This is a genomic window from Pseudomonas sp. L13 (assembly GCF_009935965.1).
In the GTDB taxonomy this organism is placed as follows: Bacteria; Pseudomonadota; Gammaproteobacteria; order Pseudomonadales; family Pseudomonadaceae; genus Aquipseudomonas; species Aquipseudomonas lactis.
The window spans coordinates 1-50556 of sequence record NZ_QODJ01000048.1 but is presented as its reverse complement, the minus strand read 5'-3'; the positions used below and the strand labels follow the sequence as shown (position 1 = coordinate 50556).

Below are 50556 nucleotides of genomic sequence, written 5' to 3'. Positions count from 1 at the left end.
TTCTTAAACCTTACGATGAACCAGTTTGATGCGCGACAGCGCTATGTCGGAGACTTAGTGGGGCCTCCCACATTTTTTGCGTTTCTTCAGTTAGAACGTCACTTCCATGTTCACCGTCGGCGTTGAGGTGCGGCTGCCACGCCCACCGTCCACGCCGAATTTGTTATGCCAGTATTCATAGCCCACCCCCAGGTACAGGTTCGGCTTGACGCTTTTACCCGGTCGCACCGCCACCATCAGCGCTGTACGCATCAGCGCTTCCGCTGCGGTATCGCGGCCATGGTAGTCCTCGCCTTTTGCCCCGACGTAGTTAATGAACCCCTGAAATTTCGCCGCATGGTTGCCGACTTCGAACGGGCGCATCCACGTCAGGTTAAGCATGTAGGTGTCGTCGAAGGTGTGGTTCGACTCCCGCGCGCCGGGGATGCCGGTGTGGTTCTTTTCCTTGTAGTACATCAGGCTCAGGTCCAGCACGCCGACGGTATTGAATTTCAACGTGGGGCCAATCACCAGCGCGCGCTTCTTGGCGGAAGCGAAGTTGTTGTTACGGTTGGCGTCGAAGCCCAGGGTCAGCGCGTAATCCTTGATCAGCCCGGTGCCTGGCGGCAGGTCGAACACGCGTGAGGCATATAGCTGATGCCGGTACACGGCGTACACCTCGCTGCCACCGTGGTCGGTGCCCTTGCGCGGGTCGCTGCTGTCGGACAGGAACACATCGAGGTTGAGGAAATTGCTGCCGTAACGATAGCCGCTGGCATGGGTAAAGCTGTAGATGCGCTTGCTGAAGTCGTCGGGGTTGTTCGGGTTGGTGAAGTGCTGCCCGTAGCGAAACCCGACGCTGTTGTTCATCCATTCCACCGCGACAGCCTCCCCGCCGCCGAGAAGGGTTAGTGCGACGGTGGCGCCCTGTAGTGCCTTTTTCATACTTTTTGTCCTTTGGCGTTCTGGCTCGTGACGGCCGGATTGTTTTTGTAACGCCGTTGGAGGGTATCTTGTTCGATTGATTGTATACAACTCTATGGACATACAGTCTGAACATTGCATACAGTGAGCGCACAACAAAAACAGAGAACCCCTCACCATGACTATCCCGAAGGCGTCACCGCAGCGGCCCGAAGATGAAAATCTGGGCGTCGCCGCCAACATGGCTTACGGCCTGCAGCATGTGCTCACCATGTATGGCGGCATCGTCGCCGTGCCGTTGATCGTCGGCCAGGCAGCCGGGTTGTCGCCGGCGGATATCGGCCTGCTGATCGCGGCATCGCTGTTTGCCGGTGGCCTGGCCACGCTGTTGCAAACCCTGGGCCTGCCGTTCTTCGGCTGTCAGTTGCCGCTGGTGCAGGGCGTGTCGTTCGCGGGTGTGGCGACCATGGTGGCGATTGTCGGCAGCGACGGTGCCGGTGGCGTGCCAGCGATTCTCGGCGCGGTGATGGCCGCATCCTTTATCGGCTTGTTGATCACCCCGGTGTTCTCAAGGATTACCAAGTTTTTCCCGCCGCTGGTGACGGGCATTGTGATCACCACCATCGGCCTGACCCTGATGCCCGTGGCGGCGCGCTGGGCCATGGGCGGCAACAGCCGGGCGGCGGATTTTGGCAGCATGTCCAACATCGGCCTGGCCGCGCTGACCCTGGTGCTGGTGCTGCTGCTGAGCAAGATCGGCAGCGCAACCATCTCGCGCTTGTCGATCCTGCTGGCCATGGTGATTGGCACGGTGATCGCGGTGCTGCTCGGCATGGCGGACTTCTCTGGTGTGATGCAGGGGCCGATGTTCGGTTTCCCCACGCCCTTTCACTTTGGCATGCCCACCTTCCATGTGGCGGCGATTATTTCCATGTGCATCGTGGTGATGGTGACGCTGGTGGAAACCTCGGCGGATATCCTGGCGGTGGGCGAGATCATCGACACCAAGGTCGACTCCAAGCGCCTGGGCAACGGCCTGCGCGCCGACATGCTGTCGAGCATGTTCGCGCCGATCTTCGGTTCGTTCACCCAAAGTGCGTTTGCCCAGAACGTGGGCCTGGTGGCGGTGACCGGGGTCAAGAGCCGGTTCGTAGTGGCCACCGGCGGGGTGTTCCTGGTGGTGCTTGGCCTGCTGCCGTTCATGGGCCGGGTGATCGCGGCCGTGCCCACCTCTGTGTTGGGCGGCGCCGGGATTGTGTTGTTTGGCACGGTGGCGGCCAGCGGGATTCGCACGCTGTCGAGGGTGGATTACCGCAATAACATGAACCTGATCATCGTTGCCACGTCTATCGGCTTCGGCATGATCCCCATCGCCGCACCAAGTTTCTACGATCACTTTCCAAGCTGGTTCGCGACCATCTTCCACTCGGGCATCAGCTCGTCGGCGATTATGGCGATTCTGCTGAACCTGGCGTTCAACCACTTCACCGCCGGCAATTCGGACCAGCAGTCAGTGTTTGTGGCGGGGACCGAGCGTAGCCTGTGCTTTCGCGACGTGGCCGCGTTGCGCGACGGCGATTACTACCGGGGTGGGAAGTTGTTTGATGCAGAGGGCAAGGAGATTCCGTTGGTGGCCGATGCCCAGAGGAAAACATCCAAGCCTGAGACCAGCGAGGTTTAACGAGCGACGCCGTATACCCTGTGGGAGCTGGCTTGCCTGCGATAGCGATGGTGAATTCACCGGTGCTATCGCAGGCAAGCCAGCTCCCACAGGGATTCAACCCGCTTTCAGTTCTTTGCAGGGCAACGAACACGCCTCATCCAGAAACTTCACCACTGTCCCCATGCACGCCTGGCGTTCTTCCACATGGGGCATGTGGCTGGAGTCTTCAAACAGTGCCCAGCGCACGTCCGCTATCTCATCCAGGAACGGCTTGACCACCAACGGTGTGGCTTCATCATGCCGGCCGGAAATCACCAGGGTTGGCACCTTGATCGCTGACAGGCGGCCGATCACGTTCCAGTCCTTCAAGCTGCCGATCACGTGGAATTCGGTCGGGCCGCTCATGGCGTGGTACACCGTAGGGTCCGCATCCACTTGGGCGAAGGTGCGCGCCACTTCTTCGGGCCACGGGTTGACCCGGCACACGTGCTGGTCATAGAAAACCCGTGAGGCGGCCAGGTATTGCGGGTCTTGGTAGGTGCCGGCCTGCTCGTGCTTGAGCAGGGTTTCGTGCACGCCTTCAGGCAACAGCTTGCGCAGGCGGTTGGCTTCGCTGACCCAGGTGCGCATGCAGGTGGGCGAGTTGGCAGGGATAAACGCGCGCAGGCCCTTGGGTTGCAAGATCGCGTGTTCGCTGCCGAGCATGCCGCCCCAGGACTGACCGAGGATCGCGTAGTTCTCACTGATTTGCAGGTGGTCCAGCAGGTTGTTCAATTCGTCGAGGAACAGGCCGATAGTCCAGAACGACGGGTCTTTTTCCGGTAAGTGCGTGGAGCGGCCGTTGCCCAACTGGTCGTAGTGAATGACTGCGTGGCCGCTGGCGGCGACATCCTTGAAGGCGTCGACGTAATCGTGGGTGCAGCCCGGGCCTCCATGGATGATCACCAAGGGCGTGCGGCCTGTGTTCAGGTCGCCCGTGACGCGATACCAGGTCTGATAGGCGCCAAAGGGCGCGTAGCCTTCGCGAACTTTTTCGATGAATTCCATTTCGTACCCTGCTCTGAAAAAAAGGATCAGGGTTACGATAGTCTGAACAAAAAGTTTAGGTAACTAGCAAAACAGATAGGTTTTTGCCCAAAGCTCAACCTTCCAGCAAGCGGTAATGGGTGGCCCGAACCACCGCCTGAACACGGTTTTTGGCGCCCAGTTTGTGCATCGCCGAGGCCAGGTGCAGGGTGACCACCGCCAGGGAGCGGCTCAATTGCGTGGCGATTTCGGCGGCGGTCAGGCCTTCAGCCGCCCATTTCAGGCATTCGCGCTCGCGCTTGGTCAGGCGGACGTGCGGATAAGCCCGCACCTCCTTGCTGAACAGTGGGTACGCCGCTTCTTGGAGGGCATGGGTAATCAGGCTGAAATCGGCCAGCGTATGTTGGGCGTCCTTCAATACCGTGCGCGCCTTGCCGGTGCGTAAGCCGGTGAGCGAGGCAAAACCGCCCTTGGGCAGATGAATCGGCACACTGACGCCGCAGGTCAGTTGGCGTTCATGCAGGTAGGAGGAAACGGGGGCGTGGCAGGGGTCGATGATCTTTTGCAGCGCGGTCTCGGTCTTGGCCTCATAGGACCAGACAAACGGTGATACCGAACTCAGTGCCAGGTGTTGCACCGGGTCGATCTGGTAAAACCCTTCGCTGCACCATAAGGCGTGCCAGTCGGCCGGCGTGTTGCGCAGTTGCAACAGCGAGGGGGTGATCAGTGTGCCGTTGAGGTCAATGGGCACCGGGCTGTAGTCATACACCAGTGCGTCGAAGCCCAGTTGTTGGGCAAGGATAAACGCATTGTCCATCTGTTCATCCAGGCTCCTGCCCGGTATGAGGCGATTATTGAAGGCGGTCAGCTTGGCCAGCATCCGTTCTGCTCCCGAATTCATTTGAATCTCGACTTGCTGCAAGTAGAATGCCACGCCCCGGCGAAGGACTGCCAGGCCAAACCTATAAGAAATACTAGGTTATGGACGCACGGCATCCTCGGTAGTGTTGACCTGATAAACGGCCGCTACCCGCCAGGCCGATACAACACAAGGAATGTATGCATGTGGCGTGAAATTGCCCCCGACCAGCAGTACAACGTGCAAGTCGACGGCCACAACCTCGTGGTCTACAGCTTTGGCGAAGGTGATGAGGTGCTGCTGTGTCTCAACGGCGGGCCGGGCCTGCCGTGTGACTATCTGCGCGACGCCCATGGCTGGCTCAAAGCACATAACCTGCGAGTGGTTGCATTCGACCAGCTTGGCACGGGCGCATCAGCCAGACCGACCGATGCCGCACTGTGGGAAATCCGCCGTTATGTCGAAGAAGTCGAGACCGTGCGCCAGGCGCTGGGCCTGGGCCGCGTGCATTTGCTCGGGCATTCCTGGGGCGGTTGGCTGGGCATCGAATATGCCGTGCATTATCCCGGTGCGCTCAAAAGCTTGATCCTGGAAAACACCGTCGGCGACATTCCCCACCTGTCCCAGGAACTGGAACGCCTGCGCGGCGCCCTGGGCAGCGAAACCGTGGCCATGATGCAACGCCACGAAGCCATGGGCACTCTCGACCATCCGCAGTACCAGGCCGCCATCACCTTGCTCAACTACCGCCACGTGTGCCGGCTTGACGAATGGCCGGAGCCGGTCAAGCGTTCCCTGGGCGACTGGAACATGGGGCCTTACGAAACCATGCAAGGCCCCAACGAGTTCCTCTATATCGGCAACCTCAAGGACTGGAACCGCCTCAAGGAAATGGCCGAGTTCACGATGCCGATCCTGATCACCACCGGCCAGCACGACGAACTCACCCCCGCCTGTGCGATGCGCATGAAACTTGCAGCACCCCATGCCGAGTTGCAGGTGTTCCCCAACAGCAGTCATATGCCGTTTTACGAGGAGCCGCAGGCGTACTTCCCGGTGCTGCTGGACTTTCTCGCGCGCCACCGAGGCTGACGCATGAACCTGGCGCGCTACCGTTTTGTGTTGTCCCGGCCCCTGCAATTGCTGCCGGTGCTGTTGGGCATCAGCCTGATCACCTTCGTGTTGGTGCGCTCGATTCCCGGCGACCCGGCGCGCGCCTTGCTGGGTTCGCGCAGCACGCCGGATGCGCTGTTGAAGATCCGCGCCCAGTTCGGCCTCGACCAGCCCTTGTGGCTGCAATACTTTTACTTCCTGAAAAACCTGCTCAAGGGCGACCTCGGCCAATCGCTGCTGTACAAGGTCGACGCCCTCAAACTGATCGTCACCCGCATCGAGCCGACCCTGGTGCTGGTGCTGGGCAGCGTGGTGCTCGCTTTGTTGATAGCGCTGCCACTGGCGACGATTGCGGCGCGCCAGCAAGGCCGTTGGGCGGACAAGCTGATCCGCGTGTTCACCACGGTCGGCCTGGGCATGCCAGCGTTCTGGCTGGGGTTGATGCTGATCTTGCTGCTCAGCGTGAAATGGGGCTTGTTCCCAGTGTCTGGCTATGGGCGTACCTGGCTAGACAAGGCGCACCACATGCTTTTGCCATGCCTGACCATCGCCCTGGCGCTGTCGGCGGTGCTGGTGCGCAACCTGCGGGCGAGCATGTTGATGGAGTTGCAGGCAGACCATGTCACCGCTGCCCGCGCGCGCGGGCTGCCTGAAGGCGCGGTGTTTCGCCGGCATGTGCTGCCCAACGCCCTGGTGCCAGCGGTCAACCTGCTGGCGGTCAACATCGGTTGGTTGATCAGCGGCACGGTGGTCATCGAAAGCCTGTTCGCGATTCCAGGCATCGGCCAGTTGTTGGTGCGCGGCATTTTCACCCGTGACTACATGGTGGTGCAGGGCGTGGCGATGGTGCTGGCCTGTGCCACGGTGGTGGTCAACTTCATGGCCGACCTGGTAACCGTGGCCCTCGATCCACGGGTGAAGATGCAATGAGCAGTCGCCTCTTGATTGCCCCCTGGCGCTTGCGCCTGCGCTTTGGTTTTCGCAATGGCCGGCTGACCGCCGCATGGGGGTTGTTGATCCTGTTCGCATGGTTGGCTCTGGCGCTGTTTGCGCCGTGGGTCGCGCCCTACGACCCTATCGCACAGGACACCAGCATCAGCTTGCTAGCCCCCAGCCTTGCCCATCCGTTGGGTACGGACAACTACGGCCGGGATATCCTCTCGAGGGTGATCTGGGGGGCGCGCATCGACCTGCAGTTGGCGATTATCGGGGTGATCTTTCCGTTCATCATCGGCACCTTTATCGGTGCGGTCTCGGGTTATATCGGCGGGCGTTTCGACAGTGTCTGCATGCGTGTGATCGATGTGGTGCTGGCGTTCCCGTTCCTGGTGCTGATGCTGGCGATCATGGCCATCCTCGGGCCGGGCTTGCAGAGTTTTTACATCGCCATGGCGCTGGTGGGCTGGGTGTCGTATGCGCGCCTGATTCGCTCGCAGATCCTGGTGCTCAAGGAAAGCGAGTTTGCCCTGGCCGCCAAAAGCCTGGGCTTTGGCCATGGGCGCATTCTGTTCCGGCATTTGCTGCCCAATGCGCTGTTTGGCTCCATTGTGTTTTCCATGTCCGACGCGGTGCTGGTGCTGCTCAACGGCGCCGCCGTCAGTTACCTGGGCCTGGGGGTGCAACCGCCGACCGCCGAATGGGGGACGATGGTGGCGGAGGGGCAAGCCTTTATCACCACCGCCTGGTGGATCTGCACCTTCCCGGGCCTGGCCATCGTGACCTTGGCCATGGGCTTCAGCCTGTTGGCCGATGGTGTTGCGCAGGTATTGGGGGAGCGTTCATGAGCCTGTTGCAGGTGCGCGACCTCAGTGTGATCGCCAACAACGCCGGGCGTGATATCACCTTGGTGGACAGGGTGTCGTTCGACCTGGCCGAAGGTGAAATCCTCGGCCTGGTGGGCGAGAGCGGTTCGGGCAAGACCATGGCCTGCCGCGGCTTGATGCGCTTGCTACCGTCACCCAATCTGCGCGTGCAGGGCGGCGCCGTGCAGTTGGCCGGCCAGGACCTGTTGGCACTGGATGATGCCGGTATGCGCGCCGTGCGCGGCGGGCAGTTGGGCATGGTGTTCCAGAACCCCAGCAGCCACCTGGACCCGTTGATGCGCATCGGCGAGCAGATCGCCGAGGGCATCCGCCTGCATCAAGGCGCGTCGAAAAAAGACGCGCGCATGCAGGCGATCGAGGTATTGCGTCAGGTCGGGATTCCCGACCCCCAGGCGCGGATCGACAACTACCCCCATGAGTTTTCCGGCGGCATGCGTCAGCGCGCCATGATCGCCGTGGCCCTGGGCTGCAACCCAAAGGTGTTGATCGCCGACGAACCGACCACGGCCCTGGATGTGACGGTGCAGGCGCAAATCCTGCGGCTGTTGCTCGACCTGCGCGACCAGCGTGGCCTGTCGATCATCATGATCACCCATGACCTGGGCGTGGTGGCGCAAACCTGCGATGCCATCGCCGTGATGTACGCCGGGCGCCTGTGCGAGCACGGCAGCAAATACGAGTTGCTGGCCCAACCGCAACATCCGTATACCGCAGGCCTGATCGACTGCCAGCCGGCCCATAGCAGCGGGCATGCGTTGTTGCGCACCATTGCTGGCCAGCCGCCGTTGCTCGATGCATTGCCCGACGGCTGCCGCTTCCACCCGCGCTGCCCACAGGCCGGTGCCCTGTGTACCGAGTTGCTGCCACAAGGCCCACGCGTGGCCTGTCACTATCCGTTGGGAGGGCGCCCATGAGCCTGTTGCAGATCAAGGATCTGGAGGTGCGCTTTGCCGCGTCCGGCAGCGGCCTGCTGGGCCTCAACCGCCAGTGGGTGAGGGCGGTGAACGGGGTGTCGTTGAACCTCGCCGCCGGTGAAACCCTGGGTTTGGTCGGCGAGTCCGGCAGTGGCAAGAGCACCCTGGGCCGAGCAATTCTGCACCTCAACCCGATCAGCGCCGGGCAGGTGCTGTTCGACGGTATCGACATGGCCCATGGCAGTGCCATCGACATTGCCCGGCTGCGGCATGAGACCGCGATGATTTTCCAGGACCCCTATGCCGCGCTCAATCCACGGCACAGCATTGGCGAAACCCTCGCCGAAGTGCTGCGGGTACAGCGCAAAGTGGCGGTGGCGCAGATTCCCGCGCGCGTCAACGAACTGCTGGAACTGGTGGGCCTGCGTCCCGAACTGGCGACGCGTAAGCCGGGCTCCCTGAGTGGCGGCCAGTGCCAGCGCGTGGGTATCGCCCGGGCGCTGGCGGTGGAGCCGCGCCTGATCATTGCCGATGAATGCGTGGCGGCGCTGGATGTGTCGATCCAGGGGCAGATCATCAACCTGCTGCTGGAACTGCAACAACGCATGAACCTGGCGATCCTGTTTATCGCCCATGACCTGGCCATCGTGCGGCGCCTGTGCGACCGCGTGGCGGTGATGTACCTGGGCAAGATCGTCGAGGAGGGGCCGGTTGAAGCGGTGTTCACCGCGCCGCGTCATCCGTATACGGCGGCGCTGATCCAGGCCATCCCGGAGATCGATCCGCACCGGCCATTGCCCGCGCAGCCCTTGCCGGGTGAGCCTCCAAGCCCGCTGAATCTGCCGACAGGCTGTGCCTTTCACCCGCGTTGCCGGTATGCGCAAGCCATGTGTTCCACGGTATTGCCCCCCACCCATTTCCTGCACGAGCATCGGTACAGTTGCGTGCTTGAAGACCCTTTGCTTTGACCCTCTGCCATTCATTAACAAGGAGTTGTGATATGCACTCGCGCCACTTGAAATTGCTCGCCGCCGCTACCCTCACGGCCTGGTCGCTGACCGCCGGCCTGGCCCAGGCCGCCGGTGTGCTCACCATCGGCTGCCGTGAAGACAGCACCACCTTCGACCCGATCAAAAGCGCGCAAAACCGCGACACCTGGGTGTTTGCCAACGTCTACGACACCCTGGTGCGCGTGGATAACCTGGGCACCAAGATGGAACCGGGCCTGGCCGAAAGCTGGGATATTTCCAAGGATGGCCTGACCTACACCTTCAAGCTGCGCGAGGCGAAGTTCTCTGACGGCTCGCCGATCACCGCCGCCGACGCCGCGTTCAGCCTGCTGCGCATCCGTGACAACAAGGCCTCCTTGTGGAGCGACCCGTTCAGCCTGATCAACACCGCCACGGCCAGCGATGCCAAGACCCTGGTGGTCACCCTGAAAACCCCTGCGGTGGCCTTCCTCTCGCAACTGGCGTCGCCAACGGTGTCGATCCTGTCGGAAAAAGCCATGACCAAGATGGGCGAAGACGCCTACTCGGAAAACCCGGTGACTTCCGGCGCGTTTACCGTGGACGAGTGGCGCAAGGGCGACCGCGTGATCCTGAAGAAAAACCCGAATTTCTGGCAGGCCGGCAGCGTGAGCCTGGACGGCGTGGAATGGGTGTCGGTGACCGATGACAACACGCGCATGCGCATGGTGCAGAACAACGAACTCGACACGGCGATCTTCGTGCCGTTCTCCCGGGTCGAAGAACTGAAAAAAGACCAGAACGTGGTGATCCACGCCGACCCGTCCACCCGCGAAGATCACCTGTTGATCAACCACGAGCACGGCTTGTTGGCCAAGCCGCAAGTGCGCCAGGCCCTGGATATGGCGATCGACAAGCAATCGCTGGTCAAAGCCGTCACTTACGGTCAAGGCACCGTGGCTTATTCCTACATTCCAAAGGGCTCTCTGTACCACTACGCCAATAACCTGCAACGCCCATACGACCCGGCCGAAGCCAAGAAACTGCTGGCCGCTGCAGGTGCCCAGGATTTGAAGCTCAACTACGTGGTCAACGCCGGCAACGAGGCCGACGAGCAGATCGCGGTGATCATCAAGGACCAGCTAGCCAAGGTCGGCGTGACCGCCAACCTGCAAAAAGTCGACCCGACCCAAAGCTGGCAGATGCTGGTGGACGGTGAGTACGATATTTCGGTGATGTACTGGACCAACGACATCCTCGACCCCGACCAGAAAACCACCTTCGTGCTGGGCCACGACACCAACCAGAACTACATGACCCGCTACAAGAACGACCAGGTCAAGGCGTTGGTGGCGGCCGCGCGGATCGAGGCAGACCCGGCCAAGCGCGAGCAGATGTATGTGGAGTTGCAGAAACTGGCCAAACAGGATGTGAACTGGATTGACCTGTACTACAGCCCGTACATCAACATCTCACGCAAAAACGTGAGCAACTTCCTGCAGAACCCGTTGGGGCGCTTCACCCTGGAGGAAGTGGTCAAACACTGAGTAATTGAGTACACCACAAAGCAATGTGGGAGCTGGCTTGCCTGCGATGGCGATGGAGCATTCACCACCGCTATCGCAGGCAAGCCAGCTCCCACCTTTGTTTTGCGGTGTGTCAGGGCTTATTGCGCATCGAAGGCCTGGCCATTGATGCCGGCACTGTCCGGCCCCATCAGGTACAGGTACACCGGCATGATCTCTTCCGGTGCTGGCCTTTCCATCGGGTTTTCCCCTGGGTACGCCTGGGCGCGCATGCTGGTGCGGGTGCCGCCCGGGTTGATGCTGTTGGCGCGCACTGCGGCCACATCTTCCAGCTCATCGGCCAGGCTTTGCATCAGCCCCTCGGTGGCGAACTTGGACACGCCATAGGCACCCCAATAAGCACGGCCCTTGCGCCCGACGCTGCTGGAGGTGAACACCACCGACGCATCCTGGGACAGCTTGAGCAACGGCAGCAACGTGCTGGTCAGCATGAACATCGCGTTGACGTTGACGTGCATCACCCGCATGAAATTCTCGCCGGACAACTGCTCGATGGGCGTGCGCGGGCCGATGATCGAGGCGTTGTGCAGCAGGCCGTCGAGGTGGCCGAATGCTTTTTCGATCATCGCTGCCAGCTCATCGTATTGATGGGGCAGGGCGGTCTCCAGGTTGAACGGGATCACCACCGGCTGCGGGTGGCCGGCGGCTTCGATCTCGTCATACACCTGGGCCAGGTTGGCTTCGGTCTTGCCCAGCAACAGCACGGTGGCGCCATGGGCGGCATAGGTTTTTGCCGCTGCCGCGCCAATCCCGCGACCGGCGCCGGTTACCAGGATGGTCCGGCCTTTGAGCAGTTCTGGCGGTGCAGAGTAATCAAACATAAATAGCCTCGACAAAATTCAAGGTGATACACCACTTGAAGTGGAATCCATTTCCTGTGGGAGCTGGCTTGCCTGCGATGGCGGACTACCTGTCGCCAAATGTGCTGGCTGGCAGGCCGCTATCGCAGGCAAGCCAGCTCCCACATTGATCTCAGTGTTGTTGAGATCTTCGAACCATCAGCAACTGCACAGCGCGTTATCCAGCACCTTGCGCAATTCCAGCGGGTGATCCACCACCACATCCGCGCCCCAGTGGCGGGGGTTGTCGTCCGGGTGGATATAGCCGTAGGTAACCGCCGCCGTGCGCGTACCCGCGTCGCGGCCGGATTCGATGTCGCGCAGGTCATCGCCCACGAACAGCACGCTGGCCGGATCCAGGCCGAGCATTTTGCACGCCAGGATCATCGGCTCCGGGTCCGGCTTGCTGTTTTTCACATGGTCCGGGCAGATCAGCACGGCCGAACGCTCGGCCAGGCCCAGGCGCTGCATGATCGGTTCGGCAAAGCGCACCGGCTTGTTGGTGACCACGCCCCAGATCAGCTTGGCTTTCTCGATGTCTTCCAGCAGCTCGGCCATGCCGTCGAACAGTTTGCTGTGCACCGCGCAATCCTTGAGGTAACGCTCCAGGAATTCCTGGCGCAGGTCCTCAAAGCCCGGCGACTCCGGGTCCATCGAGAAGGTCACGGCGACCATCGCCCGCGCGCCGCCGGAGATTTCATCGCGGATGTGTTGCGGGTTGATCGGCGCCAGGCCACGGTCGGCGCGCATGGCCTGGCAGATGGCGATAAAGTCCGGCGCGGTGTCCAGCAGGGTACCGTCCATGTCGAAGAGAACCGCTCGCAACTTCACAGGCTTACTCCTCGCGCAGGGTCTGGATCATGTAGTTGACGTCAACGTCGTTGGCCAGCTTGTAGTGCTTGGTCAGCGGGTTGTAGGTCAGGCCGATGATGTCCTTGACGGTCAGCCCAGCCTGGCGGCTCCACGCACCCAGCTCGGAAGGGCGGATGAATTTCTTGAAATCATGGGTGCCGCGCGGCAGCAGCTTCATGATGTATTCGGCGCCGATGATCGCGAACAGGTAAGCCTTGGGGTTGCGGTTGATGGTGGAGAAGAACACCTGGCCGCCGGGCTTGACCATGCGGAAACAGGCGCGGATCACCGAGGACGGGTCTGGCACGTGTTCGAGCATTTCCAGGCAGGTGACCACGTCGAACTGCTCGGGCATTTCTTCGGCCAGGGCTTCGGCGGTGATCTGGCGGTATTCCACGCTCACGCCGGATTCGAGCTGGTGCAACTGGGCCACGGCCAGCGGCGCTTCGCCCATGTCGATGCCCATGACGGTGGCGCCGCGCTGGGCCATGGCTTCGCTGAGGATGCCGCCGCCGCAACCGACGTCCAGCACCTTCTTGCCGGCCAGGTTGACGCGCTCGTCAATCCAGTTGACCCGCAGTGGGTTGATGTCGTGCAGGGGCTTGAATTCGCTCTCGCGGTCCCACCAGCGGTGGGCAAGGGCTTCAAACTTGGCGATTTCGGCGTGGTCGACGTTGCTCATGGTCAATCCTCTGAATCTGATAAGTCGGTTTGGCGTTGCTGAGCTCATAGGTTCAGCAACGGCGTTATTCGCTGTGCCCGCTGATGCGTTGTCCCCAGGCAATGGCCGTGGCGGTCAACTGTTGTTCATCCATGCGGGTCAATTGCCGGTCGTCGAGCAATGGCTTGCCGGCGACCCAAAGGTGTTTCACGCAATCGCGCCCGGTGGCATATATAAGCTGTGAGACCGGATCGTAGATCGGTTGTTGCGCCAGCCCGGAAAGATCAAAGGCGACGATGTCGGCCGCTTTTCCGACTTCCAGCGAGCCAATCTGGCTGTCCAGGCCCATCGCCCTGGCACCGTTGAGCGTAGCCATGCGCAAGGCGCGGTGGGCATCCAGTGCTGTAGCGGAACCGGCCACGGCCTTGGCCAGCATCGCCGCCGTGCGGGTTTCGCCGAGCAAATCCAGGTCATTGTTGCTGGCGGCGCCGTCGGTGCCGATGGCCACGTTGACGCCAGCCTGCCACAAGCGCTCCACCGGGCAAAAGCCGCTGGCCAGTTTCAGGTTCGATTCCGGACAGTGGATAACGCTGGTGTTGCTTTCTACCAGCAAAGCCAGGTCGTCTTCGCTGATTTGGGTCATGTGCACGGCCTGAAAGCGCGGGCCCAGCAGGCCAAGGCGAGCCAGGCGCGCCAATGGCCGCTCGCCGGTCTGCTCGACGGCTTGCTGCACTTCAAAGGCGGTTTCGTGAACGTGCATATGGATCACGGCGTCCAGCTCTTCGGCGATCACCCGGATCTTTTCCAGGTTGGCATCGCACACGGTGTAGGGCGCGTGGGGGCCGAAGGTGATCTTGATGCGCGGGTGGTGCTTGAGGTCGCCGAACAGCTCGATACCCTGGCGAATCGCCTCGTCGGCACTGCTGGCGCCGGGAATCGGGAAGTCGAGGATCGGCAGCGCAATCTGCGCACGCATACCGCTGTTGTGCACGCAGTCACTGGCAACCTTGGGGTAGAAATACATGTCCGAGAAGCAGGTGATGCCGCCCTTGATCTGCTCGGCAATGGCCAGGTTGGTGCCGTCGCGCACGAACGCTTCATCGACCCACTTGGCTTCGGCTGGCCAGATGTGCTTTTCCAGCCAGGTCATCAGCGGCAGATCGTCGGCCAGCCCACGGAACAGGGTCATGGCGGCATGGCCGTGGGCATTGACCAGGCCAGGGCTGAGCAGCATGCCGGGCAGTTCACGCACCTCCCGCGCCGCCAGCTTCAACGCCGCGTCCCGTGGCCCGATAAAGGCAATGCAGCCATCGCGGATGCCCAGGCCATGCTCCTTGAGCACCACGCCAGCGGGCTCGACGGGTACCAGCCAGGTCGGCAGCAGCAACAAGTCGAGCGGGGCGGCAGTGGAGGTCATCGCAGGCTTCTTCCCAGGCAGCTATAAAAGAAGGGCGAAGTATACCCGAGCGTCCTGGCTGGCGGATCGCTATAATCGGCGGCTTTTGTTCATGAGTGCGGGGTAAGGGATGCGCGACCGACTGTTGGCTGCAGACAAAGTGAAGGCCATCCAATGGCGTGATGGCGCGCTGCACCTGCTCGATCAGCGCGTTTTGCCGTCCCGTGAGCGCTGGGTAACCTGCGTTACCGTTGAAGCGGTGGCCGACGCCATTCGCACCATGGTGGTGCGGGGCGCACCGGCCATCGGTATCTGCGCCGCCTATGGCTTGGTGCTGGCCGCCCGCGAGCGCATCGCCGAGGGTGGCGACTGGCAGGCAGCGTGGGAAGAAGACTACGCCTTGCTGGCTCATACCCGACCGACCGCATCGAATTTGTTCTGGGCCTTGCAGCGCATGCGCGACCGCCTGGACCGCCTCAAACAGCACGCCGACCCGCTGGTGGTGCTGGAAGCCGAAGCCGTGGCGATCCATGAAAGCGACCGGGAGGCCAATGTGGTCATGGCCCAGTTGGGCATGGAGCGGATTCGCAAGCACCAGGGCAATGCCCAGGCGATCCTCACCCATGGCAATGCCGGCGCGCTGGCTTCCGGCGGCGTTGGCACAGCCCTTGGGGTCATTCATGCAGCGTATCTGGAGGGCTTGGTCGAGCAGGTCTATGTCAATGAAACCCGCCCGTGGCTGCAAGGCTCACGCCTGACGGCGTGGGAATTGGCGGGCCAGGGCATCCCGGTGGCGGTGAATGCCGACTCGGCGGGGGCGCATATCCTCAAGACCAAGGGCGTGACCTGGGTGGTGGTCGGTGCTGACTGTATCGCGGCCAATGGCGATGTGATCAGCAAGATCGGCACTTATCAGCTGGCTGTGTGTGCCATGCACCATGGCGTGCGCTTTATGGTGGTGGCGTCGAGTTCGACCCTGGATTTGATGATGGCTACTGGCGATGATGTTGCGCTGGAGCAGCGCGATAGTGGTGAGTTGCTTGAGGTTGATGGGCAGCGGTTGGATGTCGCGGCGTTTAACCCTGTGTTTGATGTGACGCCTGCGGATCTGATTGATGTGATCGTCACCGAAAAGGGTGTGGTGGAGCGACCGGATGTGGCCAAGTTGGCCAAGTTGATGTGCCGTAAGCGCCTGCATTGAGGTGTCGGTGCCTGTGGGGGCGCTATCGCAGGCAAGCCAGCCCCCACATCTAACTGTGTTCACAAATCACAGGTGGGAGCTGGCTTGCCTGCGATTGGCTCTTGAAGTCAACAAAACTCCTGCATTCCACCCTCAAAAAAAAGCACCACCGCGCCTCTGAGCCCCTCTCGTCCCCTTCAAGCCTGTCATCCGTCAAATTACTAGCCTCCATGCGCATCAGGGGGATAGGTGCGTGGCGGCGATTGTGATAACATCCGGCGGTTTCCAGGGCTGCCCCGAGGGGTGGCCTATAACGTGCAGATCCGTGTCATAACTCGTTGATTTGTCGTAAGTCGTTGTCAGGCACCGTGCCGGCAGCGGCGAGCTTCGTTCGTCCCGAATGGATGTGACGAGGTTTCACCCGAAAAAGGAATCAGGCTTCTCATGGGCGAACTGGCCAAAGAAATCCTCCCGGTCAATATCGAAGACGAGCTGAAACAGTCCTACCTCGACTACGCGATGAGCGTAATTGTCGGTCGGGCACTGCCTGATGCGCGCGATGGCTTGAAGCCCGTGCACCGGCGTGTGCTGTTCGCGATGAGCGAGCTGGGTAACGACTGGAACAAGCCGTACAAGAAATCTGCCCGTGTTGTCGGTGACGTGATCGGTAAGTATCACCCTCACGGCGACACTGCGGTGTACGACACCATCGTTCGGATGGCGCAGCCGTTTTCCCTGCGCTACCTGCTGGTAGACGGCCAGGGCAACTTCGGTTCGGTGGACGGCGACAACGCCGCGGCCATGCGATACACCGAAGTGCGCATGACCAAGCTGGCGCACGAGCTGCTGGCCGACCTGCACAAAGAAACCGTGGACTGGGTGCCGAACTACGACGGCACCGAAATGATCCCGGCTGTCATGCCAACCCGTATTCCCAACCTGCTGGTCAACGGTTCCAGCGGTATTGCCGTGGGCATGGCCACCAATATCCCGCCGCACAACCTCGGTGAAGTCATCGACGGTTGCCTGGCCCTTATCGACAACCCTGAGCTGACCGTCGATGAGCTGATGCAATACATCCCCGGCCCGGACTTCCCGACCGCCGCGATCATCAACGGTCGCGCCGGCATCATCGAAGCCTACCGCACCGGTCGCGGGCGCATTTACATGCGTGCCCGCTCGATGATCGAAGACATCGACAAGGTCGGTGGCCGCCAGCAGATCGTCATCACCGAACTCCCGTACCAGCTGAACAAGGCACGCCTGATCGAGAAGATCGCCGAGCTGGTTAAAGAGAAGAAGCTGGAAGGCATCACCGAGCTGCGCGACGAGTCCGACAAGGACGGTATGCGCGTAGTAATCGAGCTGCGCCGTGGCGAAGTGCCTGAGGTGATCCTCAACAACCTCTACGCCCAGACCCAGCTGCAAAGCGTGTTTGGTATCAACGTGGTTGCCCTGATCGACGGCCGCCCGCGCATCCTGAACCTCAAGGACCTGCTGGAAGCCTTCGTGCGTCACCGCCGCGAAGTGGTGACCCGCCGTACCGTGTTTGAACTGCGCAAGGCCCGCGAGCGCGGCCATATCCTGGAAGGCCAGGCGGTTGCGCTGTCGAACATCGACCCGGTGATCGCCCTGATCAAGGCCTCGCCAACCCCGTCGGAAGCCAAGGAAGCGCTGATCAGCACGCCGTGGGAATCCAGCGCCGTGGTCGCGATGGTTGAGCGCGCTGGCGCCGACTCGTGCCGCCCCGAGACCCTGGACCCGCAATACGGTCTGCGTGAAGGCAAGTACTTCCTGTCGCCAGAGCAGGCCCAGGCCATCCTGGAGCTGCGTCTGCACCGCCTCACCGGCCTTGAGCACGAGAAGCTGCTGGCCGAGTACCAGGAGATCCTCAACCAGATCGGCGAGTTGATCCGCATCCTCAGCAGCGCCGTGCGCCTGATGGAAGTGATCCGCGAAGAACTGGAAGTGATCCGCGCCGAATACGGCGACGTGCGCCGCACCGAAATCCTCGATGCGCGCCTGGACCTGACCCTGGGTGACATGATCCCGGAAGAAGAGCGCGTGGTGACCATCTCCCACGGCGGCTATGCCAAGACCCAGCCGCTGGCGGCTTACCAGGCCCAGCGTCGTGGCGGTAAAGGTAAATCGGCTACCGGCGTGAAGGATGAGGATTACATCGCTCACCTGCTGGTCGCCAACAGCCACACCACGCTGCTGCTGTTCTCCAGCAAGGGCAAGGTGTACTGGCTCAAGACCTACGAAATCCCGGAAGCCTCTCGCGCTGCCCGTGGTCGTCCGTTGGTCAACCTGCTGCCGCTGGACAGTGATGAGTACATCACCACCATGCTGCCGGTCGAGGAATACACCGAAGGTCACTTCATCTTCATGGCCACCGCCAAAGGCACCGTGAAGAAGACCCCGCTGGAATCCTTCAGCCGTCAACGCAGCGTGGGCCTGATCGCCCTGGAACTGGACGAAGGCGACGTACTGATCTCCGCAGCCATCACCGATGGCGAGCGCGAAGTCATGCTGTTCTCCGATGGCGGCAAGGTCACACGCTTCAAGGAATCCGACGTGCGTGCCATGGGCCGTACCGCCCGCGGTGTACGCGGCATGCGCCTGCCGGAAGGGCAGAAGCTGATTTCGATGCTGATCCCGGAAGAAGGCAGCCAGATCCTCACCGCTTCCGAGCGTGGTTATGGCAAGCGCACTGCCATCAGTGAGTTCCCGGAGTACAAGCGTGGCGGCCAGGGCGTGATCGCCATGGTCAGCAACGACCGCAACGGCCGTCTGGTCGGCGCAGTGCAGGTGCTCGATGGCGAGGAAATCATGCTGATTTCCGACCAGGGCACCCTGGTGCGTACCCGTGTGGCGGAAGTGTCGAGCCTGGGCCGTAACACCCAGGGCGTGACCCTGATCAAGCTGGCCAAGGACGAAAAACTGGTCGGCCTGGAGCGTGTGCAGGAGCCTTCGGAAGTCGAAGGCGAAGAGCTCGAAGGTGAGGAATTTGAAGGCGAGGTGATCGCAGCCGGCGATGACAACGTTGACGAGCCAACCCTCGACGCTGCCGCAGACGAAGAAGAACCGCAGGAATAAGCGGACACACAGGGGGCGGATGAAGATTCGCCCCCTTGTTGTTTGTCCCGTATGAAATACAGCGCCCTTTGCCTGGACGCGGTCCATGTGGGAGCAGGCAAGCCAGCTCCCACAGATGCCCGCTTCAGAATGAGGGCGTTGCTGACATGATTGCAGCCCCACCAGATCAGAGTGAGATTGGATGTGAGCAAGAGAGCCTATAACTTCTGTGCCGGTCCCGCGGCGCTTCCTGAAGCAGTCCTGCAGCGTGCGCAGGGTGAACTCCTCGACTGGCATGGAAAAGGCCTCTCCGTGATGGAAATGAGCCATCGCAGCGATGAGTTCGTGTCCATCGCCAACAAGGCCGAGCAGGACCTGCGCGACTTGCTGGACATCCCATCCGACTACAAGGTGCTGTTCCTGCAAGGGGGCGCAAGCCAGCAATTCGCCCAGTTGCCGCTGAACCTGCTGCCCGAAGGCGGCACTGCCGACTATATCGACACCGGTATCTGGGGGCAGAAGGCCATTGAAGAGGCCTCGCGCTACGGCCACGTCAATGTGGCAGGCACCGCCAAGCCCTACGACTACTTCGCCATTCCCGGTCAGAACGAGTGGAAGCTGACCAAAGACGCGGCCTACGTTCACTACGTCGCGAACGAAACCATTGGTGGCCTGGAGTTTGATTGGGTGCCGCAAGTAGGTGACGTGCCACTGGTGTGCGACATGTCCTCGGACATCCTCTCGCGCCCGATCGACGTATCCAAATACGGCATGATCTACGCCGGCGCGCAGAAGAACATCGGCCCGAGCGGTATCCTGGTCAACATCATCCGCGAAGACCTGCTGGGTCGCGCCCGTTCGCTGTGCCCGACCATGCTCAACTACAAGGTCGCGGCCGATAACGGCTCGATGTACAACACCCCGCCAGCGTTTGCCTGGTACCTGTCGGGCCTGGTGTTCGAGTGGCTCAAGGAGCAGGGCGGTGTGGCGGCCATGGGCAAGCTCAACGAAGAGAAGAAGCGCGTCCTGTACGACTTCATCGACGCCAGCGGCCTGTACAGCAACCCGATCAACCTCACCGACCGCTCGTGGATGAACGTGCCGTTCCGCCTCGCGGACGACCGCCTGGACAAGCCGTTCCTGGCGGGCGCCGACGCGCGCGGCCTGCTGAACCTCAAGGGCCACCGCTCGGTGGGTGGCATGCGCGCCTCCATTTATAACGCCGTCGACATCCACGCCATCAATGCGCTGGTTGCCTACATGGCAGAGTTCGAGAAGGAACACGGCTAATGTCTGAGCAAGAACTCAAGGCCCTGCGCGTACGCATTGACAGCCTGGACGAGAAAGTCCTGGAGCTGATCAGTGAGCGTGCGCGCTGCGCCCAGGAAGTGGCCCGGGTAAAGATGGCATCCCTTGCCGAAGGCGAAGTGCCGGTGTTCTACCGTCCCGAGCGTGAAGCCCAGGTGCTCAAGCGTGTGATGGAGCGCAACAAGGGGCCGTTGGGCAACGAAGAGATGGCGCGGTTGTTCCGTGAAATCATGTCTTCGTGCCTGGCGCTGGAGCAGCCGCTGAAAGTGGCTTACCTCGGCCCTGAAGGTACCTTCACCCAGGCAGCGGCCATGAAGCACTTCGGCCATGCGGTGATCAGCAAGCCGATGGCGGCCATTGACGAAGTCTTCCGTGAAGTCGCGGCCGGTGCGGTGAATTTTGGCGTGGTGCCGGTGGAAAACTCCACCGAAGGCGCGGTCAACCACACCCTGGACAGCTTCCTTGAGCACGACATGGTGATCTGCGGTGAGGTGGAGCTGCGTATCCACCATCACCTGCTGGTGGGTGAAAACACCAAGACCGACAGCATCAGCCGCATCTACTCCCATGCCCAGTCCCTGGCCCAGTGCCGCAAGTGGTTGGACGCCCATTACCCGAATGTCGAGCGCGTGGCGGTGTCCAGCAACGCCGAAGCGGCCAAGCGGGTCAAGGGTGAGTGGAATTCGGCGGCGATTGCCGGCGATATGGCCGCGGGCCTGTACGGCCTGACGCGCCTGGCCGAAAAAATCGAAGACCGCCCGGATAACTCCACGCGCTTTTTGATGATCGGCAGCCAGGAAGTGCCGCCCACTGGCGACGACAAGACCTCGATCATCGTTTCCATGAGCAACAAGCCCGGCGCGCTGCATGAGCTGCTGGTGCCGTTCCACGATAACGGGATTGACCTGACGCGCATCGAGACTCGTCCTTCGCGCAGCGGTAAGTGGACCTACGTGTTCTTTATCGACTTCATCGGCCATCACCGCGACCCGCTGGTCAAGGGCGTGCTGGAGAAGATCAGTCAGGAAGCCGTGGCGCTCAAGGTGCTGGGCTCTTACCCGAAAGCGGTTTTGTGAGGCTTTGACATGAGTGGCAACTTCCTCGCCCTGGCACAGCCGGGCGTGCAACAACTCTCGCCTTACGTTCCAGGCAAGCCTGTGGACGAGCTGGCCCGTGAGTTGAATCTGGACCCGTCCAAAATCGTCAAGCTGGCGAGTAACGAAAACCCGCTGGGCCCGAGCCCCAAAGTGTTGGCGGCGATTCGTGAAGCGCTGGCCGAGCTGACCCGTTATCCCGACGGTAACGGTTTTGCGCTTAAGTCTTTGCTGGCGGACAAGTGCCGGGTCGAGCTGAATCAAGTGACCTTGGGCAATGGCTCCAACGACATCCTTGAACTGGTCGGCCGTGCCTACCTGGCGCCAGGTTTGAACGCGGTGTTCAGCGAACACGCGTTTGCGGTCTATCCGATCGTGACCCAGGCGGTGGGGGCGGATGCTCGCGTGATTCCTGCCAAGGACTGGGGCCATGACCTGCCGGCGATGCTGGCGGCCATCGATGAGCACACCCGCGTGGTGTTTATCGCCAACCCGAACAACCCGACCGGCACCTGGTTTGACGAGCAGGCACTGAACGAATTCCTGCAGGACGTGCCGGCGCATGTGCTGGTCGTGCTGGACGAAGCCTACATCGAGTACGCCGAAGGCAGCGACCTGCCCGACGGCCTGGATTTCCTCGCGGCCTACCCGAACCTGCTGGTGTCGCGTACGTTTTCCAAGGCTTACGGCCTGGCGTCGTTGCGGGTCGGCTATGGCTTGTCCACCCCCGTGGTCGCCGATGTGCTGAATCGCGTGCGCCAACCGTTCAACGTCAACAGCCTGGCCCTGGCGGCCGCCTGTGCGGCGGTGCAGGATACCGAATACCTGGAAGAAGGCCGTCGCCTCAACGAAAGCGGCATGCTGCAATTGCAGGAAGGTTTTCGTGAGCTGGGCCTGGGCTGGATTCCGTCCAAGGGCAACTTCATCTGCGTCGACCTCGGCCAAGTGGCCGCGCCGGTGTTCCAGGGCCTGCTGCGCGAGGGCGTGATCGTGCGCCCGGTGGCCAACTACGGCATGCCGAACCACCTGCGTATCACCATCGGTTTGCCGGCTGAGAACAGCCGCTTCCTTGAGGCGTTGGCCAAGGTTCTGGGCCGTGGTTGATGTCACTGCATTGCAACCTGCTGTGCCTATGATCGGTCGCCTGGTGGTGGTCGGCCTGGGGTTGATCGGTGGCTCCTTCGCCAAAGGCCTGCGGGAAAGCGGGCTGTGTGGTGAAGTGGTGGGCGTGGACCTCGACCCGCAATCGCGCAAATTGGCGGTGGAGTTGGGCGTGGTAGACCGCTGTGAGGCGGATTTGGCCATTGCGTGTCAGGGCGCGGATGTGATTCAGCTCGCCGTGCCGATCCTGGCCATGGAGAAATTGCTGGTGGTACTGGCTGGCATGGACCTGGGGCAAGCAATCCTTACCGATGTGGGCAGCGCCAAAGGCAATGTGGTGCGCGCTGCACGATTGGCGTTTGGTGGTATGCCGCCGCGCTTTGTGCCGGGCCACCCCATTGCTGGCTCCGAGCAGAGCGGGGTGGAGGCGTCCAATGCGCAGCTGTTCCGTCGGCATAAGGTCATCCTGACGCCGCTTGCGCAAACCGATCCAGCGGCGTTGGCAGTGGTGGATCGTCTCTGGCGCGAGCTGGGCGCGGATGTGGAGCATATGCAGGTCGAGCGTCACGACGAAGTGTTGGCAGCGACCAGTCACTTGCCCCATCTGCTGGCATTTGGCTTGGTGGATTCGTTGGCCAAGCGCAACGAGAACCTCGAGATATTCCGTTACGCGGCTGGTGGTTTTCGCGATTTCACGCGGATTGCCGGCAGCGATCCGGTGATGTGGCATGACATCTTCCTCGCCAATCGCGAAGCGGTGTTGCGCACCCTGGACACCTTCCGCACTGACCTCGACGCCTTGCGCGACGCCGTGGATGCGGGAGACGGCCATCAACTGCTGGGCGTGTTCACCCGTGCGCGGGTGGCGCGTGAACATTTCAGCAAGATCCTCGCGCGCCGGGCCTATATGGAAACCGCAGTGAACACCGATGACCTGACCTTCATCGCCAGCCCGGGTGGCCGCTTGAGCGGGCGCATCCGCGTGCCGGGTGACAAGTCGATCTCTCATCGTTCGATCATGTTGGGGTCGTTGGCCGAGGGTGTGACCGAGGTGGAAGGCTTCCTTGAGGGTGAGGACGCCTTGGCGACCTTGCAGGCTTTTCGTGACATGGGTGTGGTGATCGAGGGTCCACACCATGGGCGCGTGACCATTCACGGTGTCGGCCTGCATGGCCTGAAGGCTGCGCCGGGGCCGATCTATGTGGGTAATTCCGGCACATCGATGCGCCTGTTGGCCGGTGTATTGGCGGCGCAGAGCTTTGACAGCGTGCTGAACGGCGATGCCTCGCTGTCCAAGCGCCCGATGAATCGCGTGGCCAAGCCGTTGCGGGAAATGGGCGCAATCATCGAAACCGGGCCGGACGGGCGTCCGCCACTGACCATTCGTGGCGGGCAATCGCTCAAAGGCTTGAATTATGTACTGCCCATGGCCAGTGCCCAGGTGAAATCCTGCCTGTTGTTGGCGGGGTTGTACGCTGAGGGTAAAACCTCGGTGACCGAGCCCGCACCGACCCGCGACCACACCGAGCGCATGTTGCGCGGCTTTGGTTACCCGGTGGCGGTGCAGGGCGCCACAGCGTCGCTGGCGTCAGGGCATGGGTTGACCGCTACGCGTATTGAAGTGCCGGGGGACATTTCGTCTTCGGCGTTTTTCCTGGTGGCGGCCTCGATTGCCGAGGGCTCCGAGCTGTTGCTGGAGCATGTCGGTATCAACCCGACTCGCACCGGGGTAATCGATATCCTGCGGCTGATGGGGGCTGATATCACCCTCGAAAATCAGCGCGAGGTGGGCGGCGAGCCGGTTGCGGATCTACGTGTGCGTGCTGCCGTGCTCAAGGGTATCGAGATTCCAGCGGCCCTGGTGCCGTTGGCAATTGATGAGTTCCCCGTGCTGTTTATTGCTGCAGCCTGCGCTCAGGGCCGCACCGTTTTGCGCGGGGCCGAGGAGCTGCGCCTCAAGGAGTCCGATCGTATCCAGGTAATGGCCGACGGTCTGTTGGCCCTGGGTGTGAAGTGTGAACCCACGCCTGATGGGATTATCATTGACGGTGGCCCGATGGGCGGCGGTGAGGTGCATGCCCATGGCGATCATCGGATTGCCATGGCATTCAGTGTGGCTTCCCTGCGGGCGACAGCGCCTATTCGTATCCTTGACTGCGCCAATGTTGCTACGTCTTTTCCGAACTTTCTGACACTGTGTGCCCAAGTCGGCATCCGTGTTGCCCAAGAGGCTCAATTGTGAATATCAAAGCACCGGTGATTACCATCGACGGGCCTAGCGGCTCGGGCAAAGGCACAATCGCTGGCATTCTGGCCAAGCGCCTGGGTTGGTGCCTGCTGGATTCTGGCGCGCTGTACCGCCTGCTGGCGTTTGCTGCGCATAACCATGGTGTGGACCTGACCAACGAAGAATTGCTGACCAAACTTGCCGCCCATCTGGATGTGCAGTTCATTGCGGCGACCGAGGGTCAGTTGCAGCGCATCATTCTGGAAGGTGATGAAGTCAGCGATGTGATTCGCACCGAGAGTATCGGCGCGGGCGCCTCCCAAGTGGCTGCGCTGCCCGCCGTGCGCGAGGCGCTGCTGCAGCGCCAGCGCGCATTCCAGGAGGCGCCGGGCCTGGTGGCCGATGGCCGCGACATGGGCACGGTGGTGTTTCCCGAGGCGCCGCTGAAGATTTTCCTGACCGCCAGCGCCGAGGAGCGGGCACGCCGCCGTTACTTGCAGTTGAAGGGCAAAGTCGATGGTGTTAGTCTGTCGAGTCTGCTAGATGAGATCCGTGCACGCGATGAGCGTGATACCCAGCGTGCGGTAGCCCCGCTCAAGCCGGCGGCTGACGCCATACAGCTGGATTCCACGGAGCTGTCCATCGAGCAGGTGCTGGAACGCATCATGAGTGAAATCGCCATTCGCGATATCGCCGGGTGATCAAGAAGGCCGCAGGGGACCAGTCATAGTCCTGCGGTGGCTTCTTTTAACTGAAACTGACCCACACCGTCTGGGGTGTGGAGATGGGCGTATTCTTCGCCCTTATCAACAGGAATTAAAATGAGCGAAAGCTTTGCGGAACTCTTTGAAGAAAGCCTAAAAACCCTGAACCTTCAGGCAGGCTCCATCATCACCGGTGTTATCGTTGATATCGATTACCAAGCTCGCTGGGTAACCGTTCACGCTGGTCTGAAGTCTGAAGCTCTGATCCCGCTGGAACAGTTCTACAACGATGCTGGTGACCTGACTATCAATGTCGGTGACGAAGTTCACGTTGCTCTGGACTCGGTTGAAGACGGTTTCGGTGAAACCAAGCTGTCCCGTGAAAAAGCCAAGCGCGCTGAATGCTGGATTGTTCTCGAAGCAGCCTTCGCAGCTGAAGAAGTGGTCAAGGGCGTTATCAACGGTAAGGTTAAAGGCGGCTTCACTGTCGACGTTAACGGCATCCGTGCGTTCCTGCCAGGTTCTTTGGTCGACGTTCGTCCAGTGCGCGACACCACGCACCTGGAAGGCAAAGAACTGGAATTCAAAGTCATCAAGCTCGACCAGAAGCGCAACAACGTTGTCGTTTCCCGTCGCAGCGTGCTGGAAGCAGAGAACTCCGCCGAGCGTGAAGCTCTGCTGGAATCCCTGCAGGAAGGCCAACAAGTCAAAGGTATCGTCAAGAACCTCACCGATTACGGCGCATTCGTCGATCTGGGTGGCGTCGATGGCCTGCTGCACATTACCGACATGGCTTGGAAGCGTATCAAGCATCCTTCCGAAATCGTCAACGTTGGCGACGAGATCGATGTCAAGGTTCTGAAGTACGATCGTGAGCGTAACCGCGTTTCCCTGGGCTTGAAGCAGCTGGGCGAAGATCCATGGGTTGCTATCAAAGCTCGTTACCCAGAAAGCACCCGCGTCACCGCGCGTGTTACCAACCTGACCGACTACGGCTGCTTCGCGGAGCTGGAAGAAGGCGTGGAAGGCCTGGTACACGTTTCCGAAATGGACTGGACCAACAAGAACATCCACCCTTCGAAAGTCGTACAAGTCGGCGACGAAGTGGAAGTTATGGTTCTGGACATCGACGAAGAGCGTCGTCGTATCTCCCTGGGCATCAAGCAGTGCAAATCTAACCCATGGGAAGATTTCTCTGGCCAGTTCAACAAGGGCGATAAAATCTCCGGCACCATCAAGTCGATCACCGATTTCGGTATCTTCATTGGTCTGGACGGCGGCATCGACGGCCTGGTTCACCTGTCCGACATCTCCTGGAACGAAGTTGGCGAAGAAGCTGTTCGTCGTTTCAAGAAGGGCGACGAGCTGGACACCGTTATCCTGTCGGTTGACCCAGAGCGCGAGCGCATCTCCCTGGGCATCAAGCAACTGGAAAGCGATCCGTTCTCCGAGTACGTTCAAGAGAACGATAAAGGCGCCATCGTTAAAGGCACTGTGAAAGAAGTTGACGCCAAAGGCGCCATCATCGTTCTGGCCGACGATATCGAAGCGACTCTGAAAGCCTCCGAAATCAGCCGTGACCGCGTTGAAGACGCGCGCAACGTTCTGAAAGAAGGCCAGGAAGTAGAAGCCAAGATCATCAGCGTTGACCGCAAGAGCCGCGTGATTCAGCTCTCCATCAAGTCGAAAGACGAAGTGGAAGAGAAAGAAGCTATCCAGAGCTTGAAAGAAGCTGCTCCGGAAGCTGCTGCTGATACCACCATGGCGGCACTGCTGCGCCAGGCAATGGCTAAGCAGAACTAAGTTCTGTAAAGCTGTAGAAAAAGGGCGACTTCGGTCGCCCTTTTTTGTGCCTGAAATTTGATGAAGCAACTGCACCGAACCAAGGCATTCAGCCCAATGTCAGAACTGACTATAGTCTTGAAAACGGCTATTTCGCGTTGCTGACTCAATAAGGGTTTGAATGAACAGAATTATCGTAATACTCGCCTTGCTGGTGCTTGCAGGCTGCTCCTCCACCAGTGCCAAGACACACGCGAAGCGCGGCGTCAGCGGCATCGAGGTCGACTGCTCTGGCCTGGGCAACAAGTGGGAAAAGTGCGAAAAGCGCGCTGCCCGTGAGTGCAAGATGCAGGGCTACAAGGTCATAACCCGCTCCAGCGATGCAGAGGACGAAGAGGGCGACTACCTGTTCGGCTGGAACCCTGCTGGCGCGGTGACGCGGACCATGTTGGTGATCTGTAAGTAAGGGGTTGGCTGCTTGCTGAACGTGTTTATTCAGCCTCAGATAAGTTGACACATGGGCTGTTCAAATTCATCAACTCATGCTAAAACCTTCGGAGCGCTTTTCCTAGCTGCTTGAAAAAGAAGGGAAAAATATGACGAAGTCGGAGTTGATCGAACGAATTGTCACCCATCAAGGGCTGCTCTCATCCAAGGATGTGGAGCTGGCTATCAAGACCATGCTTGAGCAAATGTCCCAATGTCTGGCCACCGGAGATCGCATCGAAATCCGCGGCTTCGGCAGCTTCTCCCTGCACTACCGCGCACCACGCGTAGGCCGCAACCCAAAAACCGGCCAATCCGTCAGCCTCGACGGCAAATTCGTTCCCCACTTCAAACCGGGCAAGGAATTGCGCGATCGGGTGAACGAAGAAGAGGAAGAAGGCGTCTGAGTGTTTTTGGGGAAGGAGAAGGGTATGCGTGGGGTTAAGCGCGTTGTTGCAGTATTGATTGCAGTGCTTGCAGCGTTGGTGGTTTTGGCGTTTGTGCTGGAGAACCAGCAGGGCGTGTCGCTGTCGTTCCTGGGGTGGAGCACTGCGCAGATGCCGGTGGCGGTGTTTGTGGTGGTGGCTTTGATTGTGGGGATGGTGGTTGGGCCGGTGTTGGGGGTGGTTGTGCGTAGGCGTCGGGGTAAGGCGGTTGTCTGAGGTCTCGTCTCGGTGGTCAAATGTGATGCGTGGGGATGGTATTAGTGCCGTTTGTCAGAAACTTTATCGTATCGAACGCTTTGAGCCTTCTTGCTGGCTAGCGTCTCTGGTTAGGATGGTTCTCTGAAGATTTCAGAATCGTCCGACATACATGTTAAGACTTGTAATATGCCAGAGAGATGGCAAAATGGAATCTGTTCTCGATAACAGGCATTTTGTGCGCTCAAGATTTGGCAGAGACGCTGGGTTTTGGCGGTCATAGAACTAAAATAAAAAATAAGCAAATTTGTCTGCATAACGAGCCCGCAGTTTCTCTTTGAAGGCAGGTTTTTGTTGTGAGTAGTAGCTTCCGTGTCCCCTCCGTCCAGTCGTATCGCGAACTCGACGTTTTCTCGCTTGTGCAGTCTGCCTTGCAGCAAAAAAAGCTGTTTTTGATTACGATTCTCTGTGTCGGTTTGATTGCGGCTGTCTATGCTTTTTTTTCAACCCCTGAGTATCAGGTCAGCAGTGTGCTGCGGCCGGTGGCGATTAACGAATTGGATGCATTAAATAGGTCCGAAGTCTATCAGTTACCACCTGCGGATGCTCTGATAAAGGTGGGTGCGGCTTTAGAATCCTATGACACTCGGCTAAATTTCTTTCGTACCCACCAGGCCTTGTTCAAACGCTTCGAGCGCCCGGGTAGGACTCTGGAGCAGAGCTTTGAGGAGTTCAACCGGAACTCAATTAATCTCGTACTTCCTGATGCTAAAGCAAGTGTCATGAGTGCTTATATAAAGCTCGAGATGAATTACCCGGCAGGCGTAGACGGTGTGTCCATACTTAATGAGTTTGTGAAATACGCCATTGCTAGTGAACGTGAGCAAATTGCCGCAGATGTAAGTGTAATTATTAATAATCGCCTTCGTGAAATAGACGGTAAGTTGGCAGCCGCCCGGGCAAGCTACGAGGCTGATAAAGCGCTTAGAATTGCTTCTCTGGTAGAGTCCGATAACCTCAAAAGATCAAATCTACAAGATGAGTTAAAAGCACTGCGTGCACAGCTTAAAACGCTTCGGTCTGATCGAATGGCGCAATTAAATGAGGCAATCTCAATTTCAAAATCTCTAGGGATTCGTAAGCCTACCACGCCATCCTCTCTAGGTGATTCCGATAATGCTGATTCAGGCCGGGTCATGAGAACGGAAATTAACAATCAGCAAATTCCGTTGTACTTCATGGGGAGCGATGCCCTGGAGGCTGAGCGAACTGCTTTGGCGAATCGGAACACTGACGACTTTACCGAGGCTCGCATTGCTCAGATCGCCAGAGAAATGCAGTTGTTGCGTTCGAATCGCGAAATCGAAATATTAAACCGTCGCGAACAAGAGGATCTTTTCCTTAGTGGCGTTCAGCCATTGCGTTCAGAAGTTGCACGGCTGCGAAACCTGAACATTGATATGAGCAAGGTCAATCTTGTGACGATCGACCGGCAGGCATTGGAGCCTCTGGGGCCAGTGAAGCCAAATAAGATTTTAGTAATAGCTTTAGGCTTGTTTTTGGGGTTGCTGCTGGGTATTGGGATCTTCCTGGTGCGTTATTTTATCAAGGTGCGCTCTGAGTTTCTCTCTGTCTCAAGCGCTTCTCGCTCGACGTCTTCGTCCCAAAAGACCATTTCCCTACCTCCGTGTAAAGTGGGCTGATTGGATCGGGCCTGCTTTTCAGTGTTAATCAGGCTCTACCAATTGAGCGGAGTATGCGCTGATCCTTCAAGCGCTCAATCTGCCAAGGGTACTCCTCCTGAAGCTATGCAGGGTGATGTTAAGATGACTCGGTTGTTCGCATAAAAAATCGTTCACGGAGCCTGTTCAGAGAGTCGTATACTGCCGAATTTAAATGAGTGTTTTTTGTGGGGCTCGGCGTCGCAGAGTGGGTGAGGCGCGGTGGGTGATGGCAATAGGGTGGCATTTCTCAGTTTCCTTGGCAGCTGTAGGTATAGCTTAGCGAAGCTGGGTATAGCTTCTCAGGGGCGCACAATATTAAGGATGTAAAATGAGCGTTGTAGATACTTTCAATCTGAAAGTTTTAGGTGATGAAAGAGGGCAGCTAGTTGTACTGGAAGGCGAAAAAAACCTACCTTTCAGTATAAAAAGAGTTTATTACCTGACAGGTACAAAGCCAGGTGTGTCTCGTGGTTTTCATGCCCATAAGCAACTAGAGCAAGTTGCTGTTTGTGTATCGGGATCGTGCCGGATGTTAATGGATGATGGCCGAGAGCAAAAAGAATTTTTACTGGACTCACCAGATAAAGCTATTTTAATTGGAAAGATGATATGGCATGAAATGCATGAGTTTAGTGACGACTGCGTTTTGTTAGTGCTGGCAGACGACTACTATGATGAGTCTGATTATATAAGAAATTATGATGACTTTAAGGCATTGCTTTGAATGAAATGGCTTGAGAATAAGGAGGTTTTTATGATGGCCCAAAGATCTCTGCCGTAAACGCGTAGAAAAGGCAAGCTGTCAAGGATTTAGTCATCAGCGTTGTCATCTCTGTGATTATTTAGTTATATATTTCGACGGTACAGGTAATTATGCAGAGTTATTTTTGGTTGTATGGGGTAGCAATATTTTTTTCGTCATTTTTTTTGACTGCATTGTTACGTAAATACGCCATTGCGCGCAGCATTATAGATGTACCTAATGATCGAAGCTCGCATAAGGTCCCTACCCCGCGAGGCGGTGGTGTGGCGATCGTTGTTACCTTCTTAGCTGCATTAGGAGGCATCTGGTCCGGAGCGCTGATATCTTCAGAATTTGCAATTTCTCTTGCGGGCGCTGGTGCTGTCGTTGCGATCATTGGCTTCTTAGACGATCACGGACATATTCCCGCAAGATGGCGACTCGTTGGTCATTTCTTTTCCGCACTCTGGGCCCTGTTTTGGCTAGATGGGATGCCTCCTGTTACCATCTTCAGTATTACCTTCAACCTTGGCATGATCGGGTACCTGTTAGGTGCGCTGTATCTTGTTTGGATGTTGAATCTGTTCAACTTCATGGATGGAATCGATGGAATTGCAAGTGTCCAGGCCATGTGCGCATGCCTCGGAGGGGTTGGCTTGTACTGCGTCGTCGGTTCCAGTAGTTCAGCGGTTGTCTGCAGCGCGCTTGCAATTGCTGTGATTGGCTTCCTGGTGTGGAACTTCCCCCCAGCCCGAATTTTTATGGGCGATGCAGGCAGCGGATTCCTTGGGGTCGTGCTAGGCATTTTGTCGCTGCAAGCCGCATGGGTTTCCTCTTCGATGCTTTGGGGGTGGTTGATTTTAATGGGGGTTTTCATTGTAGATGCTACCTTCACACTTATCAGGAGGCTGGCAAGAGGTGACAAAGTCTATGAAGCGCATCGAAGCCATGCATATCAATTTGCCTCACGTCATTATCGTAGTCATAGGATTGTCACGTTGGCGGTGTTAGCGATTAACGTATTCTGGCTTGCACCACTTGCTTTTATTTGTGTGATTTATGACGTTGAAGGGCTATCAATGACCGCGTTGGCATACCTGCCTCTGGTTTTGCTGGCGTTCAGATTTCATGCTGGCGAACTGGAAAGCCCGCGTGAGTAAGCGCCGCACAATGCTATTTTCGTGGCCTTTTATAGGTGCAATAATAGATGTCGCTTGCTCCGACAAATCAAAATATTCTAAAGGATTTACATATGAACGTCCCTTTTCTGGATCTTAAGGCGATAAATCAGGATTGCCGTGAGAAGCTAATTCAAGCGATGACGGATGTCTTGGATTCTGGTTGGTATATCCAGGGACAAAAGCTCAGCGAGTTCGAGCGGAAATTTGCGGAATACTGCGGTACTAAATTTTGCCTCGGAGTGGCAAATGGCTTGGACGCACTGACTCTTACGCTGCGTGCATGGAAAACTATGGGTAAGTTGAAGTCGGGGGACGAGGTCATTGTTCCTGCCAACACTTATATTGCCAGTATCTTGGCCGTAACAGAGAACGACTTGGTTCCCGTATTGGTAGAACCGAATGACGAGACTTTCAATCTATGCCCTGAAAACGTCAAGCGCGCCATTACTCCCCGAACGCGAGTAATGCTGCCTGTTCACTTATACGGCCAACTTGCAGATATGCCGGAACTTATGGCAATTGCTTCTGAGCATAACTTACTGGTATTGGAAGATTCCGCTCAATCTCATGGCGCGCAAATTGATGGACGCAAATCTGGAAGCTGGGGAGATGCTTCAGGGTTCAGTTTTTATCCAGGAAAAAATCTAGGAGCGCTGGGTGATGCTGGTGCAATCACGACCAACGATCCAGAGTTGTATGAAGTATTAAAGGCGCTGCGTAATTACGGCTCTCATGAAAAGTACAAAAATATATACCAAGGTGTGAACAGCCGGCTGGATGAAATCCAAGCGGCTATTCTGAGCGTGAAACTCGAAGTTCTGGATGGCCAAACGACCCATCGCCAAAAAATTGCAAATATTTACCTTGGGAATATTAAGAACGACACAATCAAACTCCCACTAGCTATTAGTTCAGCACAGCATGTGTGGCACCTATTTGTCATTCGTAGCTCGCACCGGCAGGCACTACAAAAGTTTTTAATGGATAATGGTGTTCAAACGCTAATTCATTATCCTATACCACCTCACAAACAGGATGCGTACCCAACCTTAAAAAGCCTTGAGCTTCCTGTGACTGAAAGAATGCACGAGCAGGTTCTGAGTCTGCCTATGGGACCTACGTTGTCCGTGGAAGAGGCGTTATATGTTGCGCAAGTATGTAACCGCTTCGTAGGCAAGAGTTAAGTAACTCTTATGAACTTGCTGAAGACAAGTGCGCTCAATAGTATTGCGGTACTCATGAAGATGCTTACGCTCTTGGGTATTAATAAAGTACTTGCTGTGTATGTAGGTCCGTCAGGTTATGCCGCGTTAGGTCAGTTTCAAAATGCGATACAGATGATAACCACATTTGCAAGTGCTTCTATCAATACGGGGGTTACAAAGTATACTGCTGAATATCATGACGATGAAGCAAAACAGCGTACGATCTGGCGAACCGCAGGCACGCTTGCATTGATTGGTTCGGTTTCGTCGGGCGCATTAGTTGCTTTATTTAATAAGCCCTTGGCAGGTTGGTTCTTAAAGGACACCTCGTTAGGAGGTGTTTTTATCTGGTTTGCCGTAGGTCTGGTGTTTTTCAGTTTTAATACATTACTTCTGGCTGTGCTGAATGGGAAGAAAGAAATACCACGGTATGTGGCCGCCAATATTTCAGGCAGTTTATTTGCCTTGGTCATCACTGCTGTCATGGCGCAACAACTTGGATTATACGGTGCGCTTGTTGCGCTTGCGATTTATCAGTCTCTTTCATTTTTTGTGACGTTGTTAATTTGCAGAAAACTGCATTGGTTCCAAATGCAGCATTTTATAGGTCGTATTGATCGCGACTCAGCAATAAACCTTTCAAAGTACGCAGCAATGGCATTGACCTCAGCCGTTTGTGTCCCTCTCAGCTTGATCCTAGTGCGTGATCATTTAGGGGCAAATTTTGGTTGGTCTGTCGCAGGTTATTGGGAGGCGATTTCACGTTTAAGCGCGGCCTACCTTATGTTGGTCACCACGACGTTAAGTGTTTATTATCTGCCCCGATTATCCGAGCTCACGGATGTTAAAGAAACCATTAAGGAATTATCGCTTGGTTATAAAGTGATTATGCCGCTTACGATAGTGGGGGGCGTTATATTATACCTTATGCGTGACTTTGTGATCGAACTCCTGTTTACTCGCGAGTTCTCACCAATGCGTGAGTTATTTGCATGGCAGATGTTCGGTGATGTGTTAAAAATTGGTGGATGGATATTAGCCTATTTTGTTTTAAGTAAGGCGATGTATAAATTTTATATCGTTGCTGAGATTACTTTCTCCATCAGTTTTGTGGGCCTGGTATGGTCGTTGACGGAGTACTTTGGAGTTCAAGGTGTCGTTATTGCCTATGTCATTAATTACGCCTTGTATTGGGTGGTAATGGCCGCTTATACCTATAGATTTTTAAAAGCTCAGAGGTAACGTTATGTTGAAGACTTTGTGCGTTTTTGGTACCCGACCGGAAGCTATTAAAATGGCACCCGTAGCGATTGCTTTGGGTAACGATCCTAGCGTTGACGCAAAGATTTGCGTGACTGGGCAGCATAGGGAAATGTTGGATCAGGTTCTTAACCTTTTTGAACTTGTGCCTGACTTCGATTTAAATATTATGAAACCTTCGCAAGACTTGACTGATGTAACCGTCAGAATTCTTGAAGGTTTAAGAAGTGTTTTTGCCGAATTTGTACCTGACGTAGTTCTGGTTCACGGCGATACGGCAACTACCTTCGCTGCCAGTCTTGCTGCTTACTATCACAGAATACCGGTGGCACATGTGGAGGCAGGTCTGCGAACGGGGGATATTTACTCCCCGTGGCCAGAAGAGGGTAACCGTAAGTTGACTGGCGCACTGGCCAATCTTCATTTTGCGCCAACGCAGACTTCTCAGGCCAATTTATTGAGAGAAGGGGTTTCAGAAAAAAATGTGCTTGTAACGGGTAATACCGTTATTGACGCACTCATGATGGTTATCGATCGTTTGAAAACGGATGAGCAGCTCAGAAAAAGCGCATCTAAGCCGAGTTCATTTATTTCTACCGAGCGACGCATTGTATTGGTAACAGGGCATCGTCGCGAGAGCTTTGGCGACGGATTTGAGCGTATCTGCGAAGCACTGGCTCATATTGCAAATACTCATAAGGATGTCGATATTATTTATCCAATGCACATGAACCCTAATGTGCGCGAGCCAGTGAATAGGGTATTAAAAGATATAAAGAATGTGTATTTGATTGAACCATTAGATTATCTGCCTTTTGTATATCTCATGGAGAAATCATATCTCATCCTTACTGACTCAGGTGGGATTCAGGAGGAGGCTCCTTCTCTGGGTAAGCCAGTTTTGGTTATGCGGGATACCACAGAAAGACCAGAAGCACTTAAGGCTGGCACGGTCAAACTCGTAGGCACCGATGTACAGACGATGATCGCAGAGGTTGATGAGCTTCTGAATAGCCAGTCTGCCTACGATAAAATGTCATTCGCCCATAACCCTTATGGTGATGGTAATGCCTCACGTCGTATAGTTGAAACCTTGAAGATGATTTTTAATAAATCGTAAAGTGTAGAGAAATTATCTCTAATTAAAACCTAAACTTCCTATGTTTAGGTTTAGATTTTTAGAAAGGGCGTGCAGTGGACCATCACAACAGAAATCAATTCGAACGTGATACTAGAATACAAAACTTTTTTTTGTTTTCGATTTCGATGGTCTTTTTCCCTATTTTGCCAGGGGTTTCTGAAACTCAGCCGTTATTGTTATTGGCCTTGGGTGCGGTATGTTTGCTGACCGGGCGCCTATTGATAAATATCTACACCTGGATGTTGTTCTATTTCTCGGGCCTCCTGTTAGCAATTGCATATTTTTCAGATTTTAACCCTGAATTTTTGTCGGAATTGTCAAAATTAATCTTGGTGCTAACGTTGGTGGTGCTTGCCTATCCATGGATTGGTTTTGGGAGCAAAGGCTTTTACAGATTATTTGTAGCGATTCATTTATTTATCGCATTAATGGCATCGTTAAATTTGACTTCTTGGTTGGCCAGTTATTTTGGACGTTATACGACGTTAGAGGGAGGGCGAGGTATATCATACCTTGCAAGTGAACCCTCCTATGCCGCTACTTATTTGTTCTATGTCGCCTTGGTATACACGTTGGGACTGAATAAGGGAGTTTTCAATTCACGGCTTATGCAATGGACATTACTGATTTTACTGCTTAGTACTTATTCGTTAATGGGGTTTCTATTCTTTGTTTTGGTTTTGGCTGTCGATATTTCTTTGGGAAAGGTATACAAGAAAATTGTCGTAGGAGCGTTCGCCCTGATGGGCGGTGTACTATTTTTCTTCGCTGTTGATCGAGTGTCAACCGAGCTAATCCCATTGGTGGCTTCTATGTTCTCCGGTGAGGTGGGGCTTTTACAATGGTCGTTAAACTATCCAAGTGCCAGTACTCGCTTTATTTTGAATGGGAGTGCCATATTAGATGGCCTCCAGCGGTTTTTCTATTTTCCTGAGCTTTCCTTTAATGACGCACTACCCTCGATACTCAACAAATATGGGCTTGGGCCTATACTCTATGAGCATGAAGTGATTGGCGGATTGCATTCAGAAGGTGTTGTATTGAAGCCACAAGCGCTTTTTCCTTACGTTGTCTATATGTTTGGAGTTTTCGCGATACCTTTGCTTTTGTTCCCTGTCTATGTTGCTTTGAAAGTAATTAGTATGCAAAAGTATTTGTTATTTTTTGTTTGCTTGGCGCTGATATTTATTTTCTTTTTCTATCAGTCTCAATACGTCAACCCGATCCAGTTTTTCGTGTTTGTCGCAATCTATAAGTTTTTTCAAAAAGCTGAGGCGCCCTTATGAATTTTATTTTTTATAATCCCAGTAAAATTGTTGGGGGGGCAGAACATCTTTTTTTCAGGCTGTACGAGCTTTACAGGGAGCAAGGCCACAACTGCAAGGTTGTGGACTATGCTAACGGTGCTTTTTCACAGTTGGGCGTGCCGGCGCAGGACGTCATAGCTATTTCAAGTATTCGCGAAAAATTCACTGCGACTTGCGACGTCTTTGTGCTGCCGCCGAATATGGCGTATGAGGCTTTACGTAATGTGTTGATGGACGAGGGTAGCAAGGTTATTTTTTGGTCCATTCACCCTTATAATTGCATTCCGATTTTGCCTTTCGCTTTTTATAAAAAACTGGAAGCTTCGAGTTTTCTTAAAAAAATTATAGATTTCGTATTGCTTAGATCGCAGATTAAATATGCACGTTCTTTGTTTAAGTCTGCGTCCGACCAGAATGCGTTATTGTTTATGGATCGGGAAAATTACAGTTTCGGTCAGAAATTTATAAAAGGGCAGGTAGCAAAGCATTTTTTACCTATACCGTCGCCCGTGATTTCTGACATTAGAGTTCAAAATAACGTTGAGCGGGAATCGCTAAATTTTTTCTGGATCGGCAGGCTTGTCGATTTTAAAATTGGCGCATTAAATCGCGTCATTCTAGATCTGGACACTTGGAGTCGAAGGCAAACTGTCGATGTAATCTTGCATATAGTAGGCAGCGGGGATTCAGAAGACAAAATCCTTACTGCTGAATATTGCAAGATAAAAAAGTATGGGTATGTGGATAACGCTACACTGCATGAGTTGTTAGCAACTACGGCCGATGCTGTATTCAGCATGGGCACTTCCATCTTGGAAAGCGGCGCAATCGGTGTGCCTTCATTGATAGTCATGCCGACCTATGAAGCAGTTGGAGCGGAGCGCTCCTACATGCCATTATCGGAGACCGTAGAGTTCGATCTCGGCGCGTTTTCTGCCACCCAAGGTGTGAAAAAGTTCGAAGAGTTGGTGGAAGCCGGATATCTAGAGAGTCGCTACGGAGAGTCCTGCAAGAGTTATGTGCTGCAAAATCACGATCTCGCCCGGGTTGCTGAGCAGCTTGTGGTGATGGCGCAAAATTCAAATTTCAGATTTAAAGAGATCAAAAAATCTCATAGAAAGTTTTTTATGTCTAGATATATTTTTTCTGTTCTAAAAAGAAAGTGAGGTCGAATTTGCGTATTTTATTTGTGGGGACTGAGATTTCTTTAAAAAATAGCCCGGAGGGGATCGTATCTCGAGCTCTTTTGGAGGGATTTATAAGAAACGGCTGCAAAGTGGACCTGATTTCCCCTTATTTGCCGGATAATATCGAAGGGCTTAATCAATATTTTTCCTATAATGCCAAAGAAAATTTTGTAGTAAATAAGCTGTACAAAAAAATCACTGGCTTCGAAGGCGGTGGCTTTTATGACTACTGCTGCAACTTGGTAGGAGGCATGGACATCAATGAATATGATGTGGTTTTTATCCGAAGCGATCCAGTTTCCCTTCATCGGCTGGCGCTATTTGTCAATAATAAATTCGGCAAGCAATGTGTTTGCTCTTTTGGTGATGTTGGATCGGTAAATCCGTATTACTCAGGTGGTCTGCTGACAAGTTTGCGCAAAAAAAATCTGGTTAATCTCGAGCGAAAACTAATAGCTGGAGGAAATATCGTAACCCAGACTAACCAACGGAGCATTGAACTTTATCGTGATGCTGGTTTTGATGTGTCAAGGTTTTGTGTACTACCTAACCCGATCGTCAGCAGCGTTGATAGAACTCAGAAGTTACTGACTGCCGAGGAGTTGGTTGGGTATCCTACGCCGGTTAGCCAATGTTATGCGAGCGTGGTTTCTACTGCGGGCAAGCATAAGCAAAACGTCGCGTTTATTGGGTCCTTTTATGGCGAGCGCAAACCTGACGCCATGCTCGAATTTTTCTCTGGTAGAGATGATGTCGCCCTTCATGTATTCGGAGGTGTCAGAAATATTTTGTTTGAAAAAAATGGTTTTGCTTACCGCTGGATGCGCGAGAAAGGGCTTGAAAATCTGACTAAAGCCGCCGAGAAAGAAGGTGTAAAGAATTTTTATATTTGGCCATTCATGCCAATTGCATTAATAAATAGCCTTGTAGTAAATCAGTTTGAAGGTTTAATTAATGTAGATGCTAATTTTAAACCTAACCCTTTTCTGTCTTCAAAAGTTGTACAGTACCTTAGTTACAATAAATCAGTCTTTAATTTTAGTAATGAAGGTGCAACTGTCGACTTGTTAAAGGAGGCAGGAATTGAATATTTTATTGACTATTCAAATCCGGTTAGGGACGCAAGCCCATTTTCTGAAATTTCAGAAAAAACGCGCCCTACTATCGACCTGGCTGATTACTACTCAAGAGAAAGCGTTGTGCAACGCTTTATGGATAGCTATGCAAAGGAGAATATTTGAGCATGAAAATATTTTTGACTGGTCTAGGCTTTGTCGGGTCACAGTTGGTGACTCATCTCCTTAAATCGCCAGAAAACGAACTGAGGGTGGTTTCTCGCACCCCTAGTAAGGCGCTCCCGGCAGGAGTTCATTTTGAACAAGTTGACAGCTTGGAAAAAGTAACCGACTGGCCCGCCTTGATTGGTGATGCTGAAGTTATTATTCATACGGCGGCGCGCGTCCATGTTATGAGTGACAGTTGCACTGATCCCCTTGAGGAATACCGTAAGATCAACGTCCACGGCACCTTGGCTCTCGCCGAGGCAGCAGCAGCCGTTGGGGTAAAACGTTTTGTTTTCGTAAGCTCGATCAAGGTCAACGGTGAGGAAACTCTTCCAGGTGTCCCCTATAAGGCCGATGATGCACCTGCTCCCCGAGATCCCTATGGTATTTCAAAACTTGAGGCAGAGCGGGCACTTCAAGCGTTGAGTGTAAATACAGGTATGGAAGTCGTTATTGTTCGACCGGTGCTTGTATATGGGCCTCGGGTTAGGGCAAATTTTTACAATATGATGAATTGGCTATTCAAAGGGGTTCCGCTGCCATTGGGAGCAATCAACAATAAACGCAGCCTTGTATCCATTTACAACCTAGTAGATTTTATCGGTGTCTGTGCAAAGCATCCTGATGCAGCTAATCAGACTTTTCTTATCAGTGATGGCCAAGATTTATCGACTACGGAGCTGCTTCGAAAGATGGGGAGGGCACTGGGCGTCTCTGTTCGCTTGATACCGGTACCGGCGTCGATTTTGAAATTTGCAGCTTCCATTCTAGGTAAGTCAGGTATTTCTCAGCGCCTGTGCGGGTTTTTGCAGGTAGATATAGAAAAAAACCGGCAATTACTGAACTGGGTTCCTGTTTGTTCAGTTGAGGAGGGCTTGGCCAACACCGCCCAGGATTTTCTCAAGGGACATAAGCTCTAAAAGTTGCTATGGCGGTTCGCTGGGCCGGTGGTATAGATGGCTCGCGGTTTTATTTTTGGCTTAAAGCCTTGTTAATGACGCAGCCTACTTGAACGGACGTTATTCAAGGGGCATGTAGTGGCGAATCTTATAATGGATAAACCTCAAGTTAATTTTATACAGGCACTAAGGGCGATTGCGGCTTTAATGGTTCTTGTCTGGCATTTTCGATCTTCGGTTAAAGGCGAGTTTGAGGCATCAGCGCTGAATATATTTTTCGCTAATGGTTTTTCCGGCGTCGACATATTTTTCGTCATCAGCGGATTTATTATGATTTACTCTACTGGCGATAAGCCTGGTGGAGCCCTCAGTGCTATTTTATTTTTGGTGAAACGGTTCGCCAGGATTTGGCCATTATATGCAGTAGGCACGCTGCTTTATGTAGTGTTTCTATTATCGCTTGGATGGTTCACCAGTGAGGAGTACAAGAAGTTGTTGCCTAGCCTCATATTTTATCCAGTTACGCCTGCACCAACGCTGGATGTGGGGTGGACCTTAAATATTGAGATGTACTTTTACTTGATATTTGCACTTTCATTGTTTTTCGACAAGCTCCGTTGGTATGTTGCTGGCGTATGGATTGCAGGCACCGTAATTTTGCAGAGTCAGCTTTCGGGATTTGCGGATTGGGTTGGAGAGTCCTCGCTAATACTTCCTATCTTGAATCAGGCTATTCATCCCTGCATCCCTGAGTTCTTTGCAGGCATGGTGCTGGGAAAGTTTTTTATGTCGAAGACATTCATCTGCAAAGAAGTTGGGCTTGTTATCGCCGGTTTGTTGGTGACATTTGCGCTGTGGCAGTATCTAAGTAGTTTCTCGGCGAAACCGGGAATCACTGGTATGGGGATGGGAGCTGTCTCGTTGGTCGCGGCGTTTGTTGTGGCAGAAAAGTCAGGATGTGGCTGGCGCCCAGGGCCTTTTTTGATGTGGGTCGGGAAAATTTCATTTTCGATTTATATTTTGCATACAACTGTCGGTCTCACTGTCACCCGCATACTTAATCAGCATGGTATGTCAGATTATACTCAATCAATTGGTTATCTCGCGTTTCTTATAATGATTGTTTTTGCACTGTCGGCGGTGAGTCATGAGTACATCGAGGTTAGACTTAGTCAATGGCTTTCCAAATTCATGACGCGCGCGGTTTATTCCTCGGTAACGCGTCATGCAAAGAGCGAAGCAACGGTAGATAAGTTATGAGCGGGCCGGCCTCTGTCGAGACCTCAGCTTTTGCTATGTTATTCTTAATTCTACTACTAAAATGTGCCATTGGAGTTGGCTTTCGATCAAGCCACAGGCACGGAGATTTTTATGAATAGGTTGCGTGTATTTCTTTTGGGACTACCTCGCCGGCAAAAGCGTCTGATTCAAGTATCCGCAGACGTCGTTCTGGTGTGGGCGGCCCTATGGATGGCATTCGTCGTTCGATTGGGTGTAGATGACATGATCAACCCTTTCTCTCAGCATATCTGGCTCTTCCTCACAGCTCCTGTGATTGCAATTCCCCTATTCATACGGTTCGGAATGTATCGTGCGGTAATGCGTTATTTTGGGAATGATGCACTGATCGCCATTATCAAGGCCGTAAGCTTGTCTTCGCTTGTACTTGGAGTTGTCGTTTACTGGTATAGCAACCATCAGAATATCGTCCCACGATCCATCATTTTTAACTATTGGTGGCTCAGCCTAATCATGGTCGGCGGTTTGAGGCTGGCGATGCGCCAGTATTTTCTCGGCGATTGGTTTGCTGCTGCACAGCACATGCCGTTTACCAGCCGCGATGATGGTCTGCCCAAAGTCGCTATTTACGGTGCCGGGGCTGCCGGAAATCAGCTCGTTGCGGCCCTGCGAATGGGAAGAGTCATGAGGCCAGTTGCTTTTATTGATGATGATGGCAGCATCGCTGATCGCGTTATTTCGGGTTTGCAAGTCTTTAAGCCCAAGAACATTCAACGAATGCTGGAAACGACAGGGGCTCAGGAAATCCTACTTGCAATACCCTCGTCATCTCGTGGGCGTCGGCGCGAAATTTTGGGGTTGTTGGAAAGCTTCCCAATCCATGTACGCAGTATTCCGGGATTTATGGATCTTGCTAGTGGACGGGTGAAAGTAGATGATATTCAGGAGGTCGACATTGCTGATCTGCTGGGGCGTGATGCGGTTCCCGCTCAGAGTGATTTGTTAGAGCGCTGCATTAGAGATCAGAGTGTCCTGGTGACGGGAGCGGGCGGCTCCATAGGTTCTGAACTCTGCCGACAGATCTTGTCGCTGCGCCCTAAGCTATTACTTTTATTCGAGCATAGTGAATATAATCTTTATAGTATTTTATCCGAGCTTGAACAACGGATAACTCGCGAATCTTTACCTGTGCGGCTCTTGCCTATTCTAGGGTCCGTTCGAAATCAGAAAAAATTACTTGATGTGTTTAATACATGGCGCGTTGATACTGTTTATCACGCTGCAGCTTATAAGCATGTACCAATGGTTGAGCACAATATTGCTGAAGGTGTATTTAATAATGTTATTGGTACGCTAAATACAGCGCAGGCTGCGATACAGGCAGGTGTTAGTAATTTCGTATTGATATCGACAGATAAAGCAGTTCGTCCCACGAATGTAATGGGAAGTACCAAGCGGCTGGCAGAGTTGACGTTGCAAGCGTTAAGTCGTGAGGTCGCACCGATCCTATTTGACGATGATTCAAATTTGCCTCAAGTTAATAAAACACGCTTCACGATGGTGCGTTTCGGCAACGTACTAGGTTCTTCGGGATCCGTGATTCCACTGTTCCATCGACAGATAAAATCAGGAGGTCCCCTAACTGTTACGCACCCAAAAATTACGCGTTATTTCATGACGATTCCCGAAGCAGCTCAGCTTGTAATCCAGGCTGGCTCAATGGGCCAAGGGGGGGACGTATTTGTATTGGATATGGGAGAACCTGTAAAAATCGTTGAATTAGCGGAGAAAATGATTCATTTGTCAGGACTTAGTGTTCGTTCAGAAAAAAATCCTCATGGAGATATCGCTGTTGAGTTTACTGGATTGCGCCCAGGTGAAAAACTGTATGAAGAGTTGCTGATAGGAGATAACGTAGTTGCAACTCAACATCCGATGATTATGAGTGCAAACGAGGATTTCTTGACGTGGGAAGTTCTGAAACTCAAGCTCGCGGGCCTTCTTGCTGCTTTAGATGTCGATGACTATTCCAAGGTTCGTGAGCTATTAAGGGACACGGTTAGTGGCTACTCGCCTGATAGTGAAATAGTTGATTGGGTCTATCAGCAGCGCCGCTTGGAGCCTTAGGTCTACGTTATCAACAAAACTATCGGCACTTTTCGCATGTGTGCCGATAGGTCTCTTTTCAGGTTCTTGATAATTGTTCTTGTTTTTTCTAGGTCCTGTAGACTATTAGCCTGTTTCAGTTCGGTATTTCTACTTAAAATTCATTATTTTTTATCCGGCAGGTCTCTAAAGAAATCATGCTGACTTTTTTGGGTGCCGAACATCATGTCATATTGAATCGAATGATATTCCAGTAACGATCGGTTTTCGTGCCCGCGCCAATTTTCGACCCATTGACCATTCTTATTTAGCAGCGTACGGCGATCCACTACGGGCAGCTCCTCACTAATTTTCCTGAGAACACCGGAGTAAAATGGATGTTGGATGCCCAGTTCTTTTGTTATTAGGCTCGGGAGCATGCTCGGACTTAGTACGCTGCTCGTTTGCGGGCCTTTCGCGCCAGTGATTGAAGACCAAACGACTAGTGGTGTTTTCCGGAGGTGCGCATATTCACTTATGGTCAATGGGTCGGAAGTCGAACTTTTGATAAGTCCGGACTCTCTATACGCTGCCAAGTTTGGTCCTAAGTATGGCGTGTGGTCGCCAAAGAAAATCAATAAACTTGGTCGTGCTCGCAAACTGAGTTTTCCCATCAGTGATGTTAGGGCATTATTTGAATCGTAGATGCCTTGGCTATAAGTTTGTACTGCGTCATATTCCTTAATTTCTTTTTCTATCCCAGCAGTGATAACTGGCTGGTTATATCTGTTCTTTTCATAAGGCCCATGGTTTTGCATAGTAACTACGAACATTGCCGTTGGTTGGTTCGTTGTTTCCAGGGTCTCATATAACTTGGTCATCAGCGCACTATCACTAACAAACGGGCCGCGGTTTTCAAGTCCAGGCATATCTTCGAGCCCCATGAAATGCTCAAATCCTAAATATTTATAAACATTCTCGCGGTTCCAGAAATTCTTATAGTAAGGGTGTATGGCTATCGTTTTATATCCGTGCGATTTTAATGTCCAAATTATCGAAGGTATATTTCCGTGTATGTATTGTTGATAAGGTACGGAACCTGATGGAAGGAATGCGTTCGAGAAGCCCGTGAGTAATTCGAATTCGACGTTTGCAGTATTGCCCCCTTGGCTAGGCGAAAAAATATCGCCCGAAGAGAGTGCACGTATAGTAGGCATTGGGTCTGGTGTTGAGTGGACACTTGGTAGACGAGTTGGATCCCAGAAGGCTTCGCTCATGATGATGATGATATCTGGTTTCTGGCCTTTATCAGTTGCCAGTTCTTCGTCCTGCTCAACAAACAGTGCGTGATTATTCGCTAATGCGGTTTCGACGGGCATCTTTGGATGGGCTATTAACGCTGACTCCATATTCATTGCAAAGGCTAAAAGGAAACCATTCTGCCTGTAATTTTCAACTTGAACCCAAGGCATGGCCTGAATTTTGAGTACTTCCTGTACCCATCTCTGTCCTATCGTGGTATTTGCGCAAAATAGTATAGCTAGCAATGTCAAGAGACTTGAAATAACTACAGGCCGTCCGGGAGACTTACACCGCTGCTTTTTATAGAGAACGCTTATAATCCAGAGCGTCAGCGCTGCAAGTATTAAACCAATTGCGAGCCCGCTGAATGCGAGATATGATTTTTCATTGACGAGCTCAGGCAGTAGTTTGTAAACCTGATCTGCAAAAATAAAATCCCATGGATATAGTGGCTCTGACAAATAGCTAAGTTTCTGTCGGCTGATCAGAGCGATAAGTAACAAAGGAAGGCTAATTGGTAGAATTGAGAAGTATCGTCTTTGTAGAAGCGTATCAAAAACAATAAAAACACTTGCCATGACTAGCACAGTCACAGCGGCCTCTGTTGTAGAGACTTGCAGGAAGCTCATTGTCAGTACATTCAGTCCCGCGCAATACTCTATCAGACATACTATTAGAGTTGATAATAAAAGGTAGACTAAACCTTCACATAAAAACCGCAGTATGCTGCTGCGTAATGTTGCAATTTTGCTCACTATCAAGGTCCTGAATAGGCGGGCGTACGTAACTGAGCATTCTATTAGTTCAGCGCGAATATTTCGAAACATTCCCAGAGTCTTCTCTGGTGAAATCGTGATGGACCGTCTTTCAGGTTTTTCCCTTGATCATCTTGTGCGTTTCCTTATCAAAAGCTCGAATGAGCCCATTGCATTCGATGCCTTGGGCTTGGTGAAGTTGATCCGAGGAAAGGTTGGGGAGCTAAATCAGCTTACTCATAAGCCTTGTCTTAGTCTGGGCAACAGCTTCTTTCGTAATTTCGAATAGAAGGTTTAGCTCTGTTTCCCCTGTTTTAACAGCCCCCATCTTTTCATGGAATGAGATCACTCGGTCGTTACCCTTTCGCACGTCAAAATGTGATTTTGCAAAATCCAGGTGCTCAAAAGCAAACTGGTAAACCAAAAATGCGCTTTCTAGTGCTGCGTATCTCGTCTTGTCCTCGTTTAATATCCAGCTTCCCCAGCAGAATGAGTCTTCTTTCAAATCGTAGATTCTAACGGTACCACATGGAGTGCCATCAAGCCGTTCGATAATAAAATAATACTGAATACCTTCAACTTCATCGTTTTTATATTGTTTGATCCACTCTTTTTGAGCTTCAACACTCGGGTTTACTGAGGAAAGGAACTGATTGTATCTATCATCGAGGCGAAGTTTCAGAACGAACTCAGCATCCTGTTCCTCAATCAGTCGCAGTTTTACAGTCTTCGATTGCAAATCCATGGGCTCTCTCGTTTACTGGGTTTTGTCTTGGCATGATACAGATTTTCCGACGCTCGCTGAAAGTCGCCAGTCATCTTTGGATAAGGTGTGGCGCTTGCTGATCTGACATAGGCGCCGAAATGCTGCGTCGGCGTGTGTTCATACCTTGTAATACCCTCTTTTTTGACACCCTCCACCCATCGCCTAACGTAGAAAAGCAGCTTCGGAAAAGCTGCTTTTCTCTCTTACCGATGTCATGGAGCGTCACCAATGCAAAACCTCTACCTCTCATCCCTCATCTTCGCCTTCCTCACCAGCCTCTCCGTCGCCACCACCGCTGCGCCGTCCATCAAGCCGGAACCCCCAGCCCCCATCTCCACCCAAATGGCCAAGACCGAGCAATCCACCAAGGTCAACCTTAACGCCGCCGACGCCGAAACCCTGCGTCGCGATCTGTTCGGCATTGGTGCTTCCAAGGCGAAGGCAATCATCGCCTATCGCGAGAGCAACGGCCCGTTCGCGGCGGTGGATGAGTTGCTGGAAGTGAAAGGCATCGGCAAGGCATTGCTGGAAAAGAATCGCGACAGGCTGGTTATTAATTGAGGGTGTGAAAACAGCGCGGAGGGCCGGTCATAGACCGGCCTTTCCTTTAACTAACGGACCTTGCGATTTCCTCACTGACGCAGCATTGGCACGAAACGTGGTTACCTCTTCCTCAGTGATTGTTCAACGATCTCGAGGAAACAATGCCACTCACTTTATCTTTAGCCGACCAGATCGCCCTGGAACTGCGCGCCGACATCATCGGCGGCCGGCTGTTGCCAGGCATGCCGCTGATCGAGACCGACCTGGTCAAAGCCTACAACGCATCCCGCAATACGATTCGCGAGGCGCTGCATCGTCTGGGCCAGGAGGGGCTGACTCGCTATATCCGCAACAAGGGCGTAATGGTTCGGCGCTTGGAGCGAGCAGAGGTGCGCGACCTTTTCGCCGTCCGTCGCACCCTGGAATTGCAGGCCATAGCCCAAAGCGGCCCGCTGACGGACGCTCAATCAGGCCGTATGCAAAACGCCATCGACGCCACCACCCTGGCCCGGGAGCGCGAAGACTGGCGAGCCGTGGCCACTTACAGTCTTATGTTTCACCAGCAGATCGTCGCGTTGATGGGCAGCCCGTTGTTCGACGAGTTCTTCGCCCAGGTAATAGCCCAGTTGCGTCTGGCGTTCTGCGCCGCGCCGGATGAGCAGCGGTTCCAGTCACCCTGGCTGGAGCGTGACCATGAGATATACACATTGCTAACCCGCAACCAAACCCAGGCCGCCAGCGAGGCGATGAGTCTGTACCTGGATGACTCGGAACACCTTTCTCTCGCCTTGTTTGATCACCCTTGATGGAGGAGTGCCCCATGTACAAAGACTATCCCGCCGCGTATCAGGTCAGCAAAGGTTCGGCGTTGCAGGTGGATACGGCGTTCTATGAGCGTATTCGTGATCAGAAAAGCCAGCGTACGTTGATCGAACAGTTTGAGGTGCCGATTCGAACGGGGCGGGCATGGAAGGTGCCGGCCGGGCATGTGTTCCGTGTGACCACACCTGTGGGGCCGCAGGTGGGGGACTTTAATGTCTGGAACGCCAACGACCCGCGCGAACGTTTGTGGGCCGCGCGCACTCGGCAGCTTCAAGGCGCCCATGTCAGCACCCATGATCGGCTGTGGTCGAACCTGCCTTTTCTAAGGCCCTTGGTCACTATTACCGATGACAGCCTGGCCAGCTACGGCATTGATGAACACGGTGGGCGTTTGCACGATTTGCTGGGGACGCGGTGCGATCCCTATGTGAACCGTATGCTGACGGGGGAGGACTTTCATCACCATTGCCATTCGAACTTGACCCGTGCGGTATTGCCCCATGGGCTGACGGAATTCGATGTGCATGATGTGTTGAATATTTTCCAGTGCACTGGGCTCAATCACGATGACATGTACTTCATGAAGGCCTGTCCGGCGCAAAAGGGCGATTACCTGGAGTTCTTTGCCGAGATTGATCTGCTGTGTGCATTGTCGACGTGCCCTGGCGGGGATTTGTCGTTGCCGATGTGGGGGCCGGAGGCGCAGGACCCGTTGACGGTGTGTCGTCCGTTGGGGGTTGAGATCTATAGGCTGGAGGACGAGTTGCTCAATGGCTGGAGCCAGCCTGAGCGTGCGGCCTATAAGGGGCAACATGGGTTGCATATTGCCAAGGCGGAATGGGAGTAGGGGGCTGCTTCGCAGCCCAGCGGGAGCAAGCTCCCTCGCCACGGGGTTACACGCGATTTATCTGTCTTGCGCATCCTTGGCATCAGCCTGGGCATTGCGCTCGGCTACGCGTTTACGTTGTTCGTCGGTGAGTTCCACCTTGTTGGCGCTGTCACGCAGCATCATCAGGCCACCGACGATCGATCCGATCGCTACTACCATAATCAACCATGCATACCACGGCATAAGACGCTCCTTGAGGCAGAGGTTCGTGGGAGAATTTTCCCACGGTAATCACTGCTTTGAGTGACGGGCTTTCTGAGTAGTTCAGTGTAGGCCCGTTCTGCCTCATAGGCGCTATTGTCCGGTCAACATCGCATCTGCCGGTGCATCGACGCGGTCTTGTGCGGTCATCTGGAAGTAGATGAAACCCACCGCCATGAAGCCCAGGAAGATCAGCCCGATCAAGGCATTAAACCAAGCCATTGCCACCAGGCACACCACCGCCAGTACCAGTGCGATACCCGGCACGATGGGGTAGCCCGGCGCGCGGAAGGTGCGTTCCAGCAGTGGCTCGGTCTTACGCAGTTTGAACAGGCTGAGCATGCTCATGATGTACATGACAATGGCACCGAACACCGCCATGGTGATCATCGCGGCGGTCAGGGTCATGCCGCCCAGGTTGATCAGGCCGTCGCTGTAGATGGCGGCGATGCCCACCACGCCGCCGGCGAGGATGGCCCGGTGCGGTGTCTGGAAGCGTGAGAGTTTGGCCAGGAAGGATGGCAGGTAACCGGCGCGGGCCAGGGCGAAGAACTGGCGCGAGTAGCCGAGGATGATGCCGTGGAAGCTCGCCACCAGGCCGAACAGGCCAATCCATACCAGCATGTGCAACCAGCCGGAGCTGTCGCCCACCACGGTTTTCATCGCCTGGGGCAATGGGTCGTTGATGTTCGACAGGGTGCGCCAGTCGCCTACGCCGCCAGCGAAGAACATCACGCCCATGGCCAGGATCACCAGGGTCAGGATGCCGCTGATATAGGCTTTTGGAATCGTGCGCTTGGGGTCCTTGGCTTCTTCAGCGGCCATGGCCGCGCCTTCGATGGCGAGGAAGAACCAGATGGCGAAGGGGATGGCGGCAAACATCCCGGCAATCGCCGGGGCACCGAAGGTGTCGGAACCGGCCCAGCCGTTGAGGGCGAAGTGGCTGAAGCTGAACGCCGGGGCGACTACGCCCATGAATACCAGCAGTTCGGCGACGGCCAGCACGCACACCACCAGCTCAAAGGTGGCGGCGAGTTTCACCCCGAGGATATTCAGGCCCATGAACACGATGTAGGCGCCGACGGCGGCGTGCTTGGGGTCGAGTGCCGGGAACTGCACGTTCAGGTACGCGCCAATGGCCAAGGCAATCGCGGGCGGGGCAAAGACGAATTCGATCAAGGTGGCCAGGCCGGCAATCAAGCCGCCTTTTTCACCAAAGGCGCGACGACTGTAGGCAAACGGCCCACCAGCGTGAGGAATCGCAGTGGTCAGCTCGGTGAAACTGAAGATAAAGCAGGTGTACATCGCGGCGACCATCAACGAGGTCACTAGAAAGCCCAGGGTACCGGCGACGCCCCAGCCATAGCTCCAGCCGAAATATTCGCCGGAGATCACCAGCCCCACGGCGATGCCCCATAGATGCAAGGTGCCCAAGGTGGGTTTGAGTTGTGTGTTCATTGTGCTGCGCTCCCTGAACCGTTTGGAATGATTCAAGGTATTGCAGTGGCTATGCCAAGCCTCAGAACTGTGTCGTAAAGCAGTGCCTATGTCGCCGGGGGGACGGTTTGGCGTTTGAATGTGGCATGCGTTGCACCACATAAGTGCGGTGGTGACTTGGCGGGCGCTTTCGCGGGCAAGCCCGCTCCCACACTTGACCGAGTGTTAACTGAAAAGAAAGCAGTCTAATGTGGGAGCTGGGCTTGCCCGCGATGAGCATAGGTATCTACACAACTCTGTAGCGCTCAACGGTAACCACGATGCGAAGCGAGCCGCTCTTGATCTGCTTTTGATCTTAGGCGCCCCGTTAAACCACGCTGGCCG

At 54.8% G+C, this 50556-nt stretch carries 44 protein-coding genes; 33 read left to right on the top strand and 11 right to left on the bottom strand.

The features are described 5' to 3' along the window. Positions 1-90: 90 nt before the first annotated feature. Positions 91-924 (bottom strand): nucleoside-binding protein, encoded by an 834-nt coding sequence (locus DK871_RS21315; protein ID WP_161906520.1) that lies wholly within the window; start codon positions 922-924, stop codon positions 91-93. Between the two features lie 157 nt (positions 925-1081). On the opposite strand from DK871_RS21315, the gene DK871_RS21310 reads away from it, so the two are divergent. Further along, positions 1082-2584, top strand: coding sequence for a nucleobase:cation symporter-2 family protein (locus DK871_RS21310; RefSeq protein WP_161906519.1), 1503 nt, complete (start codon positions 1082-1084; stop codon positions 2582-2584). Positions 2585-2680: 96 nt separating this feature from the next. Here the strand turns inward: DK871_RS21310 and DK871_RS21305 are convergent, their stop codons facing one another. Together DK871_RS21305 and DK871_RS21300 are read right to left on the bottom strand one after the other, a co-directional pair. Further along, positions 2681-3613, bottom strand: a complete 933-nt coding sequence (locus tag DK871_RS21305; RefSeq protein WP_161906518.1) for a proline iminopeptidase-family hydrolase — start codon at positions 3611-3613, stop codon at positions 2681-2683. Between the two features lie 94 nt (positions 3614-3707). Next, on the bottom strand, positions 3708-4472 hold the full coding sequence (locus DK871_RS21300) for a LuxR family transcriptional regulator (protein ID WP_161906517.1): 765 nt from the start codon (positions 4470-4472) through the stop codon (positions 3708-3710). A gap of 183 nt (positions 4473-4655) precedes the next feature. Here DK871_RS21300 and DK871_RS21295 point away from each other — a divergent pair, with 183 nt between their 5' ends. Genes DK871_RS21295 through DK871_RS21270 form a run of 6 tightly spaced genes read left to right on the top strand, consistent with a single transcriptional unit; the run spans position 4656 to position 10816 of the window. Continuing rightward, positions 4656-5543, top strand: coding sequence for a proline iminopeptidase-family hydrolase (locus tag DK871_RS21295; RefSeq protein WP_161906516.1), 888 nt, complete (start codon positions 4656-4658; stop codon positions 5541-5543). Positions 5544-5546: 3 nt separating this feature from the next. Continuing rightward, on the top strand, positions 5547-6494 hold the full coding sequence (locus DK871_RS21290; RefSeq protein ID WP_161906515.1) for an ABC transporter permease: 948 nt from the start codon (positions 5547-5549) through the stop codon (positions 6492-6494). Continuing rightward, the gene (locus DK871_RS21285) at positions 6491-7348 is read left to right on the top strand and encodes an ABC transporter permease (protein ID WP_161906514.1); all 858 of its coding nucleotides are present in this window, start codon (positions 6491-6493) and stop codon (positions 7346-7348) included. The genes DK871_RS21290 and DK871_RS21285 overlap by 4 nt, the downstream gene beginning before the upstream one ends. Further along, positions 7345-8301 carry an ABC transporter ATP-binding protein gene (locus DK871_RS21280; RefSeq protein WP_161906513.1) on the top strand — a complete coding sequence of 319 codons (957 nt, stop codon included), beginning with the start codon at positions 7345-7347 and terminating at the stop codon, positions 8299-8301. The genes DK871_RS21285 and DK871_RS21280 overlap by 4 nt, the downstream gene beginning before the upstream one ends. Beyond that, on the top strand, positions 8298-9269 hold the full coding sequence (locus DK871_RS21275; RefSeq protein WP_078466602.1) for an ABC transporter ATP-binding protein: 972 nt from the start codon (positions 8298-8300) through the stop codon (positions 9267-9269). Before DK871_RS21280 ends, DK871_RS21275 begins: the two co-directional genes overlap by 4 nt. Before the next feature lie 32 nt (positions 9270-9301). Next, positions 9302-10816, top strand: coding sequence for an ABC transporter substrate-binding protein (locus DK871_RS21270; protein ID WP_161906512.1), 1515 nt, complete (start codon positions 9302-9304; stop codon positions 10814-10816). Positions 10817-10935: 119 nt separating this feature from the next. Here DK871_RS21270 and DK871_RS21265 read toward each other — a convergent pair whose 3' ends face one another. The 4 genes from DK871_RS21265 to DK871_RS21250 all read right to left on the bottom strand — a co-directional run bounded on the left by DK871_RS21265 (position 10936) and on the right by DK871_RS21250 (position 14624). Beyond that, on the bottom strand, positions 10936-11676 hold the full coding sequence (locus DK871_RS21265; RefSeq protein WP_161906511.1) for a YciK family oxidoreductase: 741 nt from the start codon (positions 11674-11676) through the stop codon (positions 10936-10938). Between the two features lie 177 nt (positions 11677-11853). Then, a complete protein-coding gene (mupP, locus tag DK871_RS21260; protein WP_161906510.1) occupies positions 11854-12525 on the bottom strand; it encodes an N-acetylmuramic acid 6-phosphate phosphatase MupP in 672 nt (223 codons plus the stop codon). A gap of 4 nt (positions 12526-12529) precedes the next feature. Then, complete coding sequence (ubiG, locus tag DK871_RS21255; RefSeq protein WP_003189760.1) at positions 12530-13228, bottom strand: bifunctional 2-polyprenyl-6-hydroxyphenol methylase/3-demethylubiquinol 3-O-methyltransferase UbiG; 699 nt, start codon at positions 13226-13228, stop codon at positions 12530-12532. Between the two features lie 64 nt (positions 13229-13292). Further along, positions 13293-14624, bottom strand: a complete 1332-nt coding sequence (locus tag DK871_RS21250) for a TRZ/ATZ family hydrolase (protein ID WP_003189761.1) — start codon at positions 14622-14624, stop codon at positions 13293-13295. Between the two features lie 109 nt (positions 14625-14733). On the opposite strand from DK871_RS21250, the gene mtnA reads away from it, so the two are divergent. The 23 genes from mtnA to DK871_RS21135 all read left to right on the top strand — a co-directional run bounded on the left by mtnA (position 14734) and on the right by DK871_RS21135 (position 43499). Then, a complete protein-coding gene (gene mtnA, locus DK871_RS21245) occupies positions 14734-15804 on the top strand; it encodes an S-methyl-5-thioribose-1-phosphate isomerase (RefSeq protein ID WP_161906509.1) in 1071 nt (356 codons plus the stop codon). A gap of 423 nt (positions 15805-16227) precedes the next feature. Continuing rightward, positions 16228-18882 carry a DNA gyrase subunit A gene (gene gyrA / locus DK871_RS21240; protein WP_003189765.1) on the top strand — a complete coding sequence of 885 codons (2655 nt, stop codon included), beginning with the start codon at positions 16228-16230 and terminating at the stop codon, positions 18880-18882. A 183-nt stretch (positions 18883-19065) separates the two neighbouring features. Then, a complete protein-coding gene (gene serC, locus DK871_RS21235) occupies positions 19066-20151 on the top strand; it encodes a 3-phosphoserine/phosphohydroxythreonine transaminase (protein ID WP_161906508.1) in 1086 nt (361 codons plus the stop codon). Continuing rightward, positions 20151-21245, top strand: a complete 1095-nt coding sequence (gene pheA, locus DK871_RS21230) for a prephenate dehydratase (protein ID WP_003172650.1) — start codon at positions 20151-20153, stop codon at positions 21243-21245. Before serC ends, pheA begins: the two co-directional genes overlap by 1 nt. A 9-nt stretch (positions 21246-21254) precedes the next feature. Continuing rightward, complete coding sequence (gene hisC, locus DK871_RS21225) at positions 21255-22367, top strand: histidinol-phosphate transaminase (protein ID WP_161906507.1); 1113 nt, start codon at positions 21255-21257, stop codon at positions 22365-22367. Positions 22368-22395: 28 nt separating this feature from the next. Continuing rightward, a complete protein-coding gene (locus DK871_RS21220; protein ID WP_256677503.1) occupies positions 22396-24606 on the top strand; it encodes a bifunctional prephenate dehydrogenase/3-phosphoshikimate 1-carboxyvinyltransferase in 2211 nt (736 codons plus the stop codon). Further along, positions 24603-25292, top strand: coding sequence for a (d)CMP kinase (cmk, locus tag DK871_RS21215; protein ID WP_003189772.1), 690 nt, complete (start codon positions 24603-24605; stop codon positions 25290-25292). Before DK871_RS21220 ends, cmk begins: the two co-directional genes overlap by 4 nt. A 120-nt stretch (positions 25293-25412) precedes the next feature. Continuing rightward, positions 25413-27098: a 30S ribosomal protein S1 gene (gene rpsA / locus DK871_RS21210; protein WP_003189774.1), complete on the top strand. Its 1686-nt coding sequence runs from the start codon at positions 25413-25415 to the stop codon at positions 27096-27098. Between the two features lie 160 nt (positions 27099-27258). Beyond that, complete coding sequence (locus DK871_RS21205; RefSeq protein WP_014717621.1) at positions 27259-27543, top strand: hypothetical protein; 285 nt, start codon at positions 27259-27261, stop codon at positions 27541-27543. A 130-nt stretch (positions 27544-27673) separates the two neighbouring features. Further along, the gene (ihfB, locus tag DK871_RS21200; protein WP_003189779.1) at positions 27674-27970 is read left to right on the top strand and encodes an integration host factor subunit beta; all 297 of its coding nucleotides are present in this window, start codon (positions 27674-27676) and stop codon (positions 27968-27970) included. 24 nt (positions 27971-27994) lie between these two features. Next, on the top strand, positions 27995-28225 hold the full coding sequence (locus tag DK871_RS21195) for a lipopolysaccharide assembly protein LapA domain-containing protein (RefSeq protein WP_161906505.1): 231 nt from the start codon (positions 27995-27997) through the stop codon (positions 28223-28225). A gap of 335 nt (positions 28226-28560) precedes the next feature. After that, a complete protein-coding gene (locus tag DK871_RS21190; RefSeq protein WP_161906504.1) occupies positions 28561-29907 on the top strand; it encodes a GNVR domain-containing protein in 1347 nt (448 codons plus the stop codon). Between the two features lie 349 nt (positions 29908-30256). Continuing rightward, positions 30257-30652: an FdtA/QdtA family cupin domain-containing protein gene (locus DK871_RS21185; protein ID WP_161906503.1), complete on the top strand. Its 396-nt coding sequence runs from the start codon at positions 30257-30259 to the stop codon at positions 30650-30652. A gap of 149 nt (positions 30653-30801) precedes the next feature. Beyond that, positions 30802-31830 (top strand): glycosyltransferase family 4 protein, encoded by a 1029-nt coding sequence (locus DK871_RS21180; protein ID WP_161906502.1) that lies wholly within the window; start codon positions 30802-30804, stop codon positions 31828-31830. A gap of 92 nt (positions 31831-31922) precedes the next feature. After that, complete coding sequence (locus DK871_RS21175) at positions 31923-33035, top strand: DegT/DnrJ/EryC1/StrS aminotransferase family protein (RefSeq protein ID WP_161906501.1); 1113 nt, start codon at positions 31923-31925, stop codon at positions 33033-33035. 9 nt (positions 33036-33044) lie between these two features. After that, positions 33045-34298 carry an O-antigen translocase gene (locus tag DK871_RS21170; RefSeq protein WP_161906500.1) on the top strand — a complete coding sequence of 418 codons (1254 nt, stop codon included), beginning with the start codon at positions 33045-33047 and terminating at the stop codon, positions 34296-34298. Between the two features lie 4 nt (positions 34299-34302). Beyond that, positions 34303-35436 (top strand): non-hydrolyzing UDP-N-acetylglucosamine 2-epimerase, encoded by a 1134-nt coding sequence (gene wecB, locus DK871_RS21165; protein ID WP_161906499.1) that lies wholly within the window; start codon positions 34303-34305, stop codon positions 35434-35436. A 74-nt stretch (positions 35437-35510) separates the two neighbouring features. Continuing rightward, positions 35511-36743 (top strand): hypothetical protein, encoded by a 1233-nt coding sequence (locus tag DK871_RS21160; RefSeq protein WP_161906498.1) that lies wholly within the window; start codon positions 35511-35513, stop codon positions 36741-36743. After that, on the top strand, positions 36740-37930 hold the full coding sequence (locus DK871_RS21155; RefSeq protein ID WP_161906497.1) for a glycosyltransferase family 4 protein: 1191 nt from the start codon (positions 36740-36742) through the stop codon (positions 37928-37930). Before DK871_RS21160 ends, DK871_RS21155 begins: the two co-directional genes overlap by 4 nt. A gap of 8 nt (positions 37931-37938) precedes the next feature. Continuing rightward, entirely contained in the window at positions 37939-39192 is a 1254-nt protein-coding gene (locus DK871_RS21150) for a glycosyltransferase family 4 protein (RefSeq protein WP_161906496.1), read from the top strand. Between the two features lie 2 nt (positions 39193-39194). Continuing rightward, entirely contained in the window at positions 39195-40154 is a 960-nt protein-coding gene (locus DK871_RS21145; protein ID WP_161906495.1) for an SDR family oxidoreductase, read from the top strand. A 132-nt stretch (positions 40155-40286) separates the two neighbouring features. Then, positions 40287-41393, top strand: coding sequence for an acyltransferase (locus DK871_RS21140; protein ID WP_161906494.1), 1107 nt, complete (start codon positions 40287-40289; stop codon positions 41391-41393). A 111-nt stretch (positions 41394-41504) separates the two neighbouring features. Then, positions 41505-43499, top strand: a complete 1995-nt coding sequence (locus DK871_RS21135; protein ID WP_161906493.1) for a nucleoside-diphosphate sugar epimerase/dehydratase — start codon at positions 41505-41507, stop codon at positions 43497-43499. A gap of 143 nt (positions 43500-43642) precedes the next feature. On the opposite strand, the gene DK871_RS21130 is transcribed toward DK871_RS21135, so the two are convergent. Both DK871_RS21130 and DK871_RS21125 read right to left on the bottom strand, forming a co-directional pair. Beyond that, complete coding sequence (locus DK871_RS21130; RefSeq protein WP_161906492.1) at positions 43643-45388, bottom strand: LTA synthase family protein; 1746 nt, start codon at positions 45386-45388, stop codon at positions 43643-43645. 349 nt (positions 45389-45737) lie between these two features. Continuing rightward, positions 45738-46259 carry a GNAT family N-acetyltransferase gene (locus DK871_RS21125; protein ID WP_161906491.1) on the bottom strand — a complete coding sequence of 174 codons (522 nt, stop codon included), beginning with the start codon at positions 46257-46259 and terminating at the stop codon, positions 45738-45740. A gap of 249 nt (positions 46260-46508) precedes the next feature. Between DK871_RS21125 and DK871_RS21120 the strand changes: the two genes are divergently transcribed. From DK871_RS21120 to DK871_RS21110, 3 genes are all read left to right on the top strand, one after another. Beyond that, positions 46509-46841, top strand: a complete 333-nt coding sequence (locus DK871_RS21120; RefSeq protein WP_161906490.1) for a ComEA family DNA-binding protein — start codon at positions 46509-46511, stop codon at positions 46839-46841. Positions 46842-46984: 143 nt separating this feature from the next. Continuing rightward, on the top strand, positions 46985-47629 hold the full coding sequence (locus DK871_RS21115; protein ID WP_161906489.1) for a GntR family transcriptional regulator: 645 nt from the start codon (positions 46985-46987) through the stop codon (positions 47627-47629). Positions 47630-47643: 14 nt separating this feature from the next. After that, entirely contained in the window at positions 47644-48492 is an 849-nt protein-coding gene (locus DK871_RS21110; RefSeq protein WP_161906488.1) for a DUF1989 domain-containing protein, read from the top strand. A 57-nt stretch (positions 48493-48549) separates the two neighbouring features. Here DK871_RS21110 and DK871_RS21105 read toward each other — a convergent pair whose 3' ends face one another. Then, positions 48550-48717 (bottom strand): DUF2897 family protein, encoded by a 168-nt coding sequence (locus DK871_RS21105; protein WP_003172675.1) that lies wholly within the window; start codon positions 48715-48717, stop codon positions 48550-48552. 111 nt (positions 48718-48828) lie between these two features. Continuing rightward, on the bottom strand, positions 48829-50193 hold the full coding sequence (gene eat, locus DK871_RS21100; protein WP_034135140.1) for an ethanolamine permease: 1365 nt from the start codon (positions 50191-50193) through the stop codon (positions 48829-48831). Between the last annotated feature and the right edge of the window lie 363 nt (positions 50194-50556).

What these genes read in the sequence shown, in the direction of transcription:
- wecB (WP_161906499.1), top strand. Translation starts at nt 34,303, where the DNA reads ATGTTGAAGACTTTGTGCGTTTTTGGTACCCGACCGGAAGCTATTAAA.
- eat (WP_034135140.1), bottom strand. Translation starts at nt 50,193, where the DNA reads ATGAACACACAACTCAAACCCACCTTGGGCACCTTGCATCTATGGGGC.
- DK871_RS21265 (WP_161906511.1), bottom strand. Translation starts at nt 11,676, where the DNA reads ATGTTTGATTACTCTGCACCGCCAGAACTGCTCAAAGGCCGGACCATC.
- DK871_RS21105 (WP_003172675.1), bottom strand. Translation starts at nt 48,717, where the DNA reads ATGCCGTGGTATGCATGGTTGATTATGGTAGTAGCGATCGGATCGATC.
- DK871_RS21110 (WP_161906488.1), top strand. Translation starts at nt 47,644, where the DNA reads ATGTACAAAGACTATCCCGCCGCGTATCAGGTCAGCAAAGGTTCGGCG.
- DK871_RS21170 (WP_161906500.1), top strand. Translation starts at nt 33,045, where the DNA reads ATGAACTTGCTGAAGACAAGTGCGCTCAATAGTATTGCGGTACTCATG.
- hisC (WP_161906507.1), top strand. Translation starts at nt 21,255, where the DNA reads ATGAGTGGCAACTTCCTCGCCCTGGCACAGCCGGGCGTGCAACAACTC.
- DK871_RS21295 (WP_161906516.1), top strand. Translation starts at nt 4,656, where the DNA reads ATGTGGCGTGAAATTGCCCCCGACCAGCAGTACAACGTGCAAGTCGAC.
- mtnA (WP_161906509.1), top strand. Translation starts at nt 14,734, where the DNA reads ATGCGCGACCGACTGTTGGCTGCAGACAAAGTGAAGGCCATCCAATGG.
- DK871_RS21180 (WP_161906502.1), top strand. Translation starts at nt 30,802, where the DNA reads ATGCAGAGTTATTTTTGGTTGTATGGGGTAGCAATATTTTTTTCGTCA.
- DK871_RS21300 (WP_161906517.1), bottom strand. Translation starts at nt 4,472, where the DNA reads ATGCTGGCCAAGCTGACCGCCTTCAATAATCGCCTCATACCGGGCAGG.
- DK871_RS21195 (WP_161906505.1), top strand. Translation starts at nt 27,995, where the DNA reads ATGCGTGGGGTTAAGCGCGTTGTTGCAGTATTGATTGCAGTGCTTGCA.
- DK871_RS21145 (WP_161906495.1), top strand. Translation starts at nt 39,195, where the DNA reads ATGAAAATATTTTTGACTGGTCTAGGCTTTGTCGGGTCACAGTTGGTG.
- DK871_RS21270 (WP_161906512.1), top strand. Translation starts at nt 9,302, where the DNA reads ATGCACTCGCGCCACTTGAAATTGCTCGCCGCCGCTACCCTCACGGCC.
- DK871_RS21140 (WP_161906494.1), top strand. Translation starts at nt 40,287, where the DNA reads ATGGATAAACCTCAAGTTAATTTTATACAGGCACTAAGGGCGATTGCG.
- DK871_RS21290 (WP_161906515.1), top strand. Translation starts at nt 5,547, where the DNA reads ATGAACCTGGCGCGCTACCGTTTTGTGTTGTCCCGGCCCCTGCAATTG.
- DK871_RS21285 (WP_161906514.1), top strand. Translation starts at nt 6,491, where the DNA reads ATGAGCAGTCGCCTCTTGATTGCCCCCTGGCGCTTGCGCCTGCGCTTT.
- DK871_RS21305 (WP_161906518.1), bottom strand. Translation starts at nt 3,613, where the DNA reads ATGGAATTCATCGAAAAAGTTCGCGAAGGCTACGCGCCCTTTGGCGCC.
- gyrA (WP_003189765.1), top strand. Translation starts at nt 16,228, where the DNA reads ATGGGCGAACTGGCCAAAGAAATCCTCCCGGTCAATATCGAAGACGAG.
- DK871_RS21115 (WP_161906489.1), top strand. Translation starts at nt 46,985, where the DNA reads ATGCCACTCACTTTATCTTTAGCCGACCAGATCGCCCTGGAACTGCGC.
- DK871_RS21280 (WP_161906513.1), top strand. Translation starts at nt 7,345, where the DNA reads ATGAGCCTGTTGCAGGTGCGCGACCTCAGTGTGATCGCCAACAACGCC.
- DK871_RS21250 (WP_003189761.1), bottom strand. Translation starts at nt 14,624, where the DNA reads ATGACCTCCACTGCCGCCCCGCTCGACTTGTTGCTGCTGCCGACCTGG.
- DK871_RS21135 (WP_161906493.1), top strand. Translation starts at nt 41,505, where the DNA reads ATGAATAGGTTGCGTGTATTTCTTTTGGGACTACCTCGCCGGCAAAAG.
- DK871_RS21175 (WP_161906501.1), top strand. Translation starts at nt 31,923, where the DNA reads ATGAACGTCCCTTTTCTGGATCTTAAGGCGATAAATCAGGATTGCCGT.
- pheA (WP_003172650.1), top strand. Translation starts at nt 20,151, where the DNA reads ATGTCTGAGCAAGAACTCAAGGCCCTGCGCGTACGCATTGACAGCCTG.
- DK871_RS21155 (WP_161906497.1), top strand. Translation starts at nt 36,740, where the DNA reads ATGAATTTTATTTTTTATAATCCCAGTAAAATTGTTGGGGGGGCAGAA.
- DK871_RS21205 (WP_014717621.1), top strand. Translation starts at nt 27,259, where the DNA reads ATGAACAGAATTATCGTAATACTCGCCTTGCTGGTGCTTGCAGGCTGC.
- DK871_RS21275 (WP_078466602.1), top strand. Translation starts at nt 8,298, where the DNA reads ATGAGCCTGTTGCAGATCAAGGATCTGGAGGTGCGCTTTGCCGCGTCC.
- rpsA (WP_003189774.1), top strand. Translation starts at nt 25,413, where the DNA reads ATGAGCGAAAGCTTTGCGGAACTCTTTGAAGAAAGCCTAAAAACCCTG.
- DK871_RS21310 (WP_161906519.1), top strand. Translation starts at nt 1,082, where the DNA reads ATGACTATCCCGAAGGCGTCACCGCAGCGGCCCGAAGATGAAAATCTG.
- DK871_RS21185 (WP_161906503.1), top strand. Translation starts at nt 30,257, where the DNA reads ATGAGCGTTGTAGATACTTTCAATCTGAAAGTTTTAGGTGATGAAAGA.
- DK871_RS21120 (WP_161906490.1), top strand. Translation starts at nt 46,509, where the DNA reads ATGCAAAACCTCTACCTCTCATCCCTCATCTTCGCCTTCCTCACCAGC.
- DK871_RS21130 (WP_161906492.1), bottom strand. Translation starts at nt 45,388, where the DNA reads ATGAGCTTCCTGCAAGTCTCTACAACAGAGGCCGCTGTGACTGTGCTA.
- ubiG (WP_003189760.1), bottom strand. Translation starts at nt 13,228, where the DNA reads ATGAGCAACGTCGACCACGCCGAAATCGCCAAGTTTGAAGCCCTTGCC.
- DK871_RS21220 (WP_256677503.1), top strand. Translation starts at nt 22,396, where the DNA reads ATGATCGGTCGCCTGGTGGTGGTCGGCCTGGGGTTGATCGGTGGCTCC.
- DK871_RS21315 (WP_161906520.1), bottom strand. Translation starts at nt 924, where the DNA reads ATGAAAAAGGCACTACAGGGCGCCACCGTCGCACTAACCCTTCTCGGC.
- ihfB (WP_003189779.1), top strand. Translation starts at nt 27,674, where the DNA reads ATGACGAAGTCGGAGTTGATCGAACGAATTGTCACCCATCAAGGGCTG.
- DK871_RS21125 (WP_161906491.1), bottom strand. Translation starts at nt 46,259, where the DNA reads ATGGATTTGCAATCGAAGACTGTAAAACTGCGACTGATTGAGGAACAG.